At 42.1% G+C, this 57671-nt stretch carries 56 protein-coding genes and 1 tRNA gene (2 of these 57 cut by a window edge); 31 read left to right on the top strand and 26 right to left on the bottom strand.

The genetic code is table 11. The features are described from left to right. The 6 genes in view from hemW to MTF66_RS27535 are tightly spaced (at most 58 nt apart) and all read right to left on the bottom strand, a layout consistent with a single transcriptional unit that may run on beyond the window. Positions 1-651, bottom strand: partial view of a radical SAM family heme chaperone HemW gene (hemW, locus tag MTF66_RS27560; protein ID WP_063527263.1) — the 5' portion only. The gene continues 483 nt to the left of window position 1, outside the view; only the first 651 of its 1134 coding nucleotides appear in the window; the start codon lies at positions 649-651; its stop codon lies beyond the left edge, outside the window. Then, positions 648-1247 carry an XTP/dITP diphosphatase gene (locus MTF66_RS27555; RefSeq protein WP_058586594.1) on the bottom strand — a complete coding sequence of 200 codons (600 nt, stop codon included), beginning with the start codon at positions 1245-1247 and terminating at the stop codon, positions 648-650. Before MTF66_RS27555 ends, hemW begins: the two co-directional genes overlap by 4 nt. Before the next feature lie 7 nt (positions 1248-1254). Beyond that, entirely contained in the window at positions 1255-1695 is a 441-nt protein-coding gene (locus tag MTF66_RS27550) for a DUF4426 domain-containing protein (RefSeq protein ID WP_054562744.1), read from the bottom strand. Between the two features lie 58 nt (positions 1696-1753). Next, on the bottom strand, positions 1754-2287 hold the full coding sequence (locus MTF66_RS27545) for a YggT family protein (protein ID WP_054562743.1): 534 nt from the start codon (positions 2285-2287) through the stop codon (positions 1754-1756). Between the two features lie 23 nt (positions 2288-2310). Beyond that, positions 2311-3132: a pyrroline-5-carboxylate reductase gene (gene proC / locus MTF66_RS27540; protein ID WP_175078649.1), complete on the bottom strand. Its 822-nt coding sequence runs from the start codon at positions 3130-3132 to the stop codon at positions 2311-2313. A 17-nt stretch (positions 3133-3149) separates the two neighbouring features. Further along, a complete protein-coding gene (locus MTF66_RS27535) occupies positions 3150-3863 on the bottom strand; it encodes a YggS family pyridoxal phosphate-dependent enzyme (RefSeq protein ID WP_248529261.1) in 714 nt (237 codons plus the stop codon). Positions 3864-3865: 2 nt separating this feature from the next. Between MTF66_RS27535 and MTF66_RS27530 the strand changes: the two genes are divergently transcribed. From MTF66_RS27530 to MTF66_RS27520, 3 genes are read left to right on the top strand one after another with little or no spacing between them, the layout of a single operon-like run. Then, positions 3866-4906 carry a type IV pilus twitching motility protein PilT gene (locus MTF66_RS27530; protein WP_054562740.1) on the top strand — a complete coding sequence of 347 codons (1041 nt, stop codon included), beginning with the start codon at positions 3866-3868 and terminating at the stop codon, positions 4904-4906. Positions 4907-4920: 14 nt separating this feature from the next. Continuing rightward, entirely contained in the window at positions 4921-6054 is a 1134-nt protein-coding gene (locus tag MTF66_RS27525) for a PilT/PilU family type 4a pilus ATPase (RefSeq protein WP_058586589.1), read from the top strand. After that, positions 6055-6927 (top strand): hypothetical protein, encoded by an 873-nt coding sequence (locus MTF66_RS27520; protein ID WP_248529260.1) that lies wholly within the window; start codon positions 6055-6057, stop codon positions 6925-6927. Here the strand turns inward: MTF66_RS27520 and ruvX are convergent. The 6 genes from ruvX to MTF66_RS27490 all read right to left on the bottom strand — a co-directional run bounded on the left by ruvX (position 6924) and on the right by MTF66_RS27490 (position 11185). Further along, on the bottom strand, positions 6924-7373 hold the full coding sequence (gene ruvX / locus MTF66_RS27515; RefSeq protein WP_058586588.1) for a Holliday junction resolvase RuvX: 450 nt from the start codon (positions 7371-7373) through the stop codon (positions 6924-6926). The genes MTF66_RS27520 and ruvX overlap by 4 nt on opposite strands. 20 nt (positions 7374-7393) lie before the next feature. Then, on the bottom strand, positions 7394-7951 hold the full coding sequence (locus tag MTF66_RS27510; protein WP_054562737.1) for a YqgE/AlgH family protein: 558 nt from the start codon (positions 7949-7951) through the stop codon (positions 7394-7396). Between the two features lie 24 nt (positions 7952-7975). After that, on the bottom strand, positions 7976-8929 hold the full coding sequence (gshB, locus tag MTF66_RS27505; RefSeq protein ID WP_054562736.1) for a glutathione synthase: 954 nt from the start codon (positions 8927-8929) through the stop codon (positions 7976-7978). 68 nt (positions 8930-8997) lie between these two features. Beyond that, the gene (gene rsmE / locus MTF66_RS27500; protein ID WP_248529259.1) at positions 8998-9732 is read right to left on the bottom strand and encodes a 16S rRNA (uracil(1498)-N(3))-methyltransferase; all 735 of its coding nucleotides are present in this window, start codon (positions 9730-9732) and stop codon (positions 8998-9000) included. A 69-nt stretch (positions 9733-9801) separates the two neighbouring features. Continuing rightward, complete coding sequence (locus tag MTF66_RS27495) at positions 9802-10263, bottom strand: hypothetical protein (protein WP_058586585.1); 462 nt, start codon at positions 10261-10263, stop codon at positions 9802-9804. 28 nt (positions 10264-10291) lie between these two features. After that, a complete protein-coding gene (locus MTF66_RS27490; protein WP_054562733.1) occupies positions 10292-11185 on the bottom strand; it encodes a hypothetical protein in 894 nt (297 codons plus the stop codon). A 72-nt stretch (positions 11186-11257) separates the two neighbouring features. On the opposite strand from MTF66_RS27490, the gene glnE reads away from it, so the two are divergent. Then, the gene (glnE, locus tag MTF66_RS27485) at positions 11258-14044 is read left to right on the top strand and encodes a bifunctional [glutamate--ammonia ligase]-adenylyl-L-tyrosine phosphorylase/[glutamate--ammonia-ligase] adenylyltransferase (RefSeq protein ID WP_248529258.1); all 2787 of its coding nucleotides are present in this window, start codon (positions 11258-11260) and stop codon (positions 14042-14044) included. Here glnE and MTF66_RS27480 read toward each other — a convergent pair. From MTF66_RS27480 to tolC, 3 genes are all read right to left on the bottom strand, one after another. Beyond that, complete coding sequence (locus MTF66_RS27480; RefSeq protein WP_054562731.1) at positions 14041-14616, bottom strand: TcpQ domain-containing protein; 576 nt, start codon at positions 14614-14616, stop codon at positions 14041-14043. The two genes, glnE and MTF66_RS27480, sit on opposite strands and share 4 nt — an antisense overlap. Before the next feature lie 59 nt (positions 14617-14675). Beyond that, on the bottom strand, positions 14676-15602 hold the full coding sequence (gene lpxL, locus MTF66_RS27475; protein ID WP_248529257.1) for an LpxL/LpxP family Kdo(2)-lipid IV(A) lauroyl/palmitoleoyl acyltransferase: 927 nt from the start codon (positions 15600-15602) through the stop codon (positions 14676-14678). Positions 15603-15709: 107 nt separating this feature from the next. Further along, on the bottom strand, positions 15710-17050 hold the full coding sequence (tolC, locus tag MTF66_RS27470; protein ID WP_058586583.1) for an outer membrane channel protein TolC: 1341 nt from the start codon (positions 17048-17050) through the stop codon (positions 15710-15712). Between the two features lie 150 nt (positions 17051-17200). Here tolC and MTF66_RS27465 point away from each other — a divergent pair, with 150 nt between their 5' ends. The 10 genes from MTF66_RS27465 (at position 17201) to MTF66_RS27420 (ending at position 27682) form a co-directional block, all read left to right on the top strand. Beyond that, positions 17201-17833 carry an NUDIX domain-containing protein gene (locus MTF66_RS27465; protein ID WP_055197686.1) on the top strand — a complete coding sequence of 211 codons (633 nt, stop codon included), beginning with the start codon at positions 17201-17203 and terminating at the stop codon, positions 17831-17833. Positions 17834-17842: 9 nt separating this feature from the next. Next, positions 17843-18301: a DUF1249 domain-containing protein gene (locus MTF66_RS27460; RefSeq protein WP_055021209.1), complete on the top strand. Its 459-nt coding sequence runs from the start codon at positions 17843-17845 to the stop codon at positions 18299-18301. Further along, positions 18288-19070, top strand: a complete 783-nt coding sequence (locus MTF66_RS27455; RefSeq protein WP_248529256.1) for a metallophosphoesterase — start codon at positions 18288-18290, stop codon at positions 19068-19070. Before MTF66_RS27460 ends, MTF66_RS27455 begins: the two co-directional genes overlap by 14 nt. Next, positions 19055-19615 (top strand): YqiA/YcfP family alpha/beta fold hydrolase, encoded by a 561-nt coding sequence (locus MTF66_RS27450; RefSeq protein ID WP_248529255.1) that lies wholly within the window; start codon positions 19055-19057, stop codon positions 19613-19615. Before MTF66_RS27455 ends, MTF66_RS27450 begins: the two co-directional genes overlap by 16 nt. 33 nt (positions 19616-19648) lie before the next feature. Further along, positions 19649-21538, top strand: a complete 1890-nt coding sequence (gene parE / locus MTF66_RS27445; RefSeq protein ID WP_248529254.1) for a DNA topoisomerase IV subunit B — start codon at positions 19649-19651, stop codon at positions 21536-21538. A gap of 52 nt (positions 21539-21590) precedes the next feature. After that, positions 21591-22691, top strand: a complete 1101-nt coding sequence (locus tag MTF66_RS27440) for a sorbosone dehydrogenase family protein (RefSeq protein WP_058586580.1) — start codon at positions 21591-21593, stop codon at positions 22689-22691. Between the two features lie 10 nt (positions 22692-22701). After that, the gene (gene parC, locus MTF66_RS27435; protein WP_058586579.1) at positions 22702-24999 is read left to right on the top strand and encodes a DNA topoisomerase IV subunit A; all 2298 of its coding nucleotides are present in this window, start codon (positions 22702-22704) and stop codon (positions 24997-24999) included. A gap of 165 nt (positions 25000-25164) precedes the next feature. Further along, positions 25165-25851, top strand: a complete 687-nt coding sequence (locus MTF66_RS27430) for a 1-acylglycerol-3-phosphate O-acyltransferase (protein WP_374237593.1) — start codon at positions 25165-25167, stop codon at positions 25849-25851. Beyond that, complete coding sequence (gene rraB / locus MTF66_RS27425) at positions 25851-26186, top strand: ribonuclease E inhibitor RraB (protein ID WP_054562721.1); 336 nt, start codon at positions 25851-25853, stop codon at positions 26184-26186. Before MTF66_RS27430 ends, rraB begins: the two co-directional genes overlap by 1 nt. A 278-nt stretch (positions 26187-26464) precedes the next feature. Continuing rightward, positions 26465-27682 (top strand): HD-GYP domain-containing protein, encoded by a 1218-nt coding sequence (locus MTF66_RS27420; protein WP_054562720.1) that lies wholly within the window; start codon positions 26465-26467, stop codon positions 27680-27682. Here MTF66_RS27420 and MTF66_RS27415 read toward each other — a convergent pair. Further along, positions 27642-27965 carry a hypothetical protein gene (locus MTF66_RS27415; RefSeq protein WP_054562719.1) on the bottom strand — a complete coding sequence of 108 codons (324 nt, stop codon included), beginning with the start codon at positions 27963-27965 and terminating at the stop codon, positions 27642-27644. The genes MTF66_RS27420 and MTF66_RS27415 overlap by 41 nt on opposite strands. 336 nt (positions 27966-28301) lie before the next feature. Between MTF66_RS27415 and MTF66_RS27410 the strand changes: the two genes are divergently transcribed. After that, positions 28302-29579 carry an outer membrane protein transport protein gene (locus MTF66_RS27410; RefSeq protein ID WP_248529252.1) on the top strand — a complete coding sequence of 426 codons (1278 nt, stop codon included), beginning with the start codon at positions 28302-28304 and terminating at the stop codon, positions 29577-29579. A gap of 110 nt (positions 29580-29689) precedes the next feature. On the opposite strand, the gene MTF66_RS27405 is transcribed toward MTF66_RS27410, so the two are convergent. From MTF66_RS27405 to pepA, 3 genes are all read right to left on the bottom strand, one after another. Beyond that, positions 29690-32545: a valine--tRNA ligase gene (locus tag MTF66_RS27405; RefSeq protein WP_248529251.1), complete on the bottom strand. Its 2856-nt coding sequence runs from the start codon at positions 32543-32545 to the stop codon at positions 29690-29692. Positions 32546-32568: 23 nt separating this feature from the next. Continuing rightward, positions 32569-33015: a DNA polymerase III subunit chi gene (locus MTF66_RS27400; protein ID WP_248529250.1), complete on the bottom strand. Its 447-nt coding sequence runs from the start codon at positions 33013-33015 to the stop codon at positions 32569-32571. A 126-nt stretch (positions 33016-33141) separates the two neighbouring features. Next, positions 33142-34656 (bottom strand): leucyl aminopeptidase, encoded by a 1515-nt coding sequence (gene pepA / locus MTF66_RS27395; RefSeq protein ID WP_248529249.1) that lies wholly within the window; start codon positions 34654-34656, stop codon positions 33142-33144. Positions 34657-34978: 322 nt separating this feature from the next. On the opposite strand from pepA, the gene lptF reads away from it, so the two are divergent. Then, positions 34979-36091 carry an LPS export ABC transporter permease LptF gene (gene lptF / locus MTF66_RS27390; protein ID WP_248529248.1) on the top strand — a complete coding sequence of 371 codons (1113 nt, stop codon included), beginning with the start codon at positions 34979-34981 and terminating at the stop codon, positions 36089-36091. Continuing rightward, a complete protein-coding gene (gene lptG, locus MTF66_RS27385; RefSeq protein ID WP_054562714.1) occupies positions 36088-37155 on the top strand; it encodes an LPS export ABC transporter permease LptG in 1068 nt (355 codons plus the stop codon). Before lptF ends, lptG begins: the two co-directional genes overlap by 4 nt. A 66-nt stretch (positions 37156-37221) precedes the next feature. Here the strand turns inward: lptG and MTF66_RS27380 are convergent, their stop codons facing one another. Continuing rightward, positions 37222-37722, bottom strand: coding sequence for an RDD family protein (locus MTF66_RS27380; protein WP_248529247.1), 501 nt, complete (start codon positions 37720-37722; stop codon positions 37222-37224). 141 nt (positions 37723-37863) lie between these two features. Between MTF66_RS27380 and MTF66_RS27375 the strand changes: the two genes are divergently transcribed. The 6 genes from MTF66_RS27375 to MTF66_RS27350 all read left to right on the top strand — a co-directional run bounded on the left by MTF66_RS27375 (position 37864) and on the right by MTF66_RS27350 (position 43983). After that, on the top strand, positions 37864-39516 hold the full coding sequence (locus MTF66_RS27375) for an acyl-CoA dehydrogenase family protein (RefSeq protein WP_248529246.1): 1653 nt from the start codon (positions 37864-37866) through the stop codon (positions 39514-39516). A gap of 176 nt (positions 39517-39692) precedes the next feature. Then, positions 39693-39777 (top strand) — tRNA-Leu (locus tag MTF66_RS27370). A gap of 35 nt (positions 39778-39812) precedes the next feature. Beyond that, positions 39813-40019, top strand: a complete 207-nt coding sequence (locus tag MTF66_RS27365) for a hypothetical protein (RefSeq protein WP_248529245.1) — start codon at positions 39813-39815, stop codon at positions 40017-40019. A gap of 320 nt (positions 40020-40339) precedes the next feature. After that, positions 40340-42511, top strand: a complete 2172-nt coding sequence (locus MTF66_RS27360) for a GGDEF domain-containing phosphodiesterase (RefSeq protein WP_248529244.1) — start codon at positions 40340-40342, stop codon at positions 42509-42511. Positions 42512-42557: 46 nt separating this feature from the next. Continuing rightward, complete coding sequence (locus tag MTF66_RS27355; protein WP_248529243.1) at positions 42558-43571, top strand: fatty acid desaturase; 1014 nt, start codon at positions 42558-42560, stop codon at positions 43569-43571. A gap of 1 nt (position 43572) precedes the next feature. Beyond that, positions 43573-43983 carry a GFA family protein gene (locus tag MTF66_RS27350; protein ID WP_248529242.1) on the top strand — a complete coding sequence of 137 codons (411 nt, stop codon included), beginning with the start codon at positions 43573-43575 and terminating at the stop codon, positions 43981-43983. 8 nt (positions 43984-43991) lie between these two features. Here MTF66_RS27350 and MTF66_RS27345 read toward each other — a convergent pair whose 3' ends face one another. From MTF66_RS27345 to rhlP, 3 genes are all read right to left on the bottom strand, one after another. After that, entirely contained in the window at positions 43992-45182 is a 1191-nt protein-coding gene (locus MTF66_RS27345) for an MFS transporter (RefSeq protein WP_248529241.1), read from the bottom strand. Between the two features lie 96 nt (positions 45183-45278). Next, positions 45279-47336: a TonB-dependent receptor gene (locus MTF66_RS27340; protein WP_248529240.1), complete on the bottom strand. Its 2058-nt coding sequence runs from the start codon at positions 47334-47336 to the stop codon at positions 45279-45281. A gap of 88 nt (positions 47337-47424) precedes the next feature. Beyond that, positions 47425-48237, bottom strand: a complete 813-nt coding sequence (gene rhlP / locus MTF66_RS27335) for a rhombotarget lipoprotein (protein ID WP_248529238.1) — start codon at positions 48235-48237, stop codon at positions 47425-47427. Between the two features lie 251 nt (positions 48238-48488). Here rhlP and MTF66_RS27330 point away from each other — a divergent pair, with 251 nt between their 5' ends. Beyond that, complete coding sequence (locus MTF66_RS27330; protein WP_248529236.1) at positions 48489-48923, top strand: hypothetical protein; 435 nt, start codon at positions 48489-48491, stop codon at positions 48921-48923. Between the two features lie 102 nt (positions 48924-49025). After that, positions 49026-50108, top strand: coding sequence for an endonuclease/exonuclease/phosphatase family protein (locus MTF66_RS27325; RefSeq protein ID WP_248529234.1), 1083 nt, complete (start codon positions 49026-49028; stop codon positions 50106-50108). Between the two features lie 246 nt (positions 50109-50354). On the opposite strand, the gene MTF66_RS27320 is transcribed toward MTF66_RS27325, so the two are convergent. Next, complete coding sequence (locus tag MTF66_RS27320) at positions 50355-51731, bottom strand: NAD-dependent succinate-semialdehyde dehydrogenase (protein WP_248529232.1); 1377 nt, start codon at positions 51729-51731, stop codon at positions 50355-50357. A gap of 166 nt (positions 51732-51897) precedes the next feature. On the opposite strand from MTF66_RS27320, the gene MTF66_RS27315 reads away from it, so the two are divergent. Genes MTF66_RS27315 through MTF66_RS27305 form a run of 3 tightly spaced genes read left to right on the top strand, consistent with a single transcriptional unit; the run spans position 51898 to position 54042 of the window. After that, complete coding sequence (locus tag MTF66_RS27315) at positions 51898-52935, top strand: nitronate monooxygenase family protein (protein ID WP_248529230.1); 1038 nt, start codon at positions 51898-51900, stop codon at positions 52933-52935. Beyond that, entirely contained in the window at positions 52932-53498 is a 567-nt protein-coding gene (locus MTF66_RS27310; RefSeq protein ID WP_248529228.1) for a Crp/Fnr family transcriptional regulator, read from the top strand. The genes MTF66_RS27315 and MTF66_RS27310 overlap by 4 nt, the downstream gene beginning before the upstream one ends. Before the next feature lie 49 nt (positions 53499-53547). Beyond that, positions 53548-54042 carry a YgjV family protein gene (locus tag MTF66_RS27305; protein WP_248529226.1) on the top strand — a complete coding sequence of 165 codons (495 nt, stop codon included), beginning with the start codon at positions 53548-53550 and terminating at the stop codon, positions 54040-54042. 7 nt (positions 54043-54049) lie between these two features. Here MTF66_RS27305 and MTF66_RS27300 read toward each other — a convergent pair whose 3' ends face one another. Continuing rightward, a complete protein-coding gene (locus MTF66_RS27300; RefSeq protein WP_248529224.1) occupies positions 54050-54583 on the bottom strand; it encodes a cytochrome b in 534 nt (177 codons plus the stop codon). Positions 54584-54664: 81 nt separating this feature from the next. Next, positions 54665-55177, bottom strand: a complete 513-nt coding sequence (locus tag MTF66_RS27295; protein ID WP_248529221.1) for an NUDIX hydrolase — start codon at positions 55175-55177, stop codon at positions 54665-54667. A gap of 214 nt (positions 55178-55391) precedes the next feature. Here MTF66_RS27295 and MTF66_RS27290 point away from each other — a divergent pair, with 214 nt between their 5' ends. The 3 genes in view from MTF66_RS27290 to MTF66_RS27280 are tightly spaced (at most 22 nt apart) and all read left to right on the top strand, a layout consistent with a single transcriptional unit that may run on beyond the window. Then, positions 55392-56732 (top strand): sigma-54 dependent transcriptional regulator, encoded by a 1341-nt coding sequence (locus MTF66_RS27290; protein WP_248529219.1) that lies wholly within the window; start codon positions 55392-55394, stop codon positions 56730-56732. Positions 56733-56742: 10 nt separating this feature from the next. Continuing rightward, a complete protein-coding gene (locus MTF66_RS27285; protein ID WP_054562695.1) occupies positions 56743-56952 on the top strand; it encodes a histidine kinase in 210 nt (69 codons plus the stop codon). A 22-nt stretch (positions 56953-56974) separates the two neighbouring features. Next, positions 56975-57671 carry the 5' end (the start) of an ATP-binding protein gene (locus tag MTF66_RS27280; RefSeq protein ID WP_248529217.1) on the top strand. It continues 782 nt past the right edge of the window, so the window shows 697 of its 1479 coding nt (coding positions 1-697); its start codon is at positions 56975-56977; its stop codon lies off the right edge, out of view.

Below are 57671 nucleotides of genomic sequence, written 5' to 3'. Positions count from 1 at the left end.
CCAAAGGGTGTCGTCATGAGGTAAGGTCGGTGGCTTAGAAGCAAACTGAGTATTTGGCTCAATGGTTAGTTGATACCACGAGATATGAGGTGGATTAAGGGCGATAATTTTTTCAAGGTCACCCAAGGCGTCTGCAACAGATTGCCCAGGTAAGCCATGCATTAAATCAAGGTTAAAGCTGTTTAGCCCCGCTTGATGCGCCTGTTTAGCCGCATAACTTGCTTCATCAGCACCATGAATACGGCCAAGGGCTTTTAGCTTGTCATTTTGCATGCTTTGCACACCAATCGAAATACGATTGATGCCAGCGGCAACATATTCTTTAAAGCGACCTGTTTCGACTGTACCAGGGTTTGCCTCTAGGGTAATTTCACAGTCATCAGTTAGGCCAATTAATCTGTCGACTTCACCAAGTAAGCGAGTATAAGCGTCACCAGTTAATAAGCTTGGGGTGCCGCCGCCAATAAAGATGCTGTGGATTTTACGCCCTTGTACTAAATGCAAATCAGCCTTGAGATCATCAATAAGATGTTGAACGTATTCTTTTTCGGGGATTGTGCCTTTTTGGCCATGGCTATTAAAGTCACAGTATGGGCACTTTTGCACGCACCAAGGCACGTGCACATATAAACTTAAAGGCGGTAAACTCACAGGCCGCCTTTTTGCTGCAATTGTGCAAGTAGTTGTTTTAAAGCTTGGCCGCGATGGCTAAGGGCATTTTTTTGCTCTTTAGTTAACTGAGCGCTAGTGCATTGCTCAGATGGTACGTAAAAAACAGGATCATAACCAAAACCACCTTGACCATCTTGGCTATGGGTGATTTCGCCTTCCCAGCTAGCACTACAAATAAGTGGTGTAGGGTCGTCGGCGTGGCGCATTAATACTAACACACACCAAAAACGTGCACTGCGAACTGGGTTATCAGCAAGCTCTTTTAGTAGCTTGTCGATATTATCTTGATCGCTGGCACCCGCACCGGCAAAGCGTGCAGAGTACACACCAGGTGCTCCATTTAGGCCGTCTACTTCAAGACCTGAGTCATCAGCAATCGCAGGCATGCCTGTGATCTTTGCTGCATGGCGCGCTTTAATAATGGCGTTTTCAACAAATGTGGTGCCTGTTTCTGGCACGTCTGGCACTTGAAAATCGCTTTGTGGAACCACGTTAATATTAAGTGGGCTGAGCATACTTGCCAGCTCTTTTACTTTGCCAGGGTTGCCCGTGGCTAAAACCAAGGTGTTGTTCATAGGTCTATTAATCTACGTAAAATTTTTGCTGAAATTTCAGCGTTTGTACTTTGCCATTTTGATTAATTTCGATATCAAAACGGTAAATTTCTTCGTTGCTGTAATCGATTTGCGCGAGGTAATAAATCGCATCGCCTTCAACAACTTCTTTAAATGTAAGCTGTTTTTTATTACCAAGTAGGTTACGTGCAGTGCCAGTTAAAGTTGCAGTCTGCGCTGTTTTATCGCTGTTTTTTAATACCGAAATATTAATAATCCCTTTGCTAGGGCTACGCTCTAAATCATAGTTTTTAGCAATGTTTGGCTGAATAAAAGTCGATGGAAATGCAATGTAATGAACTTCCCAAGGGCCAAGAACCTTGTACTGGGCGCCTGCTTGTTCATCAGCTTTGGCAAAGGTTGTAAATAAACTCAATACAATCAAAGAAAAATAAATAAATTGCTTCATGGTATATCTCACTTAACAAAAGAGGCCTTTCGGCCCCTTACTGCTTAACGTTAAACGCTTAGCCAATTAAATCCATTACTAAAAACTGTAAAAACTGTAGACCAATAATCAACACTAAGATTGATAGGTCTAGACCACCTAATGGTGGGATAACCTTACGAATGGGACGTAACATCGGCTCAGTTAGCTGGTGGAATACTGCCTCAATTGGGTTGTAGCCTTGGCTTACCCAACTTAGTAAAGCACGAATAATTAATACCCAAAATAGTAAGTTTAGGCCTTCTTTAACTACCGTAATTAACGCTTGAATAAATACCGGACCCGGCGCCCAAGCGTTATAGAACATCAGAAAAATAACACTGAGTTTTGCTACAGCAACTAAATAAGCAAGCACTAACGAGGCAATATCAAAGCCACCCACTCCAGGGATGATTTTACGAAGTGGGTTCACTGCGAACGAAGTGGCTTTCACCACAAACTGGCTCATAGGGTTGTAAAAGTCAGCTTTTGCCGCTTGTAACCAAAAGCGTAAAAGGACCACCATTAAAAAGAGATCAAAAATAATCCCAACTAAAAAGTGCATGGCTTGCATAGTTTTACCTTCAAAAAGTAAGCTTAAAGTTCTTTTTCCATCGCTTCAGCGCGAGCAATACAGGCATCCATTGCATCTGCAACAGTGCCGACTAAACCTTGTGATTTAAGATGCTCAACAGCTTCGTGAGTCGTACCCCCTTTAGAGGTTACGTTTGCACGTAGCTGAGAAATACTGATGTCTGGTTGCGAAAGAGCCATTTCTGCAGCACCCAGTGCGGTTTGTTGCACTAAACGGCGCGCATCTTCATCACTAAAGCCAAGTGCTTTAGCTTTTTCTTCAATAGCTTCCATAAATAAGAAGAAGTAAGCAGGTGATGAGCCTGTAACAGCAATGATGTCGTTGATTTGTGACTCTTGCTCAACCCAAACAACAATGCCTGTACACTCAAAAACTTGTTGTACAAACTCGTGCTCTTCAGCAGTTTCGCCGGCGCCATATAGACCAGAAACACCACGACCTAGTAATGATGGTGTATTTGGCATACAACGCACCATTTTCACATCTTGACCTAACATTTCACGTAAACGGTTTACGGTAAGGCCTGCTGCTACTGAAATAAATAGCTTATCGCTAAAATCGACGCCTGAATCTTGGAATGATTGGCAAAGATCGCCCATCATTTGTGGTTTAACAGATAAGACAATCACATCTGCATCGCGAAGTGCCGCGTTGTTATCCGCGGTAGTTTGCACCCCGAAATCAGCAGCAACCTTAGCTAATTTTTCTTGGTTGCGATTGGTTGCAATGATGTTTTTTGCTGCAAAACCGTTCTTTACCATGCCGCCAATGATGGCGTAGCTCATGTTACCCGTGCCTATAAATGCGATTTTTTTGTCTGACATATGTCTGTTATCACCTTTTAATTTCGTTGGCCAAATATATCCGTGCCAATGCGTACCATGGTTGAACCTGCTGCAATCGCCGCTTCAACATCGTTACTCATACCCATCGACAGGGTGTCTACTTGGGGATATTGGGCCTTTAGTTTATCAAAGCAAGCGCTTAATTGCTCAAAATATTGTAATTGTAGCTGGGCATCGTCGGTTTTGGCAGGAATCGCCATCACACCGCGCAGGTATAAATTAGGACATTGATTGACGAATTCGGCCAGTGTCATTAACTCGTCTGGGTGGCAGCCTGACTTAGCCTCTTCTAAACTAATATTAACTTGAATTAATACATTGAGCGGGGCTTTGTCGGCTGGTCGTTGCTCATTAAGACGTTTTGCAATTTTAGTGCGGTCAACACTTTGTACCCAATCAAAATGCGTGGCTACTTGGGCACTTTTATTTGATTGAATAGGGCCGATAAAGTGCCAAACAATGTCTTTATAATCAGCCAATGCTGCGACTTTTGTTACCGCTTCTTGAACATATGATTCGCCAAACTGGCGTTGACCATGCTTATAGGCAGCAATAATATCGTCGGCAGGTTTTGTTTTTGAAACAGCCAATAGGTTGATTGATTGCTCATCGCGGTGATTATTTTTTGCAGCTTGAGCAATTCTTGCGTAGGCGGATGTAAGTCGTTCTGCTATTGTAACCATATAATTATCAGTTGGTTGTGGAGTCATAAATGGATATTACCGAATTATTGGCCTTTAGTGTGCAACACAAAGCCTCGGATTTACACTTGTCATCAGGCGTATCACCTATGATACGTGTTGATGGTGATGTGCGTCGTATTAATATTCCAGCATTAGAACAAAAAGATGTAAATAGTCTGGTATACGATATTATGAACGATAATCAGCGTAAGGACTACGAACAAAATCTCGAAGTGGATTTTTCTTTCGAAGTACCAAACCTTGCGCGTTTTCGTGTTAACGCATTTAATTCAAACCGTGGCCCTGCGGCGGTGTTTCGTACTATCCCAAGTGATGTTTTAACGCTGGATGATTTAGGTGCGCCTGATATTTTTAAAACCATTTCCGATAATCCACGTGGTTTGGTGCTAGTCACCGGGCCAACGGGTTCTGGTAAATCAACCACATTAGCGGCGATGGTTGATTATATTAACCAAAATAAGCATCACCATATTTTAACTATCGAAGATCCAATCGAATTCGTACACGAGAATAAGCTGAGCCTTATTAACCAGCGTGAAGTACACCGCGATACGCATAGCTTCTCTAATGCGCTTAGAAGTGCACTACGTGAAGATCCGGATGTAATCTTAGTGGGTGAGCTGCGTGACCTTGAAACAATTCGCTTAGCGATGACCGCGGCAGAAACAGGTCACTTGGTGTTTGGTACCTTGCATACCACATCAGCACCAAAAACTATCGACCGTATCATTGACGTATTCCCAGGTGAAGAAAAAGACATGGTACGTTCAATGTTGTCAGAATCATTACGTGCCGTAATCTCGCAAACTTTACTTAAAAAAGTGGGCGGTGGCCGAGTAGCTGCCCATGAGATCATGATAGGTATTCCTGCAATTCGAAATCTGATCCGTGAAGATAAAATTGCACAAATGTATTCATCAATTCAAACCGGCGCATCGCATGGTATGCAGACCATGGATCAATGTTTAGCAAACTTAGTTAACTACGGCATTATTACAACCAATGATGCGCGAGCTAAAGCGCAAGATAAAACCCAATTTGGTGGTTAACGGAGCTATTTAAAATGTCTTTACCTTTAAATCATTTTTTACAAGTTATGATCGACAAGAAAGGCTCAGACTTGTTTGTTTCGAGCCAGCTGCCTGTCAGTGCAAAAGTAAACGGTGAATTAATACCTTTAAGCGATGAGAAGCTCTCTGATGAGGATTCACTCGCTTTGGTCGAGTCAGCAATGAACGACAAACAGCGCAAAGAATTTCATGACAGTAAAGAATGTAACTTTGCAATTGCGACTGATGAAGGCCGTTTCCGTGTTTCAGCCTTTTGGCAGCGTGATAGAGCGGGTATGGTTATTCGCCGTATCGTGACGCAAATCCCAGATGTCAACGAACTAGGTTTGCCATCAACATTAACCGACGTGATTATGGCAAAACGTGGTTTAGTGCTGTTTGTAGGTGGTACAGGCACAGGTAAATCAACCTCGCTTGCAGCGCTTTTAGGTTATCGTAACCGCAATCAGCGTGGCCATATTCTTACCATTGAAGATCCTATCGAATTTGTTCACGAACATCGTAAAAGCATCATTACCCAACGTGAAGTTGGTTTGGATACTGAAAGCTTTGAATCAGCGCTAAAAAGCTCGTTACGTCAAGCACCTGATGTGATCTTAATTGGTGAGATCCGTTCACAAGAAACCATGGAATACGCACTCAGCTTTGCCGAAACGGGGCACTTGTGTGTGGCGACACTGCATGCGAATAATGCCAACCAAGCCATTGACCGTATCATGCACTTAGTACCAAAAGAAAAGCACGATAAGTTAAAGTACGACTTAGCACTTAACCTTCGCGCCATTGTTGCTCAGCAGTTGGTGCCAACTTCCGATGGGGAAGGGCGTGTTGCTGCAATCGAAATTTTGCTTAATTCACCTATGGTCGCCGAACTTATTAAAAAAGGTGATATTGGCTCTATCAAAGAAACCATGGCTAAATCGAAAGAAATGGGCATGCAGACCTTTGACCAAGCCTTATTTGAGCTTTATAAACAGCGCCGTATTAACTACGCTGATGCGCTACACCATGCTGACTCGCCAAATGACTTACGCCTAATGATTAAGCTGCAAAACAATGAACAAAGTGGTGCGGGCTTCTTACAAGGCGTGACTATCGATGGTCTTGATGGAAAGAGTGACGAATAAATGTGTTTGCGAGTAAATTTAATCGGTTGGTTATTTTTATTGCTGAGTACCTTTCAGGTATATGGCAATGATAATAAAAGCGTAGTTATTTTTATTCGCGATGATGTTTATGACGATTACAGTCGCTTTTTGAATGGTCGCAAACCTCTTGAAGTTAAAGACTTCAGTGGTGCTTACATACGCCGTGATGTGGTCGATATGATCATAGCTCAACAAGCATTGAGTTTAGGCGGTTTTACCAAGCCATTTCGTTATCACAAAGGCAATGTTAATTATCGCAATACCAAGCTGTTAGAAGATGGCCAGCTCCTATTAAGCTTCGATAGTGTTTGGTCTGTTGATGCAAAGCAGCTAGTTGAGTCGGTATATATCTCTGACCCTGTGATTCGAAATGGTGAGTATTACGCGGGCATATTTACTTCACCGAGCAATAAGAAAGTGCAGCAAGTAAAACAGCTTGCTGACTTTAAACAATTAACCGCAGTGTCTACGCCACGCTGGCAAACCGATTGGCAAACGTTATCTGCTTTGCCCTTAAAAGAGTTGCTCAGAGAAGATGAATGGCTTGGGCAAGTCCGCACTGTATCGATGCAGTGGGTTGATTTTATGATGATGCCCTTAATGCCTAGCCTCAATAATCGCTATACATTAGAAAACATTGAACTGGTAGCTGTGCCAAACCTTGTACTCCAGCTCAATGATAGCCGTCATTTTATTATTTCGAAGAGTCACCCTGATGGAAAAGCGGCCTTTGTTGCAATTCAAAAAGGGCTTGCGCAGCTTCGTAAAACAGGCGCAATTGAAAAAGCCTACCGAGAGGCAGGCTTTATTCCAGATTTAAGCAACTATACGGTGATTAATAAAGCGCATTAGTCGCCATAAAACTGCTCAAAAAAGCTTTCTAAGATGATCACCGCAGACATATTATCAACATTACCTTTACCAAGGTTTCGGTAGCCACCTTGTTCGAACAAACGCGCTTTGGCATCTGCCGTTGTTAGTCGTTCGTCTTGCGTTTCTACCGGAATAGCAAAGTGGTTATGTAAGCGGTTTGCGAACTTCTTAGCTTTAAAGGTAACTTCTTGATTGGTGCCATCCATATTAAGCGGTAAACCAACCACCATTAAATCAGGTTGCCACTCATCCACTTGTTTTTTAATAAGTTGCCAATCAGGGATCCCATCTTTCGCTTTTACAGCTTGTAAGCTTGATGCTGTTCCTGTGAGCTCTTGACCAATGGCAATACCAATACTTTTGGTGCCAAAGTCAAAACCCATTACGGTGCGTTCACCGAGTGGCTTAAAAGTTCGTTTTGTCATAGTCTTAAAATTTATAAATGTTAGGCGTGGCCAGCTTCAGAGCTTAATTGCCCGATATCAAAACCCAGCATAGAAACAGCTTTTTCCCAGCGTTTTTCAACAGGGGTGTTAAAGATGATCTCAGGATCTGCTTTGATAATTAACCATGAATTCTCTAGCAGTTCTTGCTCTAGCTGTCCTTGATCCCAACCAGCATAACCCAGTGTGATAATAAATTGTTCAGGTGCTTCACTCGTGGTTAGGCTTGCTAACACATCTTTTGAAGTGGTGATCATAATATCACTACTAAGTTTTTGACTCGCTGCATAACCTGGTTTTGGTGAGTGCAAAACAAATCCGCGATCGGTTTTTACAGGTCCGCCTGCGTACACAGCTAAACCTGCAGCTTGCTTGCTTTTGTCGTTATCAATTTCGATTTTATCGAGTAGCTCGCCCACGGTGATATTGATAGGCTGGTTAATTACCAAGCCCATCGCACCATCTTGATTGTGCTCACAAATGTAAGTGACAGCACGCTTAAAAAAAGGGTCTTGCATGCTCGGCATCGCGATTAAGAAATGATTCTCTAATGACTGCATAGGTCGCCCCTTTTGTTGTTTAAATTAAGTATGGCTCAGTTTTCTTTCAATGGCATCAAATAAGTGACCAGTGATTGAAATGTCATAAGCGGCTTCAATCTCTTTTACACACGTTGGCGCAGTGACATTGATTTCAGTTAAACGGTCGCCAATGATATCTAGACCAACAAAAATAAGGCCTTTTTCTTTCAGCGTAGGTGCTACAGCCTCTGCAATTTTTCGGTCTGAATCGCTAATTGGGCGTGCTTCACCTCTACCACCTGCTGCCAAGTTACCGCGCGTTTCACCATTTTGTGGGATGCGAGCTAGGCAATACGGCATTACTTCACCATCAACCACAAGTACGCGTTTATCGCCTTGCTTGATTTCAGGAATATAGTTTTGTGCCATTGCAAAACGACTACCATGTTCGGTTAGCGTTTCGCAGATCACACCAATATTGGCATCATCTTCTTTAACTCTAAAGATAGATGCACCACCCATACCATCTAGCGGTTTTAAAATAATATCTTTATGCTCAGCTAAAAATGCACGAATGTCTGCTTGGCTACGTGTTACTAAAGTATCTGGCGTATGTTCGCTAAACCAAGCTGTGAATAGCTTTTCGTTAGCATCGCGTAAGCTTTGCGGCTTATTGATTATAAGCGTGCCAGCTTGCTCAGCACGCTCTAAAATATAGGTAGCGTAGATGTACTCAGTATCAAAAGGCGGATCTTTACGCATTAAAATAACGTCTAAATCTGCTAAAGCAATGGTGGCTTTTTCTTCTAATTCATACCAGTGATTTACATCATCAAACACACGGGCTTTGGCGGCTGTTGCAAAGCCTTGACCTTGACGTAGAGAAAGGTCATCCATTTCCATGTAGTAAATTTCGTAACCGCGCTGTTGCGCTTCCATCATCATTGCAAAGCCAGTGTCTTTTTTAATATTAAAGCCACTAATTGGATCAGAGATTATGCCTAGCTTAATTGCCATATTTTTGCCTTAGAATCGTATGCCATACTATGTTTTGTTACTTTGATATATGGGTATTTTTACGGTTTTCAATTCGCTAAATCGCCAAACTGTAATTGTAAGGCGCTCAATACCGTCAGAGCGGCTGTTTCTGTTCGCAGAACACGTGGGCCTAAACGAATATCAACAAAGTGCTGTTGTTTAGCAATGTCAATTTCTGCATCGGTAAATCCACCTTCTGGGCCGACTAAAAAGCGCACTCCTTCGTTTGGTACTTGAATAGTTTTAATACTGTGCTCAGCACGCGGGTGCAAAGTAAGTTTAATCGCATCACTTGCTTGTTCTAGCCACTCTTTTATATCGATAGGAGGGTGTACAACAGGCACAAAGTTACGGCCTGATTGTTCTGCGGCGGCAATTGCAATTTTTTGCCATTGTTGATGTTTTTTAGCAAGGCGATCACCACTTAGTTTTACGCCACAACGTTGGCTAAAAATTGGGGTGATTTCTGTGATACCCAGTTCAACAGATTTTTGAATAGTGAAATCCATTTTATCGCCACGAGAAATGCCTTGGCCCAAGTGAATTTTTAAAGGCGATTCAACATCATGATCAACAAATTCCAGTGGCTCAACGACGACATTTTTTTTGCTGACTTCAATAATTTCACTGAGGTATTCACCTCCTTCACCATTAAAAATCGAAACCTTATCACCGACTTGCATACGCAATACACGGCCAACATGACCTGCTGCATCATCATCAAGTGCTACTGGGGTGTTTAAAGAAATCGCTGAAGGTTGGTAAATATGTGGAACTCGCATGGCTGTCACTTATCAATAAATTTAGCAATATGGTAAGTATACAGCGGCTTAGGTGCAATTATTTATTTGTTATTTAAATTCGTCTTTGGCACTTAAAACATCTGCAGTGGTTTCGGCAATCTCAGATTGGCAAGAAAGGTGGTTAATGTGAGCAGCATCCGGGCAAGGTGTAAAACTAAAGCTATGTCCATCTTGTTGCACTAAGTAACGTATTTTGTGCAGTGAGTTATAAATAAATTTTTGTGCATCATTCGCCAGCTGATAGTCGGTGTGATTAATCAGTACACCTTGAATATCGTGGTGTTCATGTAAATAGCTGGCGAGTTCTGAGACACTAATTTCATTACTAAAATCGCAATAGCAATAATCTTTAACGAGTTGATCAAACATGAGTTTAACCATATGGCGGCTATTAGCGCCAGCCACAACTAGAGTCGAATTTTCGGCATTTGCAAAGTAGTGCTGAGCAAATGCGCGGCTAAACTCATCATCTATATCAACTAATAAATAATTATTAACTTTAAAGGGCATAATGCCTCACGATTCAAATACTTCCGTATCAAATTGAAAACATACTTATTAGTAAATAGCCTATTGCACCGAAAACGGCAAACTCTATACAGGCTATGCCAATGTTATCTTGGTGATCTACTTCTAACGATGTGTCGATATTAGGTAGAGAGATATATTTAATAATGTAGCTCAAAATATATAACAATACCCACATTGCACCGCAATGAGATACTAGAGTGAATAAATTTTCTACCATCTTACCACTAATAAATGATGCACTGGCAAGACCAGCATAACCCGCAAGTGCTAGGCCGATAGACTTACCCGCGTAGCGAATGCCAATAGAGGTATTTTCAAGGTTAAAGTTACTTTGTAGTGATGCACCTTGGTTGGCTTTTGCAAAGCGATATTCACGAATTTTACTATCAAGGGCAAACATACCTTGCAGCACAAAAAAGCTCACAGTGGCGATCAATAAGCTGCTGTAACCTTGGGTATGGCACCAGTTATAAAGGCCAAGAGCGATAATGCAGTTTGCGATTAACATGCCTGAATCGACCAAGGCGGCGCAAACATTTTGTTTGAGTATGGCTGCTTCTTCATTAAAGCGATGCAAAATCCATTTACGATGAATTAAATGGCCTATTTTTATAAAGGCAAATAACAGCACAATGAGTAAAAGTACTTTTAGTGGATTAGATTGAGCTGCACTTAAGCTAATTTCATCAAATATATAAGCGATGGTGGCTATAACGACCATAATTTCGCTGGCAAAGCTGATCCCCATGGCAAAGTTATCATGTTGCGCAAGCTCTTCTTTAAGCGCTTGTTTTGCTTTGATTTGCGTTAGAATACGTAGCAGTACTATAGTGACGCAAATTACAGCGAAACTAATAGCAATCGCGACTAAACTAGTGTTAGATAGTGATAAATATGACATGCAGGTCCCTGCTAAATAATTCTTTGATAATCATTCTAGTACGGTTATTGGCAAGTTAAAAGAGAGTATTTAATGAGTAATTTACACGCGCTTCCCGAGTCACTTCATCAGTTAGGCCAAACCCGCTTCGCGAGCTTGTATGAGGGGCAAACTGAACAACAAAAAATTATTAACTTGCTGTCTTTAAGTGACTTTGCGTGGAACTGCTTACAATCTCAGCCTGATTTAAAAGACTGGTTACTTGATGATAGAGAGCTTGCTAATCGTGCAGTTGAAGCTCCGTTAAGTAATTCTGAAATCAATGAACTGGATGACAATGCTGCGCTGGCAAAGCTACGTTTGTATCGAGAAAAATACTGGTTGAAGGTGGCTTTTCTTGATTTGTGCTGTGCAAACCCAATTGCCGATAGCATCGCTTATATCTCGGCCCTTGCAAACCAGCTTATCGATAGTGCTAATCAGTGGGCGTTTGCGCAGGTCGCAAAAGTCAGTGGTATGCCGCTTGATGATGATGGTAATGCAATGCCAATGTTAGTTTTAGGTATGGGCAAGCTTGGTGGTGGAGAGCTTAACTACTCATCTGACATAGATTTAATTTTTTCTTATCCTCGCGATGTTGCAACGCAAGGGGGGCGCCGCTCCATTGAAGCCCAGGTGTTTTATACCAAAGTGGCGCAAAAGCTAATTATGGCGCTTAACCAAACCACGGTAAATGGCCAAGTTTTTCGGGTTGATATGCGCCTGCGCCCATTTGGTGAAAGTGGACCTTTGGTGATGAGCTTTCATGCAATGGAAGATTATTATCAAGAACAAGGACGTGAGTGGGAACGCTACGCCATGCTAAAAGGGAGATTAATTGGCACAGAAAACCGTTATTGGGATGAGTTTTATGAATTGCTACGGCCGTTTGTGTACCGCCGCTATATAGATTTTTCGGTGATTGAATCGCTGCGCAAGATGAAGCAAATGATTGCCCAAGAGGTACGCCGAAAGCGCCTTACAAACAATATTAAATTAGGTGCCGGCGGTATTCGAGAAGTAGAGTTTGTAGTGCAAGCACTGCAAATGGTTCGAGGCGGCCGTGAAGCTAACCTACAAACTCAGTCATTGCTGGTTGCTTTAAAAGAGCTGGTTAACAACCAAGTGATGTCGAATAAAGAAGCTGAGCTATTAACACTAAACTATTTAGACTTACGTCAAATTGAGCAGTACCTACAGATTTTCGATGATAAGCAAACGCAAACCCTACCTGATGACGAGTTAAACCAGCAGCGTTTATGCTATTTGCTCAACAAAGATGACTTTAATCAGTGTTTAACTAGCATTGAGCAGACCATGTCTCAAGTACATGGTGAGTTTGAACAAGTGATTGGCTTTGAAAGTGAAACGGCGGATCCGTGTGAAAGTGAGTACATTAGCGCTTGGGAAATGACTGATGTTAGCCTGATGTGTGAGCCAAATCTTGACTGGCAAGCGGCGCTTGAGGATTTTAAAGCGCGCTTAACTAAGGCGAAAATTGGCAGTCGAGGTCGTGATATCCTCGATAAATTAATGCCGCTTTTACTTAAACAGTTAACAGTTACAAAAGCCAGTAGCGACGCTTTTACCATGATCTGCCAAGTGCTGAACAAGATCATCTCACGAACTGCCTACCTTGAGCTGTTATACGAAAACCCAGGGGCGTTAAATCAATTGGTTGCACTTTGCTGCCATAGTAAATGGATTGGCGAGCATATCTCTCGTTACCCAATTTTACTTGATGAGCTGATCGATCCGCAGGTGCTCTATAAACCAACCCCTTTATCTGCTTACAAAGATGAAATAAGGCAGTATTTCTTGCGTATTGAGCATGGCGATTTAGAGCTGCAAATGGAAGCACTTCGTCAGTTTAAACAAACGCATCAGTTGCGCATTGCTGCAGCCGATGCAACCGGTGTACTGAGTGTGATGAAGGTAAGCGATCACCTTACTGCACTTGCTGAGGCTATTGTAGAGCAAGCGGTCAATATTGCATGGCATGCATGTGTTGAGCGCTTTGGTCGGCCAGCGAATACCTCTGATCAAGAAAAGGGCTTTGCGGTGATTGCATACGGTAAAACTGGCGGCTTTGAAGTTGGCTACGATTCAGACTTAGATCTGGTATTTGTGCATAACCACGATGGTAGCAGTTATACCGATGGTGATAAGTCGATTGATTCCCGTCAGTTTTATTTAAAGCTTGCGCAGCGCTTAATGCATCTATTCAACACGCGAACTGCGTCAGGCATATTATATGAGCTTGATACTCGCTTACGTCCCGAAGGGGCATCGGGCTTACTGGCCATTAATTTAGAAAGTTATTACCACTATCAGCAAACTCAAGCATGGACCTGGGAACATCAAGCTTTGGTTCGTTCACGCATGATTTATGGGCAAAATTCGTTGCAAGAGCGTTTTGCACAAATCCGCAAAGACGTTTTGTGCCAAGCCCGCGATAATGACAAGCTAAAGACCGATGTGGTTGAGATGCGCGAAAAAATGCGCGCTCACCTTGCTAAAGGCAATGATGATCTGTTTGATTTAAAGCAAGATAGGGGCGGTATTACAGATATCGAGTTTATCACTCAGTATCTGGTGCTAAATAATGCTATGCAACACTCTGAGCTGACGACATGGTCTGACAATGTGCGTATTTTAGCTGATGCTGCACGTTTAGGCTGTATTACTGAGCAAATGCAGCAAGAATTAGTGGCTGCGTATATTGCCTATCGTTCACGTTATCATGTAATGAGTTTGAATCAGCAGGGACGTTGTGCGCCTCGTGCTGAGTTAACTCAGCACATCGACTTAGTAAGTCAAGCGTGGCAGCAGGTGTTTTAGCTTTTTAAGCGACGGCAGTTTTCGCGCACATAAGCAGAGGGCAGCTCAGTGATAACCGCGGCTCTTTGCTTAAAGCAAAAATAGGTGTAAACCTCATTTTCGAAATCATCGTTGATGGCGCGGCCAACCTGATAAAGGGTTGAGACAAAGTTACTATCAACGCGAAAATGATCTTTTACAACATAGTCTTTACTTAAATACCAGTACAGTACGATATCTTCGTGACGAGCATAGTCAGAGAGTACATCTTTTAAGGTATTACCATTTTCAAAGCGGCGCGGTTGAATATCACCAGTCCAGTTAGGCGATGAAGGCTCTACGACTTTTTCGCGTTCAAAAAGTGCGACATCTAAGCTGGTTTCTGGCGTAGGTAATTTAAGAACGTATTTATCGCGCTCATTATTCTTGTTATTTACTTGGTTACGTAGCGCCGCATAAAAGCGCGATAAGCCTTGCGCTGCAGCATTTTTGGTATCTTTAATGTCCATTACTGGACCACTACCAAATAAAAAGTAAATAGCAGCAGCAATCAAAATAACAGCTAATGATAAATGCTTAACCCAAAACCACATTTCTAATACTCTTGTTGTTGATTAGCTTTATAAAACCATACAAACGGTAAAATGTCACTCTACTTGTAATAAGAAGGTGCATTCTTGTCAGGGCGAGTTTTAAAGCGACGATGTAACCACATATACTGCTCAGGCGCTAAATCGATAGCTTGTTCCATACGCTGATTTACGTGGGTAACGTCTGCAAGGTCATCGCCACTTGGGAAGTTTTCAAGTGCAGGTAATACCTCTAGATGGTAGCGACCCTTTTCATCACGACGACTTGTTAAACTCACTGTTTCGCAGTTACGGCTACTTGAAAATAACAGCGTTCCCGTTGTTGTTGCTGCTTCTTTTACCGCATAAAATGGCGCAAATTCGCAGCGGTTACGGCCGTAATCTTGATCTGGCAGGTAGTAGCAAACCTTTTTATTTTTAAGCGCTTGCAGTAAGCCTTTAACATCTTTTTTGCCAATTAAGTATTCGTTAGAACGAAGACGACCGTTAGTCGTGAAATATTCCATTAAAGGGTTGTTATGCGGTCGATAAAAGCCAATACCTTGGTGTTTTACACCCATGATACGGCTCGCCATTTCTAGGTGTAAAAAGTGTGGCACAAGTAACAGCACACCTTTACCTGATTGCTGAGCTTTTTCAAAGTGTTCTAGGCCTTTAACAGAACCAAACACTTTATTGATTCGCCACTGGGGCCACCACCAAGCCATGCCGGTTTCCATCATTGCAATACCGGTATTTTCCATATTCTTACGAACTAGTTCGCGTTGTTCATGCTCTGGCATATCAGGAAAACATAAACGAATGTTTACCTCAGCAATATGGCGACGACGTTTCATAAAACGGTGTACTAAACGGCCCAGCAGTTTTCCAAGCGCTAGTTGTAATTTATGTGGTAACCAAGAGATAAGATATAAAAAGAACACGCCAATCCAAGTTAACCAGTAACGAGGGCCTAAAAAAGACGCTTTAAAAGGAGATGAACTAACCACAAAAAAATCTCTAAAAATAAAAAAGCTAGTTTAACTGTATGTCCTTAAAAACACAAAAAAGCCAGCACGAGGCTGGCTTTACAATAAGGACTTTATAGAAGAAATGCTTAGATTTCTTTTAAACCTTGGTTAATTGCAACAAGGTCTTCGCTAGTTAGTGTACCAGCAGCTTGTTTCAAGCGTAGTGTTGAAACAACATAGCGGTAACGAACGTTTGCTAAATTACTTTTTGCATTGTAAAGGTTTTGCGTGCTGATCAGTACGTCTACGATAGTACGTGTACCAACTTCAAAGCCTGCTTCAGTTGCTTTAAGCGCACTTTCAGCAGAAACAACAGCTTGTTGTAGCGCTTTATAAGTAGCAATGTCAGACACTACTTGGTTGTACGATGTGATAACCGAGCGAGTTACTGCACGTAAGCTTGCTTCTAAATCTTCACTTGCCGCAACATAGAAAGCGCGTGCTTGATCTGTCGCTGCTGTTGTTGCACCACCTGAGTAAATAGGTAGGCTGAAGTTAACACCAATACTTGTACTATCTTCGCGTGGTTGGTGTGAGTTGCTGTTTAGATCCGTTAGGCTGTCTCCGTATGAAGCGCTTAATGTTAGCTTCGGATAGTGACCAGCTTTTGCTAAATCGATTTGATCTTTAGCAATATCAACCGTTACTTTTGAAACTTGCAGATTTAAGTTTTGGTCTTTTGCAATTTCAATGTAGTCAGTTGACTGCTTTTTAGGTGCAACTGTTGAAAACGTTTCAGTATTCAACATGTCTAATTTCGCGTGGTATTTACCAGTGATTTCGCGAAGTTGCTCACGCGCTGTTTCAACACTGTTCTTAGCAACGATTTCTTGTGCAACAGAGTTATCGTACTGAGCTTGCGCTTCGTGTACGTCAGTGATTGCAGTTAAACCTACCGCATAACGCTCTTTAGTTTGTTGCAGTTGGCGCTCGATGGCACGTTTTTCTGCTTGAACAAACTCAAGGTTATCGATTGCGCTTAATACATTGAAGTAACCCTCTGCAACACGAACGATTAAGTCTTGGCGTGCAAAATCATACTGAGCGTTTGCTTGTAATGCTTGTTTATCTGCAATACCCAGTGAATTCCATGCACCTAAATCAAACAGTGTTTGGCTTAAGCTAATACCACGGCTAAATTCATCAGGCTCGTAGTCATATCCTGTATAACCCGTAGCATCATTACCCTCGTAAAGATCTGATTTGGTTGATTGGTAACCAAGACTTAGACCAATTTGTGGTAATAGTGCACTTAACGCGCGATCGCTCTCATAGGCTTGTGCATCTGCTTGGGCTTTTGCTTTAAGTACGGTAGGATCGTTTGCTGTCGCAATCTCGTAAACTTGTAGTAAGTCTTCAGCATAACTAGCTGTTGCAGTCAGTGCGCTTGAAAACCCGATCAGCGCAGCGAGTAGTGTTTTTTTCATTGTTCGTTCAGTCCTTAGACAATTTTGTACTGTGACCATGGTACTCTTTTTTAATGAATAACCAAAAAAAAATTACGTAAATCTGCATGTCCAAGTGTAACAGAATATAATTGGCCGTAACATTTACTTAAAACGCAAAGGAAATAGTGAATGAAAATATCAGCAATCTCACAATTTAATCATGATGACATAGAGTTAAAGCCGATTGAGCGTGTTTATGATGGTTTCTTTAAAATTAATACTTACCGCTTTCATCATGCATTGTTTGCGGGTGGTAAATCAGTAGAAGTTAAACGCGAAATTTTAGAGCGCGGCCATGCTGTTGCTGTACTTCCTTATGACCCTGCGACTGACCAAGTTTTGTTAATCGAACAAATCAGAATTGGCGCGCTCGCATCAAAACAGTCACCTTGGCTACTTGAGTGTATTGCAGGCATGGCAGATGGCAGTACTGATTATGAAGATGTAGCGAAGCGCGAAGCGTTCGAAGAAGCGGGAATTGAGCTTAACGAGCTAGAATTTATGATGTCGTATCTTTCAAGCCCCGGCGGCACTACGGAGCGTTTGTATTTATATTTAGCGCGCACTGACTTGGCAGGGTATCAAGGCGGTATTTTTGGCCTTGATAATGAAGATGAAGATATCAAAACCCATGTAATGTCATACGATGAAGCTATGCTGCGCCTAGAACAAGGTGAAATAGATAATGCAGCGACAGTTATCTCATTACAGTGGTTAGCACTGAATAAGCAACGTATACTGTCTGATTGGAAAAACTCATAGGGGGTTATTTTGTCGTACGTCAGTGCCCAGCAGCGTTATATTCAAAGCTTACCTAAGTACTTAACTTTGTGTGAGCATAATTACGTGCGTGCGCTAAAGCTATTACCCAATGAGCGCCGTATAGGTCAGGAGCGAAAGGTACAATTAGGGCACAGCACTTTTGCGGTTAAAGTTGACGATACAGCAAAATACACCACAGATATTTCTATCAAACAAGAAGCCGGTAATTTGCCTTCGGTTAAGCCTTTGTATTTAACGGTACGTATGTATCATGATGCGAAAGTCGCTGAAATTGTGCATCATGATTTTCATCAGCGCATCAAGCCTTCCTATGCTTACCCAAATCCGAATATGCATCAAAAAGATGAAAAATATCAGCTTAACGCCTTCTTATATGACTGGCTGGTGGCTTGTGTTGAAAACGGCCGAGCAGTCTTAAATTGGGATGTAAATAATGGCTTGGTTTAGTAACGCCTACCATTTTGATAAATCAGCACTGAAAGTTGCTCATATCACTGATTGCCATTTATCAAAAGACACAACGGGTGAATACTTTAACGTGAATACGGCAGCGTATTTTGGGCGCTGTTTACAGGCTATTGCTGAGCTCGATGTGGATTGTGTGGTATTTGGTGGTGATTTAACACAAGATCACAGCACTGAGTCTTACCAGCTTTTTGCTAAATTAATAGCAGACTCAGCGCTGAGTTGTCCGGTGTTTTGGTTGCCGGGTAATCATGATGAACTTGCCGAGTATGAAAAGCTTACAAGCCCGCAAATTTTTAACAATAAACGCATTACCTTTTTAGGTGGGCAGCTGCTGTTGGCAAACTCAAAAGGCCCGACGCCAGCAGGTTGGGTAACACAAACGCATTTAGATGAATTAAGCCAAGCGGTAGGGCAGGTACCTAGCGTGGTGTTTTGTCATCATAACCCGCTGCCTATTCAAGCCTACTTAGATAAACATATGCTAGAAAATGGCCCGCAGTTTTTAAATACCTGTGTTAATACTGAGCAGTGTGTGGGGGTATTTCATGGTCATGTGCATCATGAGTACAGGCAAAATTACCGTAACCTAAGTGTTTATGCGACACCGGCCAGTTCAATACAGTTTACCAAGCACACTATGGCGTGGCAGCAAGAGGATTTAGGCCCCGCATTTCGACTCATCGACTTAATAATTGATGAGCAACAAAACTTACTGTTAAGCACGGATGTAGTATGGCTAAACGAGTAATTTATATTCATGGCTTTAATAGCTCTGAGCAATCTTACAAAGCCGTTCGTTTTGGTGAGCACATGGCGCAATTTGATGTCGATTATAAGGTGCCGCGATTAACTCATGAGCCATTACATGCAATTTTACAATTAGAACAACTGCTAAATGATGATACTGTATTACTAGGTAGTTCATTAGGCGGTTTTTATGCGACCTATTTGTCGCAACGTTATTCGATACCTGCGGTGGTTATTAACCCTGCGGTTCGCCCATTTGAGTTACTCGATAACTATTTAGGGGAAAACTATAACCCGTATCAAGACAGTCACTATGAACTTGGTACTCGTCACATGGATGCATTGCGCAGTTTATATTTGCCGCAATTAGACACCCCTTCATTGATTTATTTGCTACAGCAAACGGGCGATGAAGTACTACCGTTTCAGCAGGCGGTTAAATATTATTCTCAGTGTAAGCAACACGTTGAATTTGGAGGCGATCATAGTTTTATCGGCTTCGAACAAACCTTTGCAAGTATTGTAGATTTTCTTAAAATCACGTAAAACATAGCTAAGCGCATAAAAGATATAAAAACTATGAGTCAGCAAAATTATAACGCCGAAGCAATTGAAGTCTTAAACGGATTAGAGCCCGTAAAACGCCGCCCAGGTATGTACACCGACACGGTTCGACCTAACCATTTAGGCCAAGAAGTTATCGATAACAGTGTCGATGAAGCAATGGCTGGTCATGCCACAAAAATTGATGTCATCCTTCATGAAGATAACTCTCTTGAGGTTATCGATGATGGCCGTGGTATGCCGATTGATATTCACCCTGAAGAAGGTATTCCAGGTGTGGAGCTTATTTTTACCAAGCTGCACGCCGGTGGTAAGTTCTCTAATAAAAATTATCAGTTTTCCGGTGGTTTACACGGGGTAGGTATTTCGGTTGTAAATGCGCTATCGACTCGTGTTGAAGTCACTGTGCGCCGTGATGCGCAGCAATTTCGTATGGCCTTTGAAAACGGTGACAAGGTTGAAGACTTAAACGTCATTGGCACTGTAGGTAAGCGTAACACAGGTACAACCGTGCGTTTTTGGCCTGATGCCAGCTATTTTGACTCAGCTAACTTTTCTATCACTAAGCTTAATCACTTATTAAAAGCCAAAGCGGTATTATGCCCAGGCCTGCGCATTAAGTTTACTAACAAGCAAACCAAAGAAAGCCAAGAATGGTATTACGAAACTGGCTTAAAAGATTACCTAGTTGAAGCAGTTAAAGGTTTTGAAGTATTACCAAAAGTGCCATTTATTGGTGACTTTTCAAGTTCAACAGAAGGCGCTGACTGGGCTGTTGTATGGCTACCTGAAGGCGGTGAATCAATCGCTGAAAGTTATGTAAACTTAATACCTACTGCACAAGGCGGTACGCATGTTAATGGTTTACGCCAAGGCTTACTTGAAGCTATGCGTGAATTCTGCGAATTCAGAAACTTATTACCGCGTGGTGTAAAGCTAACGCCAGATGATATTTGGGAGCGCTGTAGCTACGTATTATCGGTTAAAATGCAAGACCCACAGTTTGCTGGCCAAACAAAAGAAAAGCTTTCATCTCGCTCATGCGCTGCGTTTGTATCTGGTGTGGTAAAAGACTCATTTAGTTTATGGTTAAACGAGCATACAGAAACGGCAGAATTATTAGCTGAGTTATGTATCTCAAATGCGCAGCGCCGTTTACGTGCTGCTAAAAAAGTTGTGCGTAAGCGTGTTACCTCAGGCCCTGCATTACCGGGTAAATTAACTGACTGTAGCGCCCAAGATAATGACCGTACGGAACTGTTTTTAGTAGAGGGTGACTCAGCGGGTGGCTCAGCAAAACAAGCGCGCGACCGTGAATTCCAAGCAATTATGCCGCTGCGCGGTAAAATCTTAAATACTTGGGAAGTTGAATCTGGGCAGATTTTAGCATCGCAAGAGGTGCATGATATTTCTGTCGCTTTGGGTATTGACCCTGATTCAAGTGATTTATCTGGTCTGCGTTATAACAAGATTTGTATCTTGGCCGATGCTGACTCAGATGGATTGCACATTGCTACCTTGCTTTGTGCGCTGTTTGTTCGCCACTTTCCATCGCTTATCAAACAAGGCCACGTGTATGTAGCTATGCCACCGCTATTTCGTATCGACATTGGTAAAGAGGTTTATTATGCCCTTGATGAAGAGGAAAAGAACGGTATTTTAGCGCGCATTGAAGCAGAGAAAAAACGCGGTAAAGTCAATGTACAACGCTTCAAAGGCTTAGGTGAAATGAACCCATTACAATTACGCGAAACCACCATGGATCCTAATACGCGTCGTTTAGTGCAATTAACTTTAGACGAAGAAGAGCAAACCATGGAAATGATGGATATGCTACTTGCGAAGAAACGTTCGTCAGACCGTCGCCAATGGTTAGAAGATCACGGTAACCGCGCAGAAGTTTAATAAAGGGTGTAGCAACTTAGTTGCTAGCAAAGAATTAAAGGGCAAGACAAAAATGAAAAAACTACTGACCTCATTATTATCGCTGAGCTTGTTATCAGCGCCTGTAATGGCAAAAGATATTCTTGATAAATTAACAGTTGCTGATGGCTTTTCTATAAGCCTGTTTGCCGATGATGTTGAAAACGCGCGTCAAATTGCGGTATCAAAAAGAGGCATTGTTTACGCAGGTTCGCGTAAAGCAGGTAATGTTTATGCACTGATTGACCACAACAGTGATGGTGTAGCAGATAAAAAGATTGTGATTGCTACTGGCCTTGAAATGCCATCAGGTTTAGCAATTAAAGATGGTGATTTATATGTGGCTGAAGTGTCACGTATCATTCGTTTTAAAGACGTAGACAAAAACCTTAAAGATCCTAAATTTGACGTGGTATACGACAAGTTTCCAACTGATCGTCACCATGGTTGGAAGTTTATTAGTTTTGCGCCAACCGGTGAGCTAATTGTGCCAGTGGGTGTGCCATGTAACATTTGTGCGGAAGACGACAAATACGGCCGTATCTTCTCGCTAGATGTGGATACAAAAGAAATTAAAACCATCGCCAAAGGTGTTCGTAACTCAGTTGGTTTTGATTATCACCCAACAACGAATGCATTTTGGTTTAGTGATAACGGCCGTGACATGATGGGTGATGACATGCCACCATGCGAAATTAACCGTGTTGGTGAAGGTGAAGAGGGCGCGCATTATGGTTTCCCTTATGTTCACGCTGGTGCGATTTTAGATCCTGAGTTTGGCAAAGGTAAAAGTATTGCTGACTACAAATCGCCAGCCCTTGCACTTGGTGCTCATGTTGCTCCTCTAGGTATTCATTTTTATAACGGTAAGCAGTTTCCTGCTAAATACAAAGAGCAGCTTTTTGTTGCTGAGCATGGTTCGTGGAACCGTAGTAAAAAATCAGGCTATAAAGTGATGCTAGCAAATGTTGAACAAGGTCGTATTACTAATTACACCCCGTTCATCACAGGCTTTATGCAAAACGAAGAAACATTTGGTCGCCCAGTTGCATTTGCAGAGCTTGCAGATGGCAGCTTATTGATCTCAGACGACTTTGCTAATGTGATCTATCGCGTTAGTGCTAAGAAAAAATAGGTAAGCGTTAATGAGTGATACAGATACCTTGCTGATGCAAGGCGTAGAACAACAAACAATGGGGCGCTTTACTGAAGACGCCTACTTAAACTACTCAATGTACGTCATCATGGACCGTGCCCTACCTCATGTAGGTGACGGTCTTAAGCCTGTACAGCGTCGTATCATCTATGCAATGAGCGAACTGGGGCTATCGGCGCAAGCAAAATACAAAAAATCAGCCCGTACCGTGGGTGATGTACTGGGTAAATACCACCCCCATGGCGATAGTGCTTGTTACGAAGCGATGGTGTTAATGGCGCAGCCGTTTTCTTACCGCTACCCGCTGGTGGACGGTCAAGGTAACTGGGGTGCTGCTGATGATCCTAAATCATTTGCAGCAATGCGTTACACCGAAGCGCGTTTATCTAAGTTCTCAGAAGTTCTGCTAAAAGAGCTGGGTCAAGGCACTGTCGATTGGACCGCAAACTTTGACGGTACACTTGATGAGCCAATGGTGTTACCTGCGCGTTTACCACACATCTTACTTAATGGTGTAACGGGTATTGCAGTAGGTATGGCAACCGATATCCCACCACACAATGTGCGTGAAGTTGCCAGTGCCTGTTGTCTATTACTTGATAAGCCAAAGACAGAAATCGAAGAGTTGCTTGAGTTAGTGCATGCGCCTGACTACCCAACAGAAGCTGAGATCATCACACCGAAAGACGATATTCGTAAGATTTATCAAACCGGACGTGGTTCTATCAAGATGCGTGCAATTTACACTGAAGAGCAAGGTGACATAGTGATCACTGCGCTTCCTCATCAGTGTTCAGGTGCAAAAGTACTTGAGCAAATTGCAGCCCAGATGAATGCTAAAAAGTTGCCAATGGTTGCTGATTTACGTGACGAATCTGATCACGAAAACCCAACTCGTATCGTGATTGTACCGCGCTCAAACCGCATTAAAGCTGAGCCACTAATGGCACACTTATTTGCAACTACAGATTTAGAAAAGAACTACCGCGTAAACTTAAACATGCTTGGCCTTGATGGTCGTCCGCAAGTTAAAGATTTACGTAGTATCTTAACTGAGTGGTTAACGTTTCGACGTGAAACGGTTCGCCGTCGCTTACAGCACCGTTTAGATAAAGTATTAGCTCGCTTACATATTTTAGAAGGTTTATTAACGGCCTTCTTAAATATTGATGAAGTTATCGAAATTATCCGTACTGAAGATAAACCAAAGCCTGTATTAATGGAGCGTTTTGGTTTAACTGATATTCAAGCGGAAGCGATTTTAGAGTTAAAACTACGTCATTTAGCAAAACTTGAAGAGTTCAAGATTAAAGGTGAGCAAGATGAGCTTGCCCTTGAGCGTGACAAGTTAGAGCAAACGCTTGGTTCAGAGCGTCGTATGTCGACCTTGATGAAAAAAGAAATCCAAGAAGCGGCTGAAATGTATGGCGATGATCGTCGCTCTCCAGTTGTTGAACGTGTTGAAGCGAAAGCGCTAAGTGAAAAAGACCTTATCCCTTCAGAGTCAGTGACCGTTGTGTTATCTGAAAAAGGTTGGGCACGTGTTGGTAAAGGCCATGATTTAGATGTTGAAGGGCTAAGTTATAAGTCAGGTGACAGCTATAAAGCCTCAGCGCGAGGTAAGAGTAACCAGCCTGCAGTGTTCTTAGACTCAAGTGGTCGTGCTTTTGCTACTGATGCACACAGTTTACCTTCAGCTCGAAGCCAAGGTGAGCCAATGACAGGGCGCTTTAACCTAAGCGCAGGAGCCAACTTTGAGCATGTGGTGATGGCAGAAGACAACCAAGTGTTGTTAATGGCCTCAGATGCAGGTTATGGTTTTATAAGTGACTTTAAAGACCTGGTGAGTAAGAACAAAAACGGTAAAGCGCTGGTCAGTGTTCCTAAAGGCGGTGAATTACTCGCGCCAATTAGAGTAACTGACGTAGCAACAGATTACTGTATGGCAATTTCTAACGAAGGCCGCATGTTGTTATTCCCACTGCGTGATTTACCTAAACTTAGTAAGGGTAAAGGAAATAAGATTATTTCTATCCCAAGTGCGAAAGTACAAGCCCGAGAAGAGTTTGTAAAAGTACTGGCTGTGGTGCCTGCGGGCAGTAGCGTAACCCTACATGCAGGTAAACGAAAACTAACACTGAAACCGGCTGACCTTGAGCATTATCATGGTGAACGTGGTAGACGAGGTAATAAATTACCCCGTGGTTTGCAGCGTGTTGATGAGGCTGTAGTCGAAGTGACTCAAACAGATGATAGTGATGAGTCGCCAAGCGAAGTAACAGAGTAAAAACCAGAGGCCTGCAATTGCAGGCCTTTTTATTGTTAAAACGTTATGAAATTTTAAGCGTACACATGTGCGCTTAAAGCTATGGAAATGGTATTTTTCACGTTATAATGCGCGCTGATTAGTACGAGGAGAATTCGTTTGTTAGCTATTTTTCGCATAATTTTCATGGCTTTATTTATCATTTTAAGCTGTTTTTTTGGGCTGCTTTTATGCATAGTGAAGCCGTTTCATACTAATAACGTGCATATTATTTCGGGTTGGTTTTGCAAGGTAGCTAAAATTTTAGGTGTCAAACTAGAGCTTAAATATCACGAGACTCCAAAAAATATTGGTCCTGCTGTCTATGTAGCAAATCATCAAAATAACTATGACTTATTCACTTTACCTGCCATGGTGCCAGAGAACTGCGTAAGCCTAGGTAAAAAAAGCCTTAAATGGATCCCGTTTTTTGGTCAGTTGTATTGGTTATCGGGAAATATCTTAATTGACCGTGCTAACCGATCAAAAGCGGCAGGCACAATTTCTAAATCAGCTGAGAAAATAAAACAAAAAGGTCTATCTGTTTGGATGTTTCCTGAGGGTACGCGAAGCTATGGTCGTGGTTTATTACCTTTTAAAACAGGGGCATTTCACACAGCAATGAGTGCTGATGTGCCAGTAGTGCCAGTTTGTATGAGTACAACGCACAAAACTATTAAGCTAAATCGCTGGGATAATGGTACAATTTACCTCGAAATGTTAGCGCCGATTTATCTTGATAAAGACGTATCTGCTCGTGACCATGCTTCACATGTTCATCAGATTATGGCTGCTAAAATAACTGAATTAGATGCTCAAGTGAGAAACAAATAATGGAAAATTGGCGCGAAATTACTGAAGACATCGTTACTTCATTACTTGAAGATGGCTCAGATCCTGAAGTACTTTATGAAGTGGAACACCACTTTGTTAGCGAAAATTTTGAAAAGTTAGAGCAAGCCGCTTTAGCCGCTTTTAAACTAGGTTACGATGTTGAAGAGCCAGCAGAACTTGAGCTAGAAGACGGCGAGAAAGTGTGGAGCTTTGACGTGGTTGTTGAGTGTGAACTTGAAGTAGAAGCGATTATGGAAGACGTAGACAAGCTAGAAGCACTCGCTCAGCAAACCGACGTTGAATACGACGGCTGGGGTACTTACTTTCAGGAGTAAAGTTAGCAAGTTGCTAGGGATAGGAAGTTAGCAAGTTTCAAGAGTAAAGTTAGCGAGTTTCTTGAGTCGTTAGCTAAGCGATTCTAGCTTTACTCTTTCTAACTTTTCCCTAGAAACTTCCCCCTTTCTGACTTTCCCCTTTCTAACTTTCCTCTAGAAACTTCCCCCTTTCTAACTCTTCTCTCATACCTATTTCGTATTCGCTACCCAATCTATAGACATTTGTAATCAATTAGCGATAATAAAAAACTCGATGTTTTTATGCGCTAAGCTCACATATGCTTATTACCTTACCCATTGCCGAACTTGTACCAGGGATGTTTGTTGACAGTGTCAGTAAGCAACAAGAGCATGTAAATAGTATTAAAATCAAAACACGTGGTTTAGTGCGTGATAAAACGATTATTCAACGCCTGATCTCAGAAGGGGTTGAAGAGCTTCTCATCGACTTTACACAAAGCGATGTTGCACTCCCTAAAAAATACCAACCAAAGCCTGAACCAGCTAAACCTAAGGTTGAACAAAAACCTGCAGCTAACGAAGCACCACAAGGGATCACGGTTCAACAAGAATTTTTAAAAGCCAGCGTGCATTACGAGCAGCACAGCCGAAAATTGCAAGGTTTCTACTCAGATATCACATCGGGTTTAAAGATGAATGTAGCTGTGCTTGATGATATCGCCGTTGATATAGTCAGCTCGGTATTTCGTAATCACAATGCCTTAACTATTTTAACTCGCCTTAAAGATAAACATATTTATAACTGGCGGCACATGATCAACACCGCTATTTTGGTGAGTGTGTTTGCTAAGTACCTAGGTTACAAAGAAAAGACAATTAAAGAGCTGGCAATGGGTGCATTGATGCACGATATCGGTCAGGCGAAAATGCCACAAGGTGTATTGTCAAAACCTAGTGCCTTGAACGACAACGAAATGCAAGTTGTTAAAAAGCATGTCGCGCAGAGTTTAGGTTTAGTGAAAGGTGAAAAGGGCATTACGCCGTTAATGCTCGATATGATAGTGAATCACCATGAGCGTTTAGATGGTACAGGTTACCCTCGCGGTATTGCAGCTGAAAAGCTGAGCCGTGCAGCCCGTATGATGGCAATCGTTGATGTTTATGATGCTATGACTGCAGACAGGCCTCATCAAATGGGTGAAGAGCCAATCTCAGCGCTGCGTTATTTACTTGCCAATAAGCAATTGTTTGACTCTGAGTTGGTGCAACGCTTTATTAAATGCCTAGGGGTGCACCCTGTTGGAACGATTGTGAAGTTGAATAATGAGCGCTTGGCGTTAGTGATGGAAGGTAACCACGAAAACCCAATTAAGCCGAAAATAAAGATCTTCTATAATGCCAAGCATAAGCATCATATTACTGCCAAAGATGTCGATTTAAGCGTAGAAAAAGAACTAAAAATTATTGCGAGCATTAAGCCTCTAGATTATCAGCTTAATTTGGCTCGTTTGTTAAAAGAGCATCTGCTTGTTTAGACTTAACACAGCGTTTTTTGGCACTGCGTTTTGCTGAAATAAATGCACCACTAAAACAACTCGTCATTAATACCAACCACAGCAATGTGCCTTTTTCTACATGTAAGGCCACACAACATAACAGTAGTGATAAAACAGCACTCAGCATGGCGCCTAGCCAATAGTGATTGACTGGGTTATCGCAATCACCCGCTTTAGTGCACGCGCAATAATTTGCTTTACAAAAATAATGAACACTCACACCACATAACATCAGTGCCGCAATAATCAATGCGATTTCCATACTCAAACTCAACAGTAAAACCTTTATTTTTAGTCTAAAGGGACAAGAAATAGATGTCAATGCAAATGATAATTACTACCGTTTGTTGTTTTTGTAATCAGAGCTCTGATGAGTTTTAATAAGTTGTTATCTTGTTGTTAAAATGCGGGTTTTTTACCTATTTATAACGAAAAATTACAGTTTTTTGATCTTAATTAAGGTAATGTTCGAAAGTTTGTAATCATTAGAATAAAACATCTAATACCAACATACAGCGCTAATCTTTTATGCTTAACTAATAGGTTGCCCTCATTGTTGGATTAGCTTTCGCACAAGTTTGCAAGAGGACACAGATTTATGAAGTTCACTAAAACACTAATTGCAGCATCACTTGCTGTTGTTTCTGCTGACAGCTTCGCTGCAGCTTTCCAATTAGCAGAGCAAAACGTTTCAGGTTTAGGTCGCGCATACGCTGGTGAAGCAGCTGTTGCAGATGACGCATCAGTTGTTGCTCGTAACCCTGCACTTATGTCTTTATTCAAAGACAAGCAAATCTCAGTAGCAGGTATTGCTGTAATTCCAGATGTAAGCTTAAAAGGCGAAAGTGCTGCATACGGCTTAGATGAAAGCTCTATCGATGACGATAGCATTGCACCATCTGCATTTATCCCTGCAGGTTATTTCACAATGCCTTTAAACGATAAAGTGTCTTTAGGCTTTGGTGCTTTTTCAAACTTCGGTCTTTCAACTGAGTTTAAAGATGACTACGCGGCAGGCTCTATTGCTGGTGAAACTGAAATCGTAACAGTTAACATGAATGCTAGCGCTTCATATAAAATCAACGAACAGTTCAGCTTAGGTCTTGGTTTAAACTATGTTTATGCTGATGCAAAAGTTGTTCGTAATGCAGGTACTAACCCATTTGGTTTACCAGCTAGCACGCAAATTGCTCACCTTGAAGGTGACGACTACGGCTTTGGTTGGAACATTGGTGCGATGTATCAGTTAGACGAAAACAACCGTTTTGGTTTTAACTACCGCAGTGAAACAGATATCGACTTTGAAGGCGAGTACTCAAACCAACTTCCAGCTGCAGTTGGCGGTTTAGCGGGCACAGTAGTACCGGGTGAGTTAAAACTGACTTTACCAGCAATTGCTGAATTTTCTGGTTCACATCAACTTGATAAGAAGCTAGGCGTACACTACAGCATCTTATGGACTGGTTGGGATAGCTTCCAAAAATTAGAAGCTTATACACCAAGCCTTGAAACGCCTGTATTCTCTAAAGAAGAGAACTTCTCAGATTCAATGCGTTACTCTATCGGTACTGACTACCAGTACAGCGATGCACTTTTACTTCGTGCAGGTATTGCATACGATGAGTCACCAGCAGACCAATCACACCTTTCAATCTCTATCCCTGATACAGATCGTTTCTGGTTCTCGTTTGGTGGTAACTACGCATTTAGCGAAAACTCAAATGTTGACTTAGGTGTAAGTATTCTTCGTGGTAAAACACAAAACTTCTCTGAAAAAGACAGCCTAGCTGCTTCTTTAGGCCAAGATGTTTCATGGGAATATGAATCAAAAGGTCACGCAGTATTAGTTGGTGCTCAGTACAACTACAAATTTTAATTGTGACGCGACGTAAAGTCGCTGCTACAGAGCGTTAAAAAGCCGCGCTATAACAATGTTATAGCGCGGCTTTTTTGTAAGCGCGAATAAATCGCGCTTTATATATGCTGTTATAGACTTTCGATTTTCGCTTTTTGCGCTAATAGTTTGTCTTTCGCATCTGTAAACTCAGCCAGCTTAGCATGCTCTTTAGCAAGCACAGCTTCTGGCGCGTTATTTACGAACTTCTCGTTAGCTAATTTGTTATTAACTTGAGCTAAGCCTTTCTCTGCTTTTTCAAGCTGCTTCGCGATACGAGCTAGTTCAGCTTCAACATCGATTAGGCCAGCCATTGGGATCATGATCTCAAGGTTACCAACATACGATGTTGCACACGCAGGTGCTTCGTCTTTGTTATCAAGAAGCGTGAATTCTTCAAGCTTAGCAAGAGACGCTAAGAATGCTTCGTTATCTGTTAAGCGACGCTTGTCTTCGTCAGACGCATTAGCAAGCAATACCGATAATGGTTTGCTTGGGCTGATATCCATTTCACCACGGATGTTACGAATAGCAAGAATGAATTGTTTAACCCACTCTAGGTCGTCCATCGCTTGGCTATCAACATTTGCTTCATTGTAAACAGGGAAACCTTGAACCATGATGCTAGTGCCCGCAGTTTCGATACCTGCAAGTGGTGCCACGCGTTGCCAAATCGTTTCTGTGATGTAAGGCATTAACGGGTGCATTAAGCGAAGTAGGCTTTCTAATACTGTGATTAAGGTATGACGAGTACCACGTTGCTGTGCTTCGTTACCTTTAAACAATACAGGTTTAGTAAGCTCTAGGTACCAGTCACAGAATTGGTTCCAAGTGAACTCATAAATGGTGTTTGCTGCTAGGTCAAAACGGTAGTTTTCTAGATGCTCAGTATAGGTTTTAACAGTTGCTTCAAACTGGCCTAAAATCCAACGATCAGCGAGTGAGTACTGTTTTTCAGCATCGGTAGCGAAGCCACAGTCTTGCTCTTCTGTATTCATCAATACGTAACGGCTTGCGTTCCATAGTTTGTTACAGAAGTTACGGTAACCTTCAAGGCGGTTCATATCCCAGTTGATATCACGGCCCGTTGAAGCCATTGCAGCAAGGGTGAAACGCAGTGCGTCTGTACCGTGTGCTTCAATACCGTTTTCGAAAGTTTTACGAGTGTTCTTCTCAATCTTCTTCGCTAGTTGTGGCTGCATCATGTTACCAGTGCGCTTTTCAACTAGGCTTTCAAGGTCGATACCGTCAATCATGTCGATAGGATCAAGTACGTTACCTTTCGATTTAGACATCTTATCGCCGTTTTCATCGCGGATAAGGCCAGTTACGTAAACGGTTTTAAATGGTACTTGTGGCTTGCCGTCTTCATCTTTGATGAAGTGCATGGTCATCATGATCATACGAGCAACCCAGAAGAAGATGATATCGAAACCTGTTACCAATACGTCAGACGGGTGGAACGTTTTTAAATCATCAGTGTTTGCCGGCCAGCCTTGCGTTGAGAAAGTCCAAAGCGCAGATGAGAACCAGGTATCTAAAACGTCTTCGTCTTGTTTAAGTGCAACATCATCAGCAAGGTTGTTATCACGGCGTACTTCAGCTTCGTCACGACCAACGTAAACGTTGCCTTCGTTGTCGTACCAAGCTGGGATGCGGTGACCCCACCAAAGCTGACGTGAAATACACCAGTCTTGTACGTCGTTCATCCACGAGAAGTACATGTTCTCGTATTGTTGAGGTACAAATTGAATGTCGCCATTTTTAACTGCTTCTTTTGCAGGCTCTGCAAGTGGTGCTACGCGCACGTACCACTGATCTGTAAGAAGAGGCTCAATCACTACGCCAGAACGGTCACCGTAAGGTACAGTTAGGCTGTGATCTTCAATTTTTTCTAATAGACCAAGTTCTTCAAATTCGCTCACAATCGCTTTACGTGCATCAAAGCGGTCAAGGCCATGTAGGCGCTCAGGAATTGGCGCATCTAATTCAAGCTCTTTACCGTCGAATGTGTAGCTTTCGCCTTCGCTTAATACCGCTGCATCTTTATTGAAGATGTTGATCATTGGTAGTTGGTGACGTTTACCTACTTCGTTATCGTTAAAGTCGTGGGCAGGCGTGATTTTCACACAACCTGTGCCTTTTTCCATGTCTGCATGTTCATCGGCAACAATTGGAATACGACGGTTTACGATTGGCAGTAAAATTTCTTTACCGATCAGATCTTGGTAACGCTCATCATCAGGGTTAACAGCAACACCTGAATCACCTAGCATTGTTTCAGGACGTGTTGTCGCAACAATGATGTAGTCTTTACCATCTTTGGTTTTTACGCCATCAGCAAGTGGGTAACGTAGGTTCCACATGTGACCTTGTTTGTCTTTGTTTTCAACTTCAAGATCAGAAATAGCAGTGTGTAGTTTAGGATCCCAGTTAACTAGGCGCTTACCACGGTAGATTAAATCTTCTTTGTGAAGACGTACGAATACTTCTTTAACGGCTTCAGAAAGGCCTTCGTCCATAGTGAAACGCTCACGGTCCCAATCTACAGAAGCGCCTAAACGACGTAATTGTTTAGTGATCGTGCCACCAGAGTGGTTTTTCCACTCCCAGATTTTATCGATAAATGCTTCACGGCCAAGGTCGTGACGTGTTTTACCTTCTTCAGCAGCAAGCTTACGCTCAACAAGCATTTGCGTTGCGATACCTGCGTGGTCAGTACCTACTTGCCATAAAGTGTTGTTGCCTTGCATACGCTTTAAACGCGTTAGCGTATCCATGATGGTATCTTGGAACGCGTGGCCCATGTGTAAGCTACCCGTGACGTTTGGTGGCGGGATCATAATTGAGTATGCGTCACCTTGGCCAGACGGTTTAAAGTAGCCATTTTCTTCCCAGTCTTGGTATAAAGACTGTTCAATATCTTGCGGATTATAGGTTTTATCCATTACACAGAACCTTAAATAAATGCTTAAATGTCAATTTCTTGCGTTGCAATATGGGCGCCCAGTTGGCGAAGCTTTTTAAACCGCTCACGGGCGGCTTGTTTAGCATTTGGCTCAACGGGTACGAAATCATAAACCTGCTGAAAACGGCGAATAAAATCCGGTAGGTGTTCAGCTAAGTTGATTAATATTTTTCTGTTGCCGACAGGTGGAGTCATACCAATTTCAACCGGAGCGCCACCTTTAGGGCCTTCACCTTGTAAGTTGTGAGGTACAAAACTATCTGGTTCAAAAGACCAAATGATGTCGTCAATTGTGTGGGCCGTGTCGGTGTTATCAGCGTAAATAAATACGCGATGACCTAGACGATACTGATCCGCAGCAATTTTAGCTGCCAGATCGAAAACAGCGCCAGCCGTATGGTGGGCACTATCATCTTGTTTTAGAACGTAAAATTGTGCGTTCATATTCATAGTGACTTTCGTCCCCACAGATACACAGATCAAAGCAGGGATTTTGACATAGAACGCGAATTGCTTCAATTAATAAGGCGCCATTTGGCGCCTTATTTAGGGTTAGTTTTAAGCCTGCAATAAGGCTTAATCGTGACTTGCTTCACTCACGCCTGCGCGGTTTAGCAAATACTGAGTTAACATAGGCACCGGACGACCAGTTGCACCTTTGTTTTTACCGCCGCTACGCCATGCTGTACCTGCTACATCTAAATGCGCCCAATTGTATTTTTTGGTGAATTTAGATAAGAAGCATGCCGCTGTAATCGTACCTGCAGCACGGCCACCTAAGTTGGTGAAATCAGCGAATGGGCTTTCAAGTTGCTCTTGATAGTCATCCCAAAGAGGTAACTGCCATGCGCGGTCGCCACTTTGCTCAGACGCTTTTAGTAGGTCATGGGCAAGTGGGTTGTGGTTTGATAGCAAACCTGTGGCATGTGAACCCAGCGCGATAATACACGCACCTGTCAGTGTTGCGACGTCGACAACAGTATCTGGTTCAAAGCGCTCAACATAAGTGAGTGCATCACACAGTACTAAACGGCCTTCAGCGTCGGTATTTAACACTTCAACTGTTTGACCTGACATGGTTGTTAAGATATCACCCGGGCGATAAGCGTTTGAGCCTGGCATGTTTTCACAACCTGCTAAAACACCGACAACGTTAATCGGTAATTGCATTTGCACTAAAGCGCGCATAGTACCAATAACACCTGCTGCACCACCCATGTCGTATTTCATTTCATCCATGGCTTCGCCTGGCTTGATTGAAATACCACCTGAGTCAAAGGTTAAGCCTTTACCCACTAACACGATTGGCGCTTGGTCTTTGTCGCCACCTTGATAGTTGATCACCGACATAACTGATTCATTAGCACTACCACGGCCAACCGCTAGGTATGAATTCATGCCCAGCTCTGCCATTTTTTCTTCGCCAATAATATCAACGCTTACATTATCGAAGTTATCAGCAATTTCTTGTGCTTGCTCACCTAAATAAGCGGGGTTACAGATATTTGGCGGCATGTTAGCAACGTCTTTACATAGCTTGCTACCTGCAGCAATGGCTAAGCCATGCTCAATTGCACTTTCGCCAATGGTTAACTCGCGACGCGTTGGTACGTTGAAAACAATTTTACGTAGTGGGCGACGTGGGTCGCTCTTTTTGCTTTTCAGTTGATTGAAGGTATACAAGCAGTCTTGAGTTGTTTCAACTGCTTGGCGTACTTTCCAATAAGTGTCACGGCTTTTAACGTGTTGCTCAGTTAAAAAGCATACCGCTTCCATCGAACCGGTTTCGTTTAGCGTGTTAATCGTTTTTGAGATGATTTGTTTATATTGTTTGTCATCAAGCTCACGCTCTTTACCACAACCTACTAGTAGTACACGCTCGCTCAGTACATTAGGTACATGATGCAATAGTAATACTTGGCCTGGTTTACCTTCAAGGTCACCACGGCGTAGTAAGTTTGAGATATAACCGTCACTGATTTTATCTAATTGTTCACCAATGGGGGATAAACGACGTGGCTCATAAACGCCTACTACAATACATGCGCTACGTTGCTTTTCTGGACTACCACTTTTTACGCTAAATTCCATTGTTACTCCTGATATTGAGTCGTATAACCTTAGTTTATAAGGGTAAGAAATTCTTTTTCGAGTCCTTTCTTACATTTTTTAGTTTAATAGTACTAATCTTAGTACATAAACTATGACTCTATTTATGTGTTTTTGAACTTTATCTTAATGTGAATATCAATATCACATAATAGACGCCATCTGCACCATTTATGCAAGATTATATGTTCTTGCTAGGTATGATATTTAACTTTGATGGCATATAATAAAGTGAGTAAAATAACTAGTTTACTCAAAATTCCTTACTATTCCAGTGAAACTCGATGTTTAACAGGGGCGAGCATTGCTAATTTTTCGTTATTTGACCACTGAAGTCTTCAAGTCGCAGGTCGCCGTATTTTTAACTTTGATGACTATTTTTGTGTCTCAAAAGTTTGTTGTTATTTTAGGAGACGCCTCTGAAGGGGGTCTTCCAGCTAAACTTGTGCTTTCGATGATTGCACTAAAACTTCCTCAACTTGCTTCACTTATCTTACCTTTGAGTATCTTCTTAGGGATTATTTTGGCTTACAGTCGCATTTATGCTGACAGCGAAATGACTGTTTTCAAAGCCTGTGGTGTTAGTGAGTGGTATGTGGTTCGTGTCACGCTTATCTCAAGTACTGCGATGGCTATTTTAGCTGGTGCGCTTACTCTTTATGTTGCGCCATGGGCCAGTGAGCAAGAATATCAATTAAAAGAGCAAGCCAAAGCTGATGCAGGCTTATCGGCATTACGTGCAGGGCGTTTTCAGCAAACGGGTAATGAGAAAGCCGTAGTCTTCATTCACAACATCGAAAATAGCGGTAAAGAGCTACACAAGGTATTTGTTGCGCAGTTACCAGACCGTGAAAAAGGTGACTTAGCCCGTTTAGTATATGCAGAGCGTGGTGTGGTGATTGAGCAAGATAACGGTGAGCAGCAACTTGTTCTTAACGATGGTAAGCGCTATGAAACAGATGGCGAGTCTGCTGCGTTAAACCTAACAGAGTTCGATGGTTACAGTGTGCAAATTCAAGATCAAGAAATAGAGCATCAGCGTCGTAAGTTAGAAGCTATACCAACGTTTGATTTATTCAAAATGAAATCCTCTGAAGCTATTGCACAGTGGCAGTGGCGTTTAGCTATTCCGCTTTCAATTCCATTATTAACTTTACTCGCAGTGCCTTTGAGTGTGGTGAACCCGCGCCAAGGTAAATTCGCTAAATTAGTGCCTGCAATCAGCTTGTATTTAGGGTACTTCATTTTATTGAATGCAGCTAAGTTTGCTGTTGAAGATGGTAAAATTCCGCCTTCAATTGGTTTGTGGTGGATCCATTTATCAGCCTTGTTTATTGGTGGTTTCTTGATTATTAAAGGTCGTCCGCTCGGCGCATGGTTAAAGGCAGTTGTGACTAAGCGGGAGTTAAGCGCATGATGAAAACACTCGACTGGTATTTAGGTCGCAGCATAATTCAAACCACCGGTTTTGCTTTAATGGTGCTGGTAGGTATTAGTACCCTCATTAAGTTTATTGAGCAGTTAAAATCAGTTGGCCGTGGTAGCTATGATATTGCAACTGCGCTGATTTACACCTTATACAGCATGCCGGGTGATTTAGTTATCTTCTTCCCAATGGCAGCCTTGATTGGTGGCTTAACAGGTTTAGGTGCATTGGCCTCAAACAGTGAGCTGGTCGTTATGCAAGCGGCGGGTATGTCACGCCTGCAAATTATTGCATCAGTCATGAAAACCGCGATGTTTATGGCAATTTGTATGATGGCGCTAGGTGAATGGGGTGCCCCAGAAGCACAGCTCAAAGCAAAAGAAATACGTAACCAAGCGATTTATGGTGGTGATGTATTTAATGCTAAGCAAGGTGTGTGGGCGAAAGATGGTAGCAACTTTATTAATATTGAAGATGTCGATCAGCAAGGCACTTTACGTGGCGTGCATATGTATCACTTTGATAAATCGTTGCAACTTACTCAAATTACCAAGGCAGAAGAGGCAATAAACCGTAAAGATGGTTGGTTACTTCGTGATGTAAATAAAGTCATGATCACGCCAGAGCAGATCAGTACTGAGCAGCACAAAGAAGAGTTTTACGACTCGCAACTGACTGCCGAAAAATTAGGAGTGGTGTCGGTTAAGCCCGAAGCGCTGTCGTTTACTGGGCTTTGGTCATATTTAGGTTATTTGCAGCAAAATGAGCAAGACACCAGCACTTATGAGTTAGCGCTATGGCGTAAGATCATGCAGCCTGTATCTATTGCCGTTATGTTGTTAGTTGCTTTATCGTTTATATTCGGCCCGCTTCGCACAGTAACCATGGGCGCACGTATCATCATGGGTGTTATAACCGGTATTACTTTCCACTTAACTAATGAGATATTTGGTCCTGTGGTGATGGTTTACCAAATTCCAGCTGTGGTTGGTGCTGTGTTACCAAGCCTACTGTTTATAGGGTTTGCAACTTACCTATTGAATAAACGAGTGTAATGCTCGTTTAAAAAGCACAAAAAAAGCGTGGTTTGAGCCACGCTTTTTTTGTGCTTGATGTGTTGCTTAATCAAGTGAGCGATAAATACGTTTATTTTCTTCTTTGGTGAGGGTGATTACTTCTGTTTTTGCGATGTAATCTTGCAAGGCACGCTTATTTTTAAAATCGACCAACACCACTAAATTACCTAAGCCTAATAGTGCAGTAATTGCTCTGATAGCACCTTGATGCCAGCTAATTAAATGACCATCGAGAGTTTGCACCTTCAAACGCCATGCGCGCATACCAATTGTTTGGCCGCTCTTAGCCCAAAAATAGCTAAAGAAACTAACACTCACTATCACCAATAACACACTGCGAATGCCATAAAGTAGTGGCGAGTTTTGAATGAAAGCAGATACATCTTCAGCATCACCAATACTTAGTAAGTCTAAAGAAATTAGCCCTTGAACAGCTAATAAATACAGTACGGTTGTCAGCATCGCAAAGGCAATGATAACCAAGGTATCGTAAATTAAAGAGGCAAAGCGGCGCCAGAAACCGGCACGTGGAAACTCAGCTGACATAAACAATCTCATCCAATTAAATTGCGCAGTAGTTTAGCAAAGTCCTTCGCAAACAAGAAATACTTAACGGCCGTTTAGCAAGTCGACAAACAGGTCTGACCTGCTATAGTTGAGAAAATAATAAAAAATGAGCACACAATTATGGCCGTTTCTCAAAGCGAAACTCACCAAGTATTTAATCAACCCAAACCACTTGAAAACTACAACACCTATGAGGCCGACACGGTACTTCAATATTGGCAAAATCGTTTTGCTGGGCAATGGGGAACTGCGCATTTAACGGCGTTTGGGGAGCAAGTGGGTGGTGCATTACTGCAAGCAGGATTCTTAGCAAACAAACACTTACCCGAATTAACCACTCACAGCCGATTTGGCGAACGCATAGACCAAGTTGATTATCACCCAAGTTACCATCAGCTAATGCAGCATGCTATAGAGCAAGGGCACTGCGCATTGCCTTGGCAGCAAAAGAAAGCCGGTAGCCATGTTGTAAGAGCCGTTATGGCGGTGCTGCACAATCATGCTGATCCGGGCTCAGGTTGCCCATTAACCATGACGTTTGCTAGTGTACCTGCCATTGCTAGCCAAGAAAATGTAGCGGCTATGTGGCTACCTAAAATACTGGCAAATCATTACGATTCTGACAATAAGCCTTGGACAGAGAAAAAAGGTGTCACCATAGGTATGGCGATGACCGAAAAACAAGGCGGCTCTGATGTTCGGGCGAACACCACCAAAGCAGACGCCATCAATGAAAGTGGTGCAGGGCAATTATATGCTTTAACCGGCCACAAATGGTTTTGCTCAGCGCCCATGAGCGACGCCTTTTTAGTACTCGCTAATACCGATGAAAAGCAATTATCTTGCTTTTTAGTGCCACGCTGGCTCGAAACTGGCGAGAAAAATGCCATGTATATTCAGCGCTTAAAAAGTAAATTGGGGAATCAATCAAATGCGAGCTCTGAAATTGAACTCAGAGATGCACATGGTTGGTTACTTGGCGAGCCTGGGCGAGGCATTGCCACTATTATTCAAATGGTCGCTTTAACTCGTTATGACTGCATGTTGGGTTCAAGCTCGCTGATGTTACAAGCAGTAAAAGAAGCAACTTGGCATACAGCTGGGCGTAGTGTGTTTGGTAAAAACTTGCATCAACAGCCACTCATGCTCAATGTACTCGCTGATTTAGCTATCGAGGCAGAAGCTGCACTTGCCATTTCAATGCGTATTGCCCATGCCCTTGATAACCAAGATGATAGCAATGAAGTGGCATTAATACGCAGCGCCACAGCAATTGGTAAATATTGGATTTGTAAGCGGGCAGTGCAGCACACTTATGAGGCTATGGAATGTATTGGTGGCGTGGGTTATGTACAAGACAACATTACCAGCCGGCTTTATAAAGAAGCGCCGGTTAACTCCATCTGGGAAGGCTCTGGTAATGTGCAATGCCTTGATCTTTTACGCGTGTTTAGTCGTGAGCCTGAATCACTTAAGGTGCTTATAAATGAGTTTGAAAAAGCGCGCAGTTTGCACCCCGATTTTGCGATAAAGCTCGATGAACTTAAAGAGGTGCTCACAGATACCGCAAACCTCGAAATGCATGCTCGACGCATAATTGAAAAGCTTGCGCTGCTTTGGCAAGCAGCAACACTATTACAATTTGGTGAGCCACTTATTGCCGATGCGTTTGTAAAAAGTCGTTTAAGTGGCGCAGAGTTTAGTCAGTACGGCTGCCTGAGTCATGATATCGATTGTCAGGCGATTGTTTCGCGAATGATGCCAAAACTCTAAAGTTAACAACTTGTTTAATTATTGTGCGGTTGATCAGTGGCGCCGCACAAAACGCTTGCTGCCTTACCCATTCTTTGTATAATGCTTGGCATAGAGACAAAAGCAGTTAAAAAAGCTTTTGCTCTAAAGTGGTTTTTCTTTATCTTCTCGTGTTTAGAAGGTTAAAGAAAAATGAAGCCAGTATGATGGAATTGGTAGACATGACGGATTCAAAATCCGTTGCCTTCGGGCGTGGCGGTTCAAGTCCGCCTACTGGTACCACTTTTGAACCCTAGCCAATTGGTTAGGGTTTTTTTATGCCTGAAAAAGCTATCAGCAGTCAGTTTTTAGCCGAGCGGTGCGGTTATTGGGTTTTTGCAACCACCCTTAGCAATTTAATTCGTAAAAGCATTGTAGAAGGTGTTGTAGGAGGTAGTTTACTGCCGAACCAAGAATGCCGAACCAGCAATGCTGAAAAATATAATTCATGGCTAAAGCCATTCCTACGGGTACATTTTGCCTAGAGCCTAGAGCCTAGAGCCTAGAGCCTAGAGCCTAGAGCCTAGAGTCTAGAGCCTAAAGCCTATCACCCAGAGCCTAGAACTCAAATCTAAGTACCAACTTCAACTCTATTAAAGCACTTTTGTTCTATTTCTAAGCGGTCAAGTTCAAACTATGCTTAATCTACAAATAACCCTGGAAAAAGTGTGTTTATTTGGTTGGAAATTAATCATTTAAGACTAGAGTACGATGGTGTTTGAATACATCTTATAATACAATTTGTGGTCTTAAGTATAAGTGAAGTCAATCACTTAGTGCACATTATCGGGTAAGGTAGCTTAGCGTGGGTACATACGACTTAAAGCGTATTGTTGAAAGTATTTCAAATCTTAAAAGTGAGAACTTTTATAATGCAATATGCCTGTCTTTATCAGAAGTGCTTGGTGCTTCTCATGTTTTTTTAGCTCAAGTCGATGAGTCAACTTTGCATGCAACGACTATAGCTTTGTGTGCGCATGATGAAATTGTTGAAAACATCAGCTACGATATCCGCTGTACGCCTTGTAACGATGTCAGCTGTGGCAGTATCTCTAGTTTCAGCTCGGATGTTCAGCAGTTATTCCCAGATGATCAGATGCTCGTTGATATGGGTATCGAAGCCTATGTGGGTGTGCCTTTACAAAGTATATCGGGTAAAACCGATACCATTCTTGTCGCGCTATTTCAGCATGAAATTAATGATGCGATGCAAATTGAGTCTTTTTTCTCGTTATTTACTGGTCTTATCCAGCGTGAAATCGAAAAAGACCGTTTTATTGCTAAATTAGATTTTGCAAACCAATTGATTGAGCAAAGCCACGAAGCAATTTTTATTTGCGACCACAATGTGCATATTACTTACGCGAATACCGCATTTACGAAAATGACGGGCTATTCGTTGGATGAAGTCTTAGGGCAAAATCCAAAGATTTTAAGCTCAAATAAGTATGATCCGCATTTTTATAAAGTAATGTGGCACCAAATCAATACTGAGGGTAAGTGGTCTGGTGAAATCACTAATAAAACCAAACAAGGTAAGTTGTATACGCAATTTTTATCGATAACCAAAATGCAAAATAATGATGAAGATTGCTATGTGGCGTTTATTTTGGATATCACCGAGAAAAAAGAAGCTGAGCAGAAAATCTATTTTCATGCAAACCACGATCAACTCACGGGTTTAACCAATCGTTTTTACTTTAAAGAGTACTTATGCCAATTGCTATCATCTTTGTCGTATCAAGATGATGAGAATACTAACTTAGCCGTGATCTACTTTGATGTTGATAAGTTTCAAGATATCAACACAGTTTACGGCTTAACCTTTGGCGATAAGGTTTTATGTGAGCTTTCAGAGCGACTAAATAGCAGTTTTAAAGAGTCTGCTTTTTCGCGTATCGATGGTGATAGTTTTGCCATTTTACAAACTTATCAGCATGTCAGTGAACTTGAACATGTTTGTAAACAAATTACCGCGTTACTTGTTGAGCCCGTTTCTATTGGCGGCATTAGTCAGCAGGTGTCAGTTACGCTGGGCATTAGTCGATTTGAGCAAACTAGCGCTGTTAGTTCACAAGAAAAAATTGAAAAAATAGCTCGCCGCTTAATACGCCAAGCAGAGCTTGCTACCTTGAATGCAAAACAAACAGGCGATGAGTACCTGTTTTTCTGTAAAGAAATGGATAACAAGGTCAAAAAACATAACCAGTTGGTTGAGCAGCTTACACAAGCCGTGAAGAGCAACGAAATTGATGTGTATTTTCAACCTATTATTGATATTGAAAATAACACGGTCGCTAAATTCGAAAGTTTAGTGCGATGGAACAACCAAGGGCAATGGGTATCACCAGCCGAGTTTATTCCGCTTGCAGAAGAGTCGCGGGTGATTATTCCTCTCGGTGAGCTTGTGTTGATTAAAACCTGTCAGCAAATAAAAGCGTTAGAAGCACAAGGTTATGAAAACTTTGTTTTTAACGTAAACCGTTCTTTATTTGAATTTACTGAGTTTAATCCTGAACGTAATGCATGGCTTGAGATTATTAAAGGACAAGGGGTTAAGCCATCACAAATTTCATTTGAATTAACCGAAAGTGTTTTAGCGCCAGAAAATACGAACCATCTCGATGTGTTAAAGCAGTTGAAGCAAGCTGGGTGTTTAATTTCGCTAGATGATTTTGGTACGGGTTATTCATCTCTTAGCTACTTGCGCCGTTTTCCGGTCGATGTACTTAAACTTGATAAGTCATTTATTGATGAAGTACATGTTGATTTAGGCGACGAAGCGTTGGTGAAATCGATTATTCAAATGAGTCGTGTATTGGGTATTAAAGTCGTTGCAGAAGGGGTTGAAGAGCGCGAGCAATTGGCTGTACTAACCGAAGCAGGTTGTGATTATATCCAAGGATATTACTTTTCTAAGCCATTGCCTGCAAATGATGTAGTGCCATTTTTAACGCAATTCTCTCGAGAGCAGTAGTTAATTACGGTATGATTTTGACATCAATCAGTTAGCAACCCTTGTGATGTCAGAATTAACCGCAAAGCAAAACATAAAGGCGATTGTTACAGCCATTAAGGCCGAAGAGCAGTCGCTTAGAGCACATTACCCTATTCTTAACCAGCAAAACGCCATTGCGATGGTTATCCTACTCGTGTCGTTGTTTTCACTGATTGGCGTTGCGACTCTTTATTACTTAGCGATTGTTCCCTCGTGGCTTTGCATCATTCTGGCTGCCTTTATTACCTCGATATCGCATGAGCTTGAGCATGACCTTATCCATAAGCAGTATTTTAGTGATCGTCCTTTTATACATAACTTTATGATGTTAACAGTGTGGCTTATGCGGCCAAATACGGTTAATCCTTGGTATCGCAGAAAGATTCATTTACATCACCATAAAGTATCCGGCACCTCACAAGATTTAGAAGAGCGTTTGGTGGGCAATGGCATTAAATCGCCATTTTTGAGAGCCTTGGTCATCACTGATGGCTTGCTAGGTTTACTAGTTAATACCAAGCGATTTAGTAAAGAAATTAGCGGTTTTAAGTTTTTACGTGTGTTTAATGCGGGCTTTCCGATTGCAACCGCGTATTTTGCGATTCTTTATGGGGTAATTGCTTATTACGCTGTGCAGTTTGTTCAGCCATTTACATTGCCGCCGTGGGGAGCTGAGTTATTGACGATGGCAGAGTTTTTAATGGTGGTACTTATCGTGCCTAATATCATTCGTTCTAGTTCTCTTAACTTAGTGACATCTTCAATGCATTATTATGGCGGTGTAAATAACTTGCTTGAGCAAACGCATGTGATCACCAGCCGCTGGTTTTTACCATTTCAGTTATTTTGTTTTGATTTTGGCCGCACCCATACAATCCATCATTTTGTGCCGAACCAGCCCTTTTATATTAGACAATTGATCAGCAAAAAAATACGTCCTATTATGGCCCAGCATGGGGTACGTTTTAATGATTTCCAAAGCTTAAAACAGGCTAATCATTACCCTGTAAAAGAGCAGCCATCTCAACAAGGAGTTTAATATGAAGGTTACCGGTCGTTGTCATTGTGGTGAAGTAACTTACAACGCAGAAGTTGATGAAAATAAAGTGATTAACTGTCACTGCACTGATTGCCAAATTATCTCGGGGGCGCCTTTTCGCACGGTTGTGGTGTCTGTGCCAGATGGGGTTACTTTTACAGGTGCTGAGCCAAAAGAATATATAAAAATTGCCGAGAGTGGTAATCAGCGTGCGCAAGGGTTTTGTGGTAACTGTGGTACAGCCTTGTATGCGACTTCTGTAGGTGCAGGTGAGCGTATTTATGGCTTACGTATTGGCGCCGTAGAGCAAGCTGATGAGCTTATTCCAAAAGCTCATATTTGGTATCGCTCACATAAACCTTGGCTCGATAACCTTAGTAATATGAGCGCCTTTGAAACCGCACCTAAGTAGCTGCGGTTTTATTTCTCTTGTTGGTCGATAGTGATATTTCGGCCGCTTAAGTAACCAAATAAAGCACACAACAGGCTAGATGCAATACACAGCCAAAGTGCTCCTGCCCAGTTATTAAAATAACTATGTAAGGCGCCCGCAATAATGGGGCCTGTTGCAGCCAATAAATACCCGATACATTGTGCCATACCCGATAACGCTGCGGCTTGCATTGAGTCATGAGTGCGCAGGCTTACAAATGATAAGCCCAATATAAAACAGGCACCTGAGCAAAAACCTAAGGTGACTGACCAAAGCATCGCAAAGCTAGGCGCAACTAATAATCCAACAGAACAAAGCGCGCCAAGTAATGCCAAGCTTAGGGTTAAGATGCGTTGATCTTTTAATTTGGCAAGTAGTGGAATAAGCACAATACCTGGTAGCGCTGAGGCTACTTGAAAGGCGCCTTGCAAAGCACCCGCGTGCTGCGCACTATGGCCGCCTTCTATTAAAATGCTGGGTAGCCAACCTAACATGATATAAGTGAAAAATGAGTTAAAGCCAAGCAATAACGTAATTTGCCAAGCAAGTGCAGAGTGCCAAATTTTGCTTTGTGTATTATTCGATACGGGTGCCTGTTTTGGCATGGTATGTTGCTTAAGTTGTGGTAACCACACCACAATAGCTAGTACAACCAATAAGGCATAACTGGCAAGCGCCAATTGCCAACCAAGTTCTTTATACTCAGCCAGCGGAATGATGAGTGCTGAATAGCTGCCTCCAAATATGCCCATCGCTAAAACATAACTAGACGTCATCACAGCGACTTTGTGTGGAAAGTCACGTTTTATCAAGCTTGGTAACAACACATTGCCAATCGCGATACCGACACCAATCACTGCAGTACCAATAAATAGTACTGTGGCAGAATCAATAACACGAGACACAACCCCAATGCCTATTAATACAAGGGCAATAAACAGTGATACCTCAAGGCCGCATTTTTTAGCAAGGCTTGCTGCCATGGGTGAAGCAACAGCAAATGCAATTAAAGGTAAAGTCGTCAACATGCCTGCTTGTGATGCATTTAACTTAAATTGATCAATGATCTGTTCAAGCACCGGTGCAATGCCAGTGATAGGTGCTCGCAAACTGGCTGCAATAAGAAATATGCCCAGCACTAAAAGAAGGTTACGAATTAGGTTTTGAGATGATGACACGCTGTTTAGGAGCTATAGCAATAGGTACATTTATCATACCAAAACACTAAACAGCGTGGGTGAACTATGAGATAGCTCACCAAATAATGCGGTTACTTAAAACTGATAACTTGCTGATAACATGGCGTTGCGCGGTCTACCCGGAAAGTAGCGATCGCCACTAAATGTGGTGTAGTCAGCGCGCTCTGCATAGCGTTCGTCGGTTAAATTGTTTATTCGTGCAGTCACCGTAAAATTAGCTGATAGTTGCCACGCCGCTCTTAAGTTTACTAATGAGTGACCTTCGTAGCTATGCTGGTTTTCAGGGTCAGTAAAGTAGCTGCTGGTGGTATGTAGCTCAAGGCCAACACGCGTCATATCGTTTGCTTGCCAAAGTAGCTGTAAGTTAGCGATGTTACGTGGTGCAGTATCAATGAGATTGCCATTGATATTTATCCCGCTGAGTAACTGGTCATAACTGTATGTATGCTTGGCGTGGCTTGCGGCTAACTGCATCGATAAGCTTGGCGTAATGGCATAGGCTAATTCAAGCTCAACACCACGATGCTGGGTTTGGCCATCATTGACGTAATAAAAATCACTGTCACGGAAAATCGTGTTCTTTTTGTTCATTGCATAAATGCTAACTACATAATGCAGCTTAGCTTGTTGGCCTTTTAAACCAAGCTCTAGGTTTTTAGCTGTTTCAGATTTCAGATCTGCGACATTTTGTTCGCGTTGTAACTGATAAAGCTCTGCCGCTTGCGGTGCTCGATAGCCTTCTGAAGCATTGGCGTAGATAAACTGGTTTTCAGCATATTGATAGCTTAAACCAAGCTTAGGTGAAAAGTTAGTAAAACGATTTACACCGCTTTCTGGTCTAGAATAGCGACATCCGCCCATTGCGCATGCAGTACCATCTTCTTTTGTACGACCTGCCAACATGTGGTTGTCGTAATCATAACGCATACGCTCGTATCGACCCCCAAGGCTGATAAGTAACTCATCAAGTTGCCAATCTAGGTTAACAAACGGTGCTAATAGGGTGCTTGTTACTTGATAATCATAATGTTTGCCTTGAGGCACGGTGGCGACTAAAAATGCTGAGCCTTGAGTTGGGCTATCTTGATATTGTAAAAAATCAGCATCCGTAAGCTCACCATCAAAGCCAACAGTTAAGAGGCTTGAACCCGTTAACTTATGCTGCCAGCTTGATTGTAGGCCAACACCTTGCTGAGCATTTTCTTCAAGGGGAGTACCCGGTAAAAAATGCTTAAAGAAGGTCATATTTTGGTCGCGGATATAAGGCGTTAGGGAAAAGCTGTTAGCCTCATCTTGTGTCCAATTTAGCTTTGACCAAACACGCAAAGAGCGAGCTTTACGAAATGCATCAGGATCAAAATTAGACTGAGCTATTTGCTCATCCTTATAGCTTTCAAAGCCTTCGATGTAGCCAGCCGTTTGTTGATCTAAATGGGTGTAAGTCAGGCCTGTATTTACACTTAGTTTTTCACCATCAAAACGGTGGCGTAGCGAAAGCTTTTCTTGATCAACACTTTCGTCATCACGATAACCCGTATCTCGGGTGATCGTGGCATTAATGCCTAAACCTTGCTGGCCAAAGTCACGCCCCGTACCAAGTTTGTAGCGAGTGTAGCCAAACGAGCCGTAATCAAAACCAAGTTGGTTGTGGTCATAGGTTGTATCTGGCGTGATCACGTTGACTACACCATGTACTGCGTTTGAACCGTAAAGAGCAGAGCCCGGGCCTTTCAGTACTTCGATACGTTCAGCCATTTCAGTATGGGCTTCGAATAACTCATTGATGTTGCAAAAACCAGCTGCGCGAAGTGGAATACCATCTTCAGCGGTAAGTAAGCCCCCGCAGGCACCTGCACCAGAAAGTACAGGTGAACGTAGAGCGGGTAAATACTCTTGGCCGTTACCGTGTTGAAGGTTAGCACCTGCCACTTGCTTAAGGGCTTGTTCAATATGAGTTGGAGCGATAAGCGCCAGTTGCTTTTGTGAAATACTGCTGACCACAACTGGCAATGGATCTGCCAACACTTCGCTGCGCGAGGCGGTTGTTGTAATATGTTCTAGCTCATTATTAGCGAAAGCTTGATGGTTAAATAATGAGGTGCTCACAAGCACTGAGAGTATCGACAACTTCATGAAAACCCTTTGGTTAGGTACAACAAAAACCAAAGGGTAACTGCTTTTTAGGATGGGTAAAAGCTTTCGCGATTAATAACTTTGTTTGTTATGCGCTACGGCGATGTACGGCAAAACCTGCCAGTACTGCAACCAGCCAAAATAAGCTACCGCCGCCAGTACCATTTCTGTGCGTGACATTAGCTACTTTTTCTTCTTTAACGCGGGTTTTAAATTGCGCCAATTCAGTATCTAGATTTGTGATCATGTCATCAACGGCACCATTAAAGCTTGCCAGCGATTGCTCTTTAGCGACTTCATCGATGCCAATCGCTGTACTGCGTTGCTCTGCTTTATGTATACCTGGAGCGCGAAACAGCATTTTTCTGCTTTTTACATCAAATACGGCGGTATCTACAAAGGTTTGTACTGAGTTTTCATTACCCGGAATTACATATAAACCAACTATGGTTAGATATAAAAAAGCCGCGTTATTTTCTAAGCTTTGCGACACTTGGTCGTAAGAAACTAGCGCCATAATATCCACATCATATAATCGAGATACTTGCTCTAATGTGGTAAACCCTTCGCCGCCTTTTAAATAAGTGCTTGGGATCACTTCAATGCGGTCAATGTAGTCATATTGCATAAACTGCTTTTTAACTTTGTTCAGCAGTGCCACTTCGTCACCGTGGTGTAAGCCATCATTGTACTTGTTAGGAATAAAGGCAACCCCTACAGTGGCAGGTAAGTTCAAAGTTGGGATCGTTGCTTGATGGGCTGCTCTGTCTTGCTGGTCTGGGTAAAGGTACTCAACCAATGAACTTGATTGCGTTTTTTGATTGCCATATTGGCTCATCATGGCACTACAGCCCGTTAGTGCAGTAATGCTAATGACCAAACACCATTTTAGTAGATTCATAAATTATCCTTATTATGTAGTGAGGAAGCGTTTGTTTATGTTGCAAATATAACGACAGACGCCCCAAACGGAACTGTAACTCAGACTCGATTTTTCGTAAATAGTGCCAAAGAAGTTTAAAGAAATGTAAAGGTTAGCTTTCTAATGTGTTGATATGTAAACAGTTGCGTTTTTAAATTGTAACCCTTCATCTATGATTCAGGCTAAAACGTTAGGCTTTTTATCAAGAGCAAACGTTGAGGGTCTCTATTATGAATAAATTACTTACTATCTCAGTTGCCGTTTTAGGTTTGAGTTTGATACCTATGGAAGCAAACGCGAAACATGATCGTGACCATGATAGATACGAACATAAGCACGAACGTAAAAAGCATAAGAAGCATAAAAAACACCACAAACATCACCATCATGACAGAAATGATCGTTACGATAGATACGACCGTTACAGCTACCGTGATTTACCACCCGGTTTATACAAAAAAGTAGGGCATGGTGGTGGCTTACCACCAGGTTGGTATAAGCGTTATCACCATGGTGATATTCTTGACCGTGATATATATCGTCATGGGCGAGTGATTAAACGTCGCGACCGAAATGGCATAATTGCCATCGAAATCGATGACCGCCTTATTCATCTAGTACACGATACGCGAGAGATTTTATCAATCGTTACTCGCCATCGTTAATCCTGTCAAAAGCCGCTTAGCGGCTTTTTTATTAATTTTAATATATTGTTCAGACGTAAATGCTAGACTTGTAAGATAATAAAAACATAACGAGGGAAGTTAATGATAATTACTTTAGGGATGGTTGTATTAACTTTATTGATAGTTACCTTATTGCCATTTTCATACTCTCAACACTATTTGATTCGCAGTTGTGATTTTGTGCGCTTGCAAGTGGTTTACCTTGCCTTTGCTAGCCTAATAGCAGCAAGTTATTTAATTAGTAGCACCCACTCACTGTTTTTTATTGGTTGTGCAGTGGCTAGTGTTCTAGTGCTGATATTACAAATTGGCTGGATTTATCCCTACACAAGGCTTGCTAACAAAGAAGTTGCCTCAAGTAGTAAATCCGATAAGCACAGTATTCGCATTATGTCGGCAAATGTACTGATGTCGAACACTGAATATGACAAACTCGTTGGTTTAGTTAAAACGCATCAACCTGATTTCCTCATTACGTTAGAGTCTGATCAAACTTGGCAAAATAAACTGAGCAGTTTAGAACAAGAGTACCCATATCGAGTGTACTGCCCAAAAGATAATCGCTATGGCATGCACTTGTACAGCAAGTTTAAAATCAAACAACAGCAAGTTTGTGAGCTTATAGAAAGCGATATCCCCTCAATCCATATTTTGTTTGAAGATGCAGATGGTGTAGAAGTACAAGGACACTTTATTCATCCTGCTCCTCCGAGTCCAACAGAAGAAGACAGTTCACGACCCCGTGATACTGAGTTGATCATCTTAGCGAAAGCACTTAAAAACAGACAGCGACCTTGTATCGTTGCCGGTGATCTAAATGATGTTGCATGGTCGCGTAGTACCCGCTTGTTTATGCGTATCAGTGGTTTGTTAGACCCACGTAAAGGGAGAGGCTTTTTTAATACGTTTCATGCCAGTTATTTCTTTATGCGTTGGCCGCTTGATCATCTTTTTCATAGTAATGAGTTTAGTGTTAAGCGCATTGAGCGTTTGGCAAAATATGGTTCTGATCACTTTGCACTGCTTACTGAACTTGTTTATAAGCCCGATTCTGACAATCAAAAACACCAAGAGCAGATTGATAAAGAAAAAGCAGTGGATGAGTTAAAAATGCCTGCAGCGTCTAAGCAGCAAGTGCCAATGTTTAATACCAACCCGCAATAATACTTAATCATTTTGAGGGATTAAACCTGTCGCTAACTGCGTTAAAAATTTCTCATTTACGACTGCATGGATGCAGAAGGTAGAGCAATGCAGGAGCAATTGCCGAGCACAACTAAATAACGAAATTTTTGCCTTGTTATCAACGAGGTTTTATTGCCTCAAAATAGACTACTTAATTAAGCGTATTGGTATGAAAAGTGATTCGTTTTAGTATTAAAAAGGGCTCTAACGAGCCCTTTTTTGTGGTTAGTCGTTGATCATAATGGTTTTGATATTAACAAATTCACGTAGCCCAAAGCCGCCGTGTTCACGGCCATAGCCACTGTCTTTTACACCACCAAATGGTAAGTTCGGTTGCGCAAGACCATAGCCATTAATATTAACCATGCCGGTATCAAAATGGTGCTTTGCAAGCTCAATGGCTGCTTGTTCGTCTTTTGAGAAAATACCGCCACCAAGACCATAGCGAGAGTCATTAGCAATTTGCATAGCCTCATCATTATCTTTTGCCCTAATAAGCGATGCTACAGGGCCAAATAATTCATCATCATAGGCGGGCATGCCCGGTTTAATGTTTTCGAGCAGAGTCGGGGTGTAATAAAAGCCTGTGTGCTCAGCAACTTTACCGCCGGTAACAATGCTCGCACCTGCATTTACTGAATCAGTCACTTGCTGATGAAGTTTATCGCGTAAATCTTTACGGGCCATTGGACCGAGCGTGGTTTTTTCATCATTAGGATCACCAAGAACAACTTGTTCAAATTGCTCTTTAATTAAGGCTTTAAAATCATCGTATAAAGCATCAACAACAATAAAGCGTTTTGCGGCAACACAGGTTTGCCCGTTATTGATCAAGCGCCCTTGTGTACATGCGGTAATCGCGGTATTTAAGTCAGCATCATCAAGTACAACATAGGCATCGTTACTGCCAAGCTCAAGTACGGTTTTCTTAACCTGTTTACCTGCAAGCTCAGCAACTTTTTTGCCTGTTTCGTCGCTACCAGTAAATGTCACACCTCGAATAGCTGAGTGCTCAATCAGTTTGCTTGCGGTTTTGCCGTCAATCAGTAGGTTTTTAAAGCAATAGTCATCAAAGCCAGCTTGAGTAAATAATTGCTCAATTTTTTCAGCCATGCCAAATACATTGCCAGCATGTTTTAGCACCGTGGTATTACCCGCCATGATATTCGCGCAAGCGTAGCGAATAACTTGATAAAGCGGGAAGTTCCAAGGTTGGATACCTAAAACGACACCGATTGGTTGGTAGCTAATAATTGCACGGCCGTCTTGCATATCACGGCTTTCATCAGCAAGCACTTGTGGCCCTTGCTCTGCGGTATAGCGACAAATTGCAGCGCAAAGCTCTACTTCTTGTAGGCCTTGTTGATATAACTTGCCCATTTCATCGGTCATCAATTGGGCTAATTCTTGTTGATTAGACTCAATCACTTGTGCAAGTTGATTGAGTAATTTAGCGCGCTTTTCATGGGATGTTGTGCGCCACTTTAAAAAAGCTTGATGACATTGGTCAACTTCACTCTGTGCTTGTTGCAATGACAATAAATTATACGTATTTATGGTTTGCTCATTGGCTGGATTGATTGTAGTAACAGTATCAGTCATCATTATCTCCTTACAAAATTGTAGGAAAAGGTTTGCAAGGCTAATACCTATTTTTTCGCTGCTCTAGCTATCTGATTTAATTGTATTTTATTTAATTTGAACTTGGCTAGACACTTTTTTTTCTGTAAAAACTGCAACAGGCTGCAAAACTTACAAGGAATACGTAATGACAAATTCTGTGTTAAATACCGAGCTTGCGATTATTCAAGCGCCAATGGCGGGTGTGCAAAACGCCAAACTGACAGTGGCTGTGTGTGAAGCTGGGGGGCTTGGCTCGTTACCTTGCGCTATGCTTTCGGCTGAGCAGCTTGTCTCAGAGCTTGATTACATTAGCCAGCATACTGATAAGCCGTATAACCTTAATTTCTTTTGTCATCAAACACCTGACTATACATTGGCTCAGCAAACTGCATGGCATAATGTACTTGAGCCTTATTTTGATGAGTTTGCTGTCGATGCCTCACAATTTACCCGCAACGCTTCGCGCCAGCCAATTAATCAGCAAGTGATCGATATTATCGCGCCTTATAAGCCTGCCGTTGTGAGTTTTCATTTTGGTCTGCCCAGTAAAGAGATTGTTTCTCAGATTAAAGGGTGGGGCGGGGCTGTTCTTTCATCAGCCACAACGTTAGATGAAGCGCGCTGGTTACAAGCAAATGGTGCCGATGCGGTTATTGCACAAGGGATTGAAGCTGGTGGTCACCGCGGTCATTTCTTATCGATGGATTTATCGCTGCAACCAACCACAGCGCAATTAGTGCAAGAATGTGTAGAGCTTGAAATACCGGTTATTGCAGCAGGTGGAATTTGCTCAGCTGAAGATGTAGCTCAGTACCAAGCATTAGGTGTAGCAGCAGTGCAGGTGGGGAGCGCTTACTTACTTTGCGAAGAAGCGACAACAAGTGCTTTACATCGTGAAGTATTAAAAACGGCTAAGCCAGACTCAACAGAATTGACAACCTTATTCTCTGGTCGCCCAGCACGAGGAATACGCAACAGAGTGATGCAAGAGTTAGGGGCGATGCCAGAGCAAGCGCCGCCCTTTCCATATGCATCGATTGCGATGACGGCACTACGGTCAAAAGCAGAGGCTAAAGGCGACAGTGGTTTTTCTCCGCTTTGGTGTGGTGAGCGCTTTGTGGTTCGAGAAGGGATTAACGCCCAGCAAATTACTGAATTACTAATGCAAGGTTGGCAGTCTTGACTGATACCCAGTTACTTCCACTAGGTGATAGTTATCATCAGCTAGCCGGTGAATTTCGTAACAAACTTGCAGGGCAATGCGCTATAAAGCGGTACGCTAAAGGTGATGCTTTATTGCAGCAAGGCGACGAACAAGATGCAGGTTACTTAATTATATCTGGGGTGCTTGGGGCATTTCATGCATCCTCGCAGGGTGCACAAAAGTGTAAAGAGTTTTACTTTCAAGATGAATTTGCACTGCTTTATGGTAACTGGTTAACTAAAACCCCAGCGCTTTATCAGCTAAAAGTAATACGTGATGCTGAGCTTATTAAGGTGCCTTTGGCTTTATTTGATAGTAGTGACTGGCAAGCAATAAAACATCAGTTAATTAGTCAGCAATTATTGTTTAAAGAAGCAAAAGAAGCTTTTTTATTACTCAATACCCCTGAGCAGCGTTACCAATATTTACTAGAACAAAAGCCGCATTGGCTTGAACAACTGAGTTTAAACGAGGTTGCTATGTATTTAGGGATCTCTGCGATTTCTTTATCGCGAATTAGACGGCGTCTTAACTTAAGTTAAGGCGCAGCAAAATAGTGAACATTACACTGCTGATTTTTCAGGAGTCGTTATGTTTATTTTATCTCAGTGCTTAGTTGCCATTGCCACATTACTCGATTTGGCTTCATTTCAGTTTAAACAAAGGCAGGCAATTTTAGCTTGTTTGCTTAGCTCGGTTTTACTGACATCATTGCACTTTATGCTGCTCGATAACTTCAGTGCAGCAAGCTTAATGCTGATTGCTGCAATGCGTTATGGCTATTGTATTTTTGCCCGCAAAACCTGGGTGATGATAGCTTTTATGCTTTTGAGTATTAGCGCAGTACTATTTACTTGGCAAAGCTGGGTTAGCTTTATCGCGCTGTCTGCAACGTTACTGCAAACTTATGCTTCATTCCAAGGCAAAGACTTTACCTTACGCATACTGATGATTGTTGGCACGATTGGTTGGATAATCCATAACATCTTGGTTTTTTCACCATTGGCAGTGCTCATGGAAACGGTCTTTTTAATAAGTAATTTAGTGGGCTTATGGCGCTTTTATTCTCACCCTAAGCCCGCTTAAATTTGATTTAAGACTTACCTAGCATGCGGCTCAGCATGCCATCTTTGTCAACAAACTGGTGTTTAAGTGCTGCGGCAATGTGTAAGGCTAAAATCACCACGATAATAAGCACTGAACTGTGATGCACAAAGCTGCCTGCATCAGCAAGCCAAGGTGTTTTCTCTGGTGCGCTTAATAATTCAAACTCAAAAAAGCTAATTGCACGACCACCCGCATAGCTCATGATAAAACCAGATAACGGCATAGCTAGAGTTGCAAGTAATAATAGGCCATGAGTAAGGTGGGCAATCGCTGTTTGCCATTTAGGCATTGCAGATGTCGCGGGTAATGCACCTTCTTTAATACGCCAAATAAGCCTTGCGATGGCAAAAACTAATACCACTAAGCCCATTGATTTATGCCAGCCCATATAAGTAAATTTAGCGGGTGGATCGGCAAAATCAGCAACATAAATGCCCATCGCGAATACGCCGATAAACAAAATGGCAACGGTCCAATGTAAAAGGATGGTTGGCTTTGAAAGGGGGGCTACTTTACTCATGGTTTACTCTCATAATTGGTTTTAACTATAAATATAGACTGCCACAATATCTGATGGTTGCGTAAAGTAATGTAAAGTAACTTAAAGAGTGTCAGCAATGAGCTTTAATAAGAAGGTTTCGCGCTGAATCGATAGGCCCTGTTTTTCACTCATTGCCATGGTGGTTTCGTTATGTGCGATGGCATCAAATATATTCACCCACTTAGGGTGCATGCCATTTTGCACTTCGTAATGCTCCATTTTAGGGTCTGCAAATTCATCGCTGATTTCACAATAGTAGCAATAGGACTTGATATGAACACAATCAAAGTCGTCTTTATACCAAGGCCTGATTTCTTCGTATAATCCTAATGGCTGCTTTATTTGAATTTGTAGTGCACCCGTTTCTTCATGTAACTCTCGCAGGAGTCCTTGCTCAATGCTTTCGCCTTCATCAACGCCACCGCCAGGTAGGCTATAGTCATCATAACGGGCGGTATATAAAAGTAGTATTTGTTCACCTTTTAAAACAATGGCGCGGGCAGTATGACGAATGAACACCGTACCATAGTCATCACTTAAACTTGGGTGAATTACTTTTCTTAATAACTTCATAGGATTACAACTCTAAATTAATGCAAGTACAGCTTAGCTTAATATTGAACGCGCCATAATAACCTTTTTTCCAAATTTAATTCATTTTACTTACCCCAAATTGAAACTAATAAGGTAATATAATTGGAATTAAGAACTATTTAGGTATCTAACGTTTAGTTTTATTTTCGAAAAAACTTTGCGTAGAATGGTAGAAAAAGCTTAGGAAATGAATATGTTGAACGTACTTTTAGTCGATGATGACAGTGAATTTAGCGATGTAGTTTGTCATATAGTTGAGTTCCTAGGGCATAATATAAATACCGCAGCAAACTTGGCAGAAGCGGAGCAATGGTTTGAAAACAACACGTTTGATCATGTCTTTTTAGATTTCATGCTGCCAGATGGCAGCGGCCTGCATTTACTAGAGCATTTAAAAGCAATCGGTCAATCGCCTCGTGTAACGTTAATTTCAGGGCATCCTTCAGTAAAAGGTAAGCTGGCAGAAATGTGTGAGCCTAATGTAGGTCACCTTGTTAAGCCACTACAACGCGAAGACATTGAGCGTGTACTCAACCCGAAAAAAGCAGCCCCTAAGAAAAAATCAACGCCAACAATAAAGCGCCACTTTGGCACTCTCATAGGTGAATCTGAGGTGATGCAAAAGCTTTACACTATGATTGAGCGTGTCGCAGCCACTTCTGCCAATGTAATGTTGATGGGTGAAAGTGGTGCAGGTAAAGAAGTGGTGGCGCAAGCGATTCATAATGCGACTGAGTGTGATGGTCCGTTAGTGGCAACCAACTGTGGTGCATTTTCAAAAGAGCTGATTGGTAGCGAGCTTTTTGGTCATGAAAAGGGCGCGTTTACAGGGGCTATTGCGCGCAAAGAGGGTGTGTTTGAGCAAGCTGCTGGTGGTACTTTGTTTTTAGATGAAGTGACCGAAATGCCAATTGATATGCAGCCAAACTTACTACGTGTACTTGAAAGCAAAAAAGTAACCCGAGTGGGTGGCACAAAAGAGCAAGCAGTAAATTGCCGTGTTATTTCTGCAACCAACCGCACCTTGACAGACCTTGCGCAAAACAATGTTATCCGTGAAGACATTTACTTTCGTTTAGCGGTATTCCCCATTGATATTCCACCACTTCGTGAGCGAAAAGAAGATATTCCACTGCTTGCAAATGCCTTTTTAGAGCAACTCAATGAAGAAAACGGCACTGACTTTAAATGGCAAGCAGCACAAATCAAAGAGCTTGAAGCCCATGATTGGCCAGGTAACGTACGTGAACTTCGTCACGCTATTCACCGCGCCTTTATTATGAGTGACCCTAAAGGCACAGCTATTACTTTACCTGAATCGCTAGAGTCGCCATTTTCTAAAGTGAATAAAGAGAGCCAAGCAAACCAAGTTGTTGCAGGGCAAACCATTGAAGAAGTTGAAAAAGAATTGATCCACGCTACTTTAGATAAAGTACAAGGTAACAAGACGATTGCAGCACAAATGCTGGGGATCAGTACGAAAACACTTTATAACCGTTTAAATGCTTATGGAGGCATTGGCGAATACAAATAAAAGGATAGCTATGAATAATAACGAGTCTTTACGAAAAATGGTGCACGATGCCCGTGCGCCGCTGAACCGTATTTCAATGAATGCAGAGTTAGTTAAGCTCGTATTAGAAAATGATATGCCAAAACAAAAAGCACTAGAGGCATTAAATAAAATAATAGCTAATTGTCAGCAGTGTAGTGAGCACTTACAAGAAATAAGCGACACTCACGCTGCAGATTAAGCACTCATAGATTAGGAAGTAAATGCAAAAACAAAAAGGAAAAATAGCGGTTAACTGGGCTGGGTTTATAGCCGTGGTGCTCTGTATCGTGGTGGCTAATGCGATTTTAGCCCTTGATAGCATCCGGTCACTCACCGAAACACAAAATAGCCTTGATAACACCAATTCACTTAATACTGCGATAGAGCGGCTGCACTTGTCTGTAGTGCAAGCCGAATCAGGTCAGCGTGGTTATTTACTTAGTGACCGTGAGGATTATCTACTCCCTTACAGTGATGCAATGGCGTCGATGCAGGCGCAGATCATGCTTGTTAAAAGTTTGCACTCAGAAATACCCGGTCAGGCAGACCGCATTGCTCGTTTAATACATTTGGTAAACGACAAAGTTGGCGTAATGACTAAAACAACCGATCTGGCCCTTGCAAATAAAGACGTTAAGGCTCGCCGCTTGTTACTAACAGACCAAGGTCGCGATCTATATAAAGAAATACGTGAAGCAGTTGATGAAATTCAAATGCGAGAGCTTAACTTTAAGATAGAGCAGTTCGCGAAGCTCTCGCAAATTAAAGATGATGCAAAGCTAACATTTGCTATTACGTCAGTGACTAGTGCCTTATTGATTATAGGTATGTTTGTATTAACACGTATCAACACACGCAACCAAGCTAAGTACAGAGCTGAGCTTGAAAACCAAAACGAGAACCTAGCGGCAAAAGTTG

The organism is Pseudoalteromonas sp. 2CM39R (assembly GCF_023161845.1).
The sequence above is the reverse complement of the archived record's forward strand: the minus strand, read 5'-3'. Positions and strand labels throughout refer to the sequence as shown.

Coding starts and splice junctions, on each gene's coding strand:
- MTF66_RS27340 (WP_248529240.1), bottom strand. CDS start 47,336: ATGAAGTTGTCGATACTCTCAGTGCTTGTGAGCACCTCATTATTTAAC.
- MTF66_RS27285 (WP_054562695.1), top strand. CDS start 56,743: ATGAATAATAACGAGTCTTTACGAAAAATGGTGCACGATGCCCGTGCG.
- MTF66_RS27415 (WP_054562719.1), bottom strand. CDS start 27,965: ATGGAAATCGCATTGATTATTGCGGCACTGATGTTATGTGGTGTGAGT.
- ruvX (WP_058586588.1), bottom strand. CDS start 7,373: ATGACAAAACGAACTTTTAAGCCACTCGGTGAACGCACCGTAATGGGT.
- MTF66_RS27350 (WP_248529242.1), top strand. CDS start 43,573: ATGAAGGTTACCGGTCGTTGTCATTGTGGTGAAGTAACTTACAACGCA.
- MTF66_RS27490 (WP_054562733.1), bottom strand. CDS start 11,185: ATGTCATATTTATCACTATCTAACACTAGTTTAGTCGCGATTGCTATT.
- lptG (WP_054562714.1), top strand. CDS start 36,088: ATGATGAAAACACTCGACTGGTATTTAGGTCGCAGCATAATTCAAACC.
- MTF66_RS27465 (WP_055197686.1), top strand. CDS start 17,201: ATGAAAATATCAGCAATCTCACAATTTAATCATGATGACATAGAGTTA.
- gshB (WP_054562736.1), bottom strand. CDS start 8,929: ATGGCAATTAAGCTAGGCATAATCTCTGATCCAATTAGTGGCTTTAAT.
- MTF66_RS27545 (WP_054562743.1), bottom strand. CDS start 2,287: ATGCAAGCCATGCACTTTTTAGTTGGGATTATTTTTGATCTCTTTTTA.
- MTF66_RS27535 (WP_248529261.1), bottom strand. CDS start 3,863: ATGACTCCACAACCAACTGATAATTATATGGTTACAATAGCAGAACGA.
- MTF66_RS27455 (WP_248529256.1), top strand. CDS start 18,288: ATGGCTTGGTTTAGTAACGCCTACCATTTTGATAAATCAGCACTGAAA.
- proC (WP_175078649.1), bottom strand. CDS start 3,132: ATGTCAGACAAAAAAATCGCATTTATAGGCACGGGTAACATGAGCTAC.
- rraB (WP_054562721.1), top strand. CDS start 25,851: ATGGAAAATTGGCGCGAAATTACTGAAGACATCGTTACTTCATTACTT.
- MTF66_RS27305 (WP_248529226.1), top strand. CDS start 53,548: ATGTTTATTTTATCTCAGTGCTTAGTTGCCATTGCCACATTACTCGAT.
- MTF66_RS27380 (WP_248529247.1), bottom strand. CDS start 37,722: ATGTCAGCTGAGTTTCCACGTGCCGGTTTCTGGCGCCGCTTTGCCTCT.
- MTF66_RS27400 (WP_248529250.1), bottom strand. CDS start 33,015: ATGAATATGAACGCACAATTTTACGTTCTAAAACAAGATGATAGTGCC.
- MTF66_RS27365 (WP_248529245.1), top strand. CDS start 39,813: ATGCCTGAAAAAGCTATCAGCAGTCAGTTTTTAGCCGAGCGGTGCGGT.
- MTF66_RS27495 (WP_058586585.1), bottom strand. CDS start 10,263: ATGCCCTTTAAAGTTAATAATTATTTATTAGTTGATATAGATGATGAG.
- pepA (WP_248529249.1), bottom strand. CDS start 34,656: ATGGAATTTAGCGTAAAAAGTGGTAGTCCAGAAAAGCAACGTAGCGCA.
- MTF66_RS27510 (WP_054562737.1), bottom strand. CDS start 7,951: ATGCAGTCATTAGAGAATCATTTCTTAATCGCGATGCCGAGCATGCAA.
- MTF66_RS27295 (WP_248529221.1), bottom strand. CDS start 55,177: ATGAAGTTATTAAGAAAAGTAATTCACCCAAGTTTAAGTGATGACTAT.
- MTF66_RS27315 (WP_248529230.1), top strand. CDS start 51,898: ATGACAAATTCTGTGTTAAATACCGAGCTTGCGATTATTCAAGCGCCA.
- MTF66_RS27355 (WP_248529243.1), top strand. CDS start 42,558: ATGTCAGAATTAACCGCAAAGCAAAACATAAAGGCGATTGTTACAGCC.
- MTF66_RS27430 (WP_374237593.1), top strand. CDS start 25,165: ATGGCTTTATTTATCATTTTAAGCTGTTTTTTTGGGCTGCTTTTATGC.
- MTF66_RS27290 (WP_248529219.1), top strand. CDS start 55,392: ATGTTGAACGTACTTTTAGTCGATGATGACAGTGAATTTAGCGATGTA.
- MTF66_RS27325 (WP_248529234.1), top strand. CDS start 49,026: ATGATAATTACTTTAGGGATGGTTGTATTAACTTTATTGATAGTTACC.
- MTF66_RS27410 (WP_248529252.1), top strand. CDS start 28,302: ATGAAGTTCACTAAAACACTAATTGCAGCATCACTTGCTGTTGTTTCT.
- tolC (WP_058586583.1), bottom strand. CDS start 17,050: ATGAAAAAAACACTACTCGCTGCGCTGATCGGGTTTTCAAGCGCACTG.
- MTF66_RS27530 (WP_054562740.1), top strand. CDS start 3,866: ATGGATATTACCGAATTATTGGCCTTTAGTGTGCAACACAAAGCCTCG.
- MTF66_RS27405 (WP_248529251.1), bottom strand. CDS start 32,545: ATGGATAAAACCTATAATCCGCAAGATATTGAACAGTCTTTATACCAA.
- MTF66_RS27520 (WP_248529260.1), top strand. CDS start 6,055: ATGTGTTTGCGAGTAAATTTAATCGGTTGGTTATTTTTATTGCTGAGT.
- MTF66_RS27450 (WP_248529255.1), top strand. CDS start 19,055: ATGGCTAAACGAGTAATTTATATTCATGGCTTTAATAGCTCTGAGCAA.
- glnE (WP_248529258.1), top strand. CDS start 11,258: ATGAGTAATTTACACGCGCTTCCCGAGTCACTTCATCAGTTAGGCCAA.
- parC (WP_058586579.1), top strand. CDS start 22,702: ATGAGTGATACAGATACCTTGCTGATGCAAGGCGTAGAACAACAAACA.
- MTF66_RS27300 (WP_248529224.1), bottom strand. CDS start 54,583: ATGAGTAAAGTAGCCCCCCTTTCAAAGCCAACCATCCTTTTACATTGG.
- MTF66_RS27525 (WP_058586589.1), top strand. CDS start 4,921: ATGTCTTTACCTTTAAATCATTTTTTACAAGTTATGATCGACAAGAAA.
- MTF66_RS27555 (WP_058586594.1), bottom strand. CDS start 1,247: ATGAACAACACCTTGGTTTTAGCCACGGGCAACCCTGGCAAAGTAAAA.
- MTF66_RS27375 (WP_248529246.1), top strand. CDS start 37,864: ATGGCCGTTTCTCAAAGCGAAACTCACCAAGTATTTAATCAACCCAAA.
- MTF66_RS27440 (WP_058586580.1), top strand. CDS start 21,591: ATGAAAAAACTACTGACCTCATTATTATCGCTGAGCTTGTTATCAGCG.
- MTF66_RS27320 (WP_248529232.1), bottom strand. CDS start 51,731: ATGACTGATACTGTTACTACAATCAATCCAGCCAATGAGCAAACCATA.
- parE (WP_248529254.1), top strand. CDS start 19,649: ATGAGTCAGCAAAATTATAACGCCGAAGCAATTGAAGTCTTAAACGGA.
- MTF66_RS27480 (WP_054562731.1), bottom strand. CDS start 14,616: ATGTGGTTTTGGGTTAAGCATTTATCATTAGCTGTTATTTTGATTGCT.
- MTF66_RS27330 (WP_248529236.1), top strand. CDS start 48,489: ATGAATAAATTACTTACTATCTCAGTTGCCGTTTTAGGTTTGAGTTTG.
- rhlP (WP_248529238.1), bottom strand. CDS start 48,237: ATGAATCTACTAAAATGGTGTTTGGTCATTAGCATTACTGCACTAACG.
- MTF66_RS27420 (WP_054562720.1), top strand. CDS start 26,465: ATGCTTATTACCTTACCCATTGCCGAACTTGTACCAGGGATGTTTGTT.
- MTF66_RS27550 (WP_054562744.1), bottom strand. CDS start 1,695: ATGAAGCAATTTATTTATTTTTCTTTGATTGTATTGAGTTTATTTACA.
- rsmE (WP_248529259.1), bottom strand. CDS start 9,732: ATGCGAGTTCCACATATTTACCAACCTTCAGCGATTTCTTTAAACACC.